52 protein-coding genes and 1 pseudogene (1 of these 53 only partly in view) are annotated in these 56553 nt (G+C 71.9%); 21 read left to right on the forward strand and 32 right to left on the reverse strand.

Annotated features, from left to right (window positions below; all coding sequences use genetic code 11):
• A partial coding sequence (locus VIW71_RS21785; RefSeq protein ID WP_331624155.1) for an ATP-binding protein occupies window positions 1-1136 on the reverse strand: 1136 nt, incomplete at its 3' end.
• A 284-nt stretch (window positions 1137-1420) separates the two neighbouring features.
• Between VIW71_RS21785 and VIW71_RS21790 the strand changes: the two genes are divergently transcribed.
• Both VIW71_RS21790 and VIW71_RS21795 read left to right on the forward strand, forming a co-directional pair.
• Window positions 1421-2431: a helix-turn-helix domain-containing protein gene (locus VIW71_RS21790; protein ID WP_331624157.1), complete on the forward strand. Its 1011-nt coding sequence runs from the start codon at window positions 1421-1423 to the stop codon at window positions 2429-2431.
• A 108-nt stretch (window positions 2432-2539) separates the two neighbouring features.
• Window positions 2540-3499, forward strand: coding sequence for a helix-turn-helix domain-containing protein (locus VIW71_RS21795; RefSeq protein WP_331624158.1), 960 nt, complete (start codon window positions 2540-2542; stop codon window positions 3497-3499).
• Window positions 3500-3513: 14 nt separating this feature from the next.
• Here VIW71_RS21795 and VIW71_RS21800 read toward each other — a convergent pair whose 3' ends face one another.
• Window positions 3514-4464, reverse strand: coding sequence for an AraC family transcriptional regulator (locus VIW71_RS21800; RefSeq protein ID WP_331624159.1), 951 nt, complete (start codon window positions 4462-4464; stop codon window positions 3514-3516).
• Between the two features lie 542 nt (window positions 4465-5006).
• Here VIW71_RS21800 and VIW71_RS21805 point away from each other — a divergent pair.
• Entirely contained in the window at window positions 5007-5393 is a 387-nt protein-coding gene (locus VIW71_RS21805) for a hypothetical protein (RefSeq protein ID WP_331624160.1), read from the forward strand.
• Window positions 5394-5434: 41 nt separating this feature from the next.
• Window positions 5435-6277 (forward strand): alpha/beta hydrolase, encoded by an 843-nt coding sequence (locus tag VIW71_RS21810; RefSeq protein WP_331624161.1) that lies wholly within the window; start codon window positions 5435-5437, stop codon window positions 6275-6277.
• A 329-nt stretch (window positions 6278-6606) separates the two neighbouring features.
• Here VIW71_RS21810 and VIW71_RS21815 read toward each other — a convergent pair.
• Window positions 6607-6819: pseudogene (locus VIW71_RS21815) on the reverse strand (alpha/beta hydrolase); the annotation flags it as partial.
• Window positions 6820-7009: 190 nt separating this feature from the next.
• Here VIW71_RS21815 and VIW71_RS21820 point away from each other — a divergent pair.
• Window positions 7010-7246, forward strand: coding sequence for a heavy-metal-associated domain-containing protein (locus VIW71_RS21820; protein ID WP_331624162.1), 237 nt, complete (start codon window positions 7010-7012; stop codon window positions 7244-7246).
• Window positions 7247-7371: 125 nt separating this feature from the next.
• Here VIW71_RS21820 and VIW71_RS21825 read toward each other — a convergent pair whose 3' ends face one another.
• On the reverse strand, window positions 7372-8679 hold the full coding sequence (locus tag VIW71_RS21825; protein WP_331624163.1) for a hypothetical protein: 1308 nt from the start codon (window positions 8677-8679) through the stop codon (window positions 7372-7374).
• 1387 nt (window positions 8680-10066) lie between these two features.
• Here VIW71_RS21825 and VIW71_RS21830 point away from each other — a divergent pair.
• The 3 genes from VIW71_RS21830 to VIW71_RS21840 all read left to right on the forward strand — a co-directional run bounded on the left by VIW71_RS21830 (window position 10067) and on the right by VIW71_RS21840 (window position 12451).
• Complete coding sequence (locus VIW71_RS21830; RefSeq protein WP_331624164.1) at window positions 10067-10768, forward strand: GOLPH3/VPS74 family protein; 702 nt, start codon at window positions 10067-10069, stop codon at window positions 10766-10768.
• Between the two features lie 388 nt (window positions 10769-11156).
• The gene (locus VIW71_RS21835) at window positions 11157-12011 is read left to right on the forward strand and encodes a helix-turn-helix domain-containing protein (RefSeq protein ID WP_331624165.1); all 855 of its coding nucleotides are present in this window, start codon (window positions 11157-11159) and stop codon (window positions 12009-12011) included.
• Between the two features lie 230 nt (window positions 12012-12241).
• Window positions 12242-12451 carry a DUF397 domain-containing protein gene (locus VIW71_RS21840; protein WP_331624167.1) on the forward strand — a complete coding sequence of 70 codons (210 nt, stop codon included), beginning with the start codon at window positions 12242-12244 and terminating at the stop codon, window positions 12449-12451.
• Window positions 12452-12585: 134 nt separating this feature from the next.
• Here the strand turns inward: VIW71_RS21840 and VIW71_RS21845 are convergent, their stop codons facing one another.
• The 4 genes from VIW71_RS21845 to VIW71_RS21860 form a co-directional block, all read right to left on the reverse strand.
• Window positions 12586-13776 (reverse strand): PLP-dependent aminotransferase family protein, encoded by a 1191-nt coding sequence (locus VIW71_RS21845; RefSeq protein ID WP_331624168.1) that lies wholly within the window; start codon window positions 13774-13776, stop codon window positions 12586-12588.
• Between the two features lie 118 nt (window positions 13777-13894).
• Window positions 13895-14998, reverse strand: coding sequence for an ADP-ribosylglycohydrolase family protein (locus VIW71_RS21850; RefSeq protein WP_331624169.1), 1104 nt, complete (start codon window positions 14996-14998; stop codon window positions 13895-13897).
• A gap of 223 nt (window positions 14999-15221) precedes the next feature.
• A complete protein-coding gene (locus tag VIW71_RS21855; RefSeq protein ID WP_331624170.1) occupies window positions 15222-17801 on the reverse strand; it encodes a bifunctional FO biosynthesis protein CofGH in 2580 nt (859 codons plus the stop codon).
• A 232-nt stretch (window positions 17802-18033) separates the two neighbouring features.
• A complete protein-coding gene (locus tag VIW71_RS21860) occupies window positions 18034-18831 on the reverse strand; it encodes an AMP-binding protein (RefSeq protein WP_331624171.1) in 798 nt (265 codons plus the stop codon).
• A gap of 552 nt (window positions 18832-19383) precedes the next feature.
• Here VIW71_RS21860 and VIW71_RS21865 point away from each other — a divergent pair.
• The gene (locus tag VIW71_RS21865) at window positions 19384-22314 is read left to right on the forward strand and encodes an AfsR/SARP family transcriptional regulator (protein WP_331624172.1); all 2931 of its coding nucleotides are present in this window, start codon (window positions 19384-19386) and stop codon (window positions 22312-22314) included.
• A 161-nt stretch (window positions 22315-22475) separates the two neighbouring features.
• Window positions 22476-22691 carry a hypothetical protein gene (locus VIW71_RS21870; RefSeq protein ID WP_331624173.1) on the forward strand — a complete coding sequence of 72 codons (216 nt, stop codon included), beginning with the start codon at window positions 22476-22478 and terminating at the stop codon, window positions 22689-22691.
• Between the two features lie 321 nt (window positions 22692-23012).
• Here VIW71_RS21870 and VIW71_RS21875 read toward each other — a convergent pair whose 3' ends face one another.
• Together VIW71_RS21875 and VIW71_RS21880 are read right to left on the reverse strand one after the other, a co-directional pair.
• Window positions 23013-25460: a PQQ-binding-like beta-propeller repeat protein gene (locus tag VIW71_RS21875; protein WP_331624174.1), complete on the reverse strand. Its 2448-nt coding sequence runs from the start codon at window positions 25458-25460 to the stop codon at window positions 23013-23015.
• 270 nt (window positions 25461-25730) lie between these two features.
• Window positions 25731-26525: a VOC family protein gene (locus tag VIW71_RS21880; RefSeq protein ID WP_331624175.1), complete on the reverse strand. Its 795-nt coding sequence runs from the start codon at window positions 26523-26525 to the stop codon at window positions 25731-25733.
• A gap of 298 nt (window positions 26526-26823) precedes the next feature.
• On the opposite strand from VIW71_RS21880, the gene VIW71_RS21885 reads away from it, so the two are divergent.
• From VIW71_RS21885 to VIW71_RS21895, 3 genes are all read left to right on the forward strand, one after another.
• A complete protein-coding gene (locus VIW71_RS21885; protein ID WP_331624176.1) occupies window positions 26824-27471 on the forward strand; it encodes a TetR/AcrR family transcriptional regulator in 648 nt (215 codons plus the stop codon).
• A gap of 470 nt (window positions 27472-27941) precedes the next feature.
• Window positions 27942-28196 carry a hypothetical protein gene (locus VIW71_RS21890; RefSeq protein ID WP_331624177.1) on the forward strand — a complete coding sequence of 85 codons (255 nt, stop codon included), beginning with the start codon at window positions 27942-27944 and terminating at the stop codon, window positions 28194-28196.
• 209 nt (window positions 28197-28405) lie between these two features.
• On the forward strand, window positions 28406-29575 hold the full coding sequence (locus tag VIW71_RS21895; protein ID WP_331624178.1) for a flavin-containing monooxygenase: 1170 nt from the start codon (window positions 28406-28408) through the stop codon (window positions 29573-29575).
• Window positions 29576-29654: 79 nt separating this feature from the next.
• Here VIW71_RS21895 and VIW71_RS21900 read toward each other — a convergent pair whose 3' ends face one another.
• Window positions 29655-30983, reverse strand: a complete 1329-nt coding sequence (locus VIW71_RS21900) for an MFS transporter (protein ID WP_331624179.1) — start codon at window positions 30981-30983, stop codon at window positions 29655-29657.
• A gap of 70 nt (window positions 30984-31053) precedes the next feature.
• On the opposite strand from VIW71_RS21900, the gene VIW71_RS21905 reads away from it, so the two are divergent.
• On the forward strand, window positions 31054-32082 hold the full coding sequence (locus VIW71_RS21905; protein WP_331624181.1) for a GlxA family transcriptional regulator: 1029 nt from the start codon (window positions 31054-31056) through the stop codon (window positions 32080-32082).
• A 46-nt stretch (window positions 32083-32128) separates the two neighbouring features.
• Here VIW71_RS21905 and VIW71_RS21910 read toward each other — a convergent pair whose 3' ends face one another.
• From VIW71_RS21910 to VIW71_RS21920, 3 genes are all read right to left on the reverse strand, one after another.
• Window positions 32129-32542, reverse strand: coding sequence for an ATP-binding protein (locus VIW71_RS21910; RefSeq protein ID WP_331624182.1), 414 nt, complete (start codon window positions 32540-32542; stop codon window positions 32129-32131).
• Between the two features lie 363 nt (window positions 32543-32905).
• Window positions 32906-33409 carry an O-acetyl-ADP-ribose deacetylase gene (locus tag VIW71_RS21915; protein ID WP_331624183.1) on the reverse strand — a complete coding sequence of 168 codons (504 nt, stop codon included), beginning with the start codon at window positions 33407-33409 and terminating at the stop codon, window positions 32906-32908.
• Between the two features lie 29 nt (window positions 33410-33438).
• The gene (locus tag VIW71_RS21920) at window positions 33439-33903 is read right to left on the reverse strand and encodes an STAS domain-containing protein (protein ID WP_331624209.1); all 465 of its coding nucleotides are present in this window, start codon (window positions 33901-33903) and stop codon (window positions 33439-33441) included.
• 267 nt (window positions 33904-34170) lie between these two features.
• On the opposite strand from VIW71_RS21920, the gene VIW71_RS21925 reads away from it, so the two are divergent.
• Together VIW71_RS21925 and VIW71_RS21930 are read left to right on the forward strand one after the other, a co-directional pair.
• Window positions 34171-34746 carry a sigma-70 family RNA polymerase sigma factor gene (locus VIW71_RS21925; RefSeq protein WP_331624184.1) on the forward strand — a complete coding sequence of 192 codons (576 nt, stop codon included), beginning with the start codon at window positions 34171-34173 and terminating at the stop codon, window positions 34744-34746.
• Entirely contained in the window at window positions 34743-36131 is a 1389-nt protein-coding gene (locus tag VIW71_RS21930) for a maleylpyruvate isomerase N-terminal domain-containing protein (RefSeq protein WP_331624185.1), read from the forward strand. Before VIW71_RS21925 ends, VIW71_RS21930 begins: the two co-directional genes overlap by 4 nt.
• Before the next feature lie 196 nt (window positions 36132-36327).
• Here VIW71_RS21930 and purU read toward each other — a convergent pair whose 3' ends face one another.
• Window positions 36328-37239, reverse strand: coding sequence for a formyltetrahydrofolate deformylase (purU, locus tag VIW71_RS21935; RefSeq protein ID WP_331624186.1), 912 nt, complete (start codon window positions 37237-37239; stop codon window positions 36328-36330).
• 9 nt (window positions 37240-37248) lie between these two features.
• On the reverse strand, window positions 37249-37695 hold the full coding sequence (locus VIW71_RS21940; RefSeq protein WP_414720806.1) for an SCO4402 family protein: 447 nt from the start codon (window positions 37693-37695) through the stop codon (window positions 37249-37251).
• 415 nt (window positions 37696-38110) lie between these two features.
• Here VIW71_RS21940 and VIW71_RS21945 point away from each other — a divergent pair, with 415 nt between their 5' ends.
• Window positions 38111-39187: an ABC transporter substrate-binding protein gene (locus VIW71_RS21945; protein ID WP_414720804.1), complete on the forward strand. Its 1077-nt coding sequence runs from the start codon at window positions 38111-38113 to the stop codon at window positions 39185-39187.
• A 72-nt stretch (window positions 39188-39259) separates the two neighbouring features.
• Here VIW71_RS21945 and VIW71_RS21950 read toward each other — a convergent pair whose 3' ends face one another.
• Both VIW71_RS21950 and VIW71_RS21955 read right to left on the reverse strand, forming a co-directional pair.
• Window positions 39260-40738, reverse strand: coding sequence for a hypothetical protein (locus VIW71_RS21950; protein WP_331624187.1), 1479 nt, complete (start codon window positions 40736-40738; stop codon window positions 39260-39262).
• Between the two features lie 242 nt (window positions 40739-40980).
• Window positions 40981-42360: a transcriptional regulator gene (locus tag VIW71_RS21955; RefSeq protein ID WP_331624188.1), complete on the reverse strand. Its 1380-nt coding sequence runs from the start codon at window positions 42358-42360 to the stop codon at window positions 40981-40983.
• Between the two features lie 220 nt (window positions 42361-42580).
• Between VIW71_RS21955 and VIW71_RS21960 the strand changes: the two genes are divergently transcribed.
• The 3 genes from VIW71_RS21960 to VIW71_RS21970 all read left to right on the forward strand — a co-directional run bounded on the left by VIW71_RS21960 (window position 42581) and on the right by VIW71_RS21970 (window position 44119).
• Entirely contained in the window at window positions 42581-43240 is a 660-nt protein-coding gene (locus tag VIW71_RS21960; RefSeq protein ID WP_331624189.1) for a bifunctional DNA primase/polymerase, read from the forward strand.
• A 177-nt stretch (window positions 43241-43417) separates the two neighbouring features.
• Window positions 43418-43558 (forward strand): hypothetical protein, encoded by a 141-nt coding sequence (locus VIW71_RS21965; RefSeq protein WP_331624190.1) that lies wholly within the window; start codon window positions 43418-43420, stop codon window positions 43556-43558.
• Window positions 43559-43567: 9 nt separating this feature from the next.
• Window positions 43568-44119 (forward strand): hypothetical protein, encoded by a 552-nt coding sequence (locus VIW71_RS21970; RefSeq protein WP_331624191.1) that lies wholly within the window; start codon window positions 43568-43570, stop codon window positions 44117-44119.
• A 66-nt stretch (window positions 44120-44185) separates the two neighbouring features.
• On the opposite strand, the gene VIW71_RS21975 is transcribed toward VIW71_RS21970, so the two are convergent.
• The gene (locus VIW71_RS21975) at window positions 44186-45463 is read right to left on the reverse strand and encodes an MFS transporter (RefSeq protein ID WP_331624192.1); all 1278 of its coding nucleotides are present in this window, start codon (window positions 45461-45463) and stop codon (window positions 44186-44188) included.
• Window positions 45464-45718: 255 nt separating this feature from the next.
• On the opposite strand from VIW71_RS21975, the gene VIW71_RS26660 reads away from it, so the two are divergent.
• Entirely contained in the window at window positions 45719-45898 is a 180-nt protein-coding gene (locus VIW71_RS26660) for an ABATE domain-containing protein (RefSeq protein WP_414720807.1), read from the forward strand.
• A 33-nt stretch (window positions 45899-45931) separates the two neighbouring features.
• Here VIW71_RS26660 and VIW71_RS21980 read toward each other — a convergent pair whose 3' ends face one another.
• The 13 genes from VIW71_RS21980 to VIW71_RS22040 all read right to left on the reverse strand — a co-directional run.
• Window positions 45932-46522 (reverse strand): hypothetical protein, encoded by a 591-nt coding sequence (locus VIW71_RS21980; protein WP_331624193.1) that lies wholly within the window; start codon window positions 46520-46522, stop codon window positions 45932-45934.
• Window positions 46523-46551: 29 nt separating this feature from the next.
• Entirely contained in the window at window positions 46552-46950 is a 399-nt protein-coding gene (locus VIW71_RS21985; protein WP_331624194.1) for a hypothetical protein, read from the reverse strand.
• Window positions 46951-46984: 34 nt separating this feature from the next.
• Entirely contained in the window at window positions 46985-48325 is a 1341-nt protein-coding gene (locus tag VIW71_RS21990) for a hypothetical protein (protein ID WP_331624195.1), read from the reverse strand.
• A gap of 5 nt (window positions 48326-48330) precedes the next feature.
• Entirely contained in the window at window positions 48331-48606 is a 276-nt protein-coding gene (locus VIW71_RS21995; RefSeq protein WP_331624196.1) for a hypothetical protein, read from the reverse strand.
• A gap of 34 nt (window positions 48607-48640) precedes the next feature.
• Window positions 48641-49693, reverse strand: a complete 1053-nt coding sequence (locus VIW71_RS22000) for a hypothetical protein (RefSeq protein ID WP_331624197.1) — start codon at window positions 49691-49693, stop codon at window positions 48641-48643.
• Complete coding sequence (locus VIW71_RS22005) at window positions 49678-50343, reverse strand: hypothetical protein (RefSeq protein WP_331624198.1); 666 nt, start codon at window positions 50341-50343, stop codon at window positions 49678-49680. The genes VIW71_RS22000 and VIW71_RS22005 overlap by 16 nt, the downstream gene beginning before the upstream one ends.
• Before the next feature lie 26 nt (window positions 50344-50369).
• The gene (locus tag VIW71_RS22010) at window positions 50370-53324 is read right to left on the reverse strand and encodes a BTAD domain-containing putative transcriptional regulator (protein WP_331624199.1); all 2955 of its coding nucleotides are present in this window, start codon (window positions 53322-53324) and stop codon (window positions 50370-50372) included.
• 117 nt (window positions 53325-53441) lie between these two features.
• Window positions 53442-53945, reverse strand: a complete 504-nt coding sequence (locus VIW71_RS22015) for a TadE/TadG family type IV pilus assembly protein (protein WP_331624200.1) — start codon at window positions 53943-53945, stop codon at window positions 53442-53444.
• A 17-nt stretch (window positions 53946-53962) separates the two neighbouring features.
• Window positions 53963-54412 (reverse strand): TadE/TadG family type IV pilus assembly protein, encoded by a 450-nt coding sequence (locus tag VIW71_RS22020; RefSeq protein WP_331624201.1) that lies wholly within the window; start codon window positions 54410-54412, stop codon window positions 53963-53965.
• Window positions 54413-54443: 31 nt separating this feature from the next.
• Window positions 54444-54962 (reverse strand): TadE family protein, encoded by a 519-nt coding sequence (locus VIW71_RS22025; protein ID WP_414720805.1) that lies wholly within the window; start codon window positions 54960-54962, stop codon window positions 54444-54446.
• Between the two features lie 14 nt (window positions 54963-54976).
• Window positions 54977-55225: a hypothetical protein gene (locus VIW71_RS22030; protein ID WP_331624202.1), complete on the reverse strand. Its 249-nt coding sequence runs from the start codon at window positions 55223-55225 to the stop codon at window positions 54977-54979.
• 50 nt (window positions 55226-55275) lie between these two features.
• Window positions 55276-56184 (reverse strand): type II secretion system F family protein, encoded by a 909-nt coding sequence (locus VIW71_RS22035; protein WP_331624203.1) that lies wholly within the window; start codon window positions 56182-56184, stop codon window positions 55276-55278.
• On the reverse strand, window positions 56181-56553 hold the end of the coding sequence (locus VIW71_RS22040; RefSeq protein ID WP_331624204.1) for a type II secretion system F family protein. It continues 632 nt past the right edge of the window; 373 of the gene's 1005 nt are visible here — the last part of the coding sequence; its start codon lies off the right edge, out of view — the gene reads right to left on this strand; it ends in the stop codon at window positions 56181-56183. Before VIW71_RS22040 ends, VIW71_RS22035 begins: the two co-directional genes overlap by 4 nt.

Raw genomic sequence — 56553 nt, forward strand, 5'->3', positions numbered from 1 at the left:
CTCTCGTCGGGGCCGGTGGCGGCGTCCGCCAGATGCCACGCCTGCCGTTCGGGCTCGTCGCCCAGGGCGTCCGCGAGTGCCCGGTGCGCGCCCCGGAGCAGGACCAGGGGCGCCATGTTCACCAGGGCGGACCGCACCAGCGGATGGCGGAAGACGATCTCCTCGCGGTGCAGGTCCAGGCGAACCAGTCCGCTGCCGTCGGCGAAGTCGAGCGCGTCCTCGGTCCACCCGGGCCAGCTCTTCATGGCCGCGGCCCGTATCGTGCGCAGGCCGCCCGGGCCCCGCCCGCCCAGAGCGGCGAGCAGCAGCGAGTAGCGGGTGACCTCCGGCAGCGAGCGCAGCCGGCCGGCGAACGCGTGCTCCAACTGCTCGCCCATGGCCAGCGACGGCGGCAGGGGTTCCCGGCCGGACCGCTGGCGCCGGTTGAGGTGCCGGGGCAGTTCGACCAGGGCGAGCGGGTTGCCGTCCGCCTCGGCCAGGATGCGGCGCGCCGCCTCGGCCGCGAGCCCGGGGTGGGCCGCGGTCAGCAGCTGTTCGGCCTCGCCGCCCTCCAGCGCGGGGATCTCCAGTGCCCGCACCGCCGAGAGGTCGAGGGGGCTCAGCCACCCGCCGCGGGTCGCCGCCAGGAAGGCGATGGGCAGTTCGCCCATCCGCCGCAGGACGAAACTGAGCACCAGGGCGCTGGACTTGTCGATCCACTGCACGTCGTCGGTGACGATCAGCAGCCGCTGTTCCCGCGAGACCGCCTGGAGCAGGGCCAGTGCGGCGGTGGAGATGGCGAAGCGCTCGGGGACCCGGCCTTCGAGCACCCCGAAGGCCTGGTTCAGCGCGTCCCGTTGCGCGGGCGCGAGGCTGTCGGCCCGGTCCAGCAGCGGGTACAGCAGCTGGTGGAGCGTGGCGAAGGCGAGGTCCGACTCCGACTCCACACCCACCGCGCGCAGCACCCGCACGCCCGCGCCCGCCGCGCGCTCGGCCGCCCAGTCCAGCAGCACCGACTTGCCCATCCCGGCCTCTCCGCGCAGTACGAGGATCCGGTCGGCCGGGTTCGCCGCCGTGATCAGCGCGTCGAGTGCTGCCCGCTCGCGCGTCCGGCCCACCAGGGCCGTCCATTGCGTGACACCCGGCTGGCGCTCCATCGGGTGCCCCCCTTCCGTCCTCCGCTTCCGATCTGCGAGGAGGCCGGTCCCGGGCGTCACGACCCGGTCCGCGGCCTCTCCCGTGGGCGTCGGCGACCACTGGTCCGGAGCGTAGTGGGGATGGCGCGTAAGTTCTGATCTGAGTGTGCGGGGAACGTTTCCCGGCGTGCGCGGAGCGCTGCTTTTTGAGCGGCTCGGCTAATCTCGGCGGTCTGGAGCCAAGGGCCGGGAGTGTCGAGTCGGGCCCGCGGAAGGTGACGGAGCGGGCCGGGCAGGGGGCCACCATGGGTATCACGATCGACACGTCCCAGCTATCGCCGTCCGACCGGGCGGAGGCCATTCGCGACGTCATCTGGGACCGGGTCGTCCGGGTGGAGATCGAGCACCACCCCGATCAGGAACGGATCTCGGCGGTCGGCACCATCAGCGACCTGGGGTCCCTGAACCTCTGCTCGGTGCGATCCAACGCACGGACCGTGCGGCGCACGGCGGCGCTGATCCGCGACGACCTCGAACCCAGTGTCTTCCTGGGCCTTCAGGTGTCCGGGTCGAGCATGGTGATCCAGGGTGACCGGGAGGCGGTGCTGCGCCCGGGCGACCTGGCCGTCTACGACACCACCGAACCGTACACGCTGGTCAACGAGAACGGCATCCACCAGCACTACTTCCGCATTCCCCGCCGCGAACTGGCGCTGCCCGCGTCCGCGATCTCGAAGGTCACCGCGGTGCGCATGGGCCGGGACCACCCCGTCGCCGACCTCGCGTCGACCTACTTCGCACGGCTGGCCGACACCCAGCTCAGAATGGACCGCCAACAGGTCGGTGCGGTGGGGCAGCCCAGCGTCGAGCTGCTGCGCGCGGTGATCGCCACGTACCTCGGCGACGCCCGGCTCGCCCAGGAGCCGCTGGAGGCCACCCTCCAGTACCGCATCATGGAGTACATGCGCGCCCATCTCGCCGAGCACGACCTCAGCGCGGCGCGGATCGCCCGAACCCACCACATCTCGGTGCGCCACCTCTACACGATCCTGGCCAGGTCGGGCATCACGCTCGGCGACTGGCTGCGGGCCAACCGCCTGGAACAGTGCCGCAAGGAGTTGGCCGGTCCGGCCTCCCGGTCGCTGACGATCGGGGCCGTCGCCCACCGCTGGGGCTTCACCAGCGCGACCCACTTCAGCCGGGTCTTCAAGGAGGCGTACGGCCTCTCGCCGCGCGAGTGGCGGCGGCTGACCGAACAGCCCACGGTGGACCTCGGCCGGGCCGCCGAACCGCCCGCGGCGAACCTCGGCGGCTGACGTACGACGCCACGGCACGGACGGCAGTCGGTTGACCTACGTACCCGGCCGCCCTGGTGCCCAAGCTGGCGTCATGTCCCAGCCGCTTTCCACCGCACAGGAGACCCTGTGACTCTTGTGCTCAGTACCGAGTCCGTACCGGACCAGGACAAGGTCAGGTACTGGCACGACGTGGTCAACCGCACCCTGATGCCGCTCACCGTCACGCCCTGGAACAGCACGCCGTTCGACGGCCGGGTCCGGGTCGAAAGCCTCGGATATCTGCGGGTGCTGACCGTGGACGCCGACGCCGAACGGCTGCGCCGCACCTCCCGGCACATCGAGCGGTCCCGGCAGGAGTACGTCGCGGTCGGCCTCCAGGCGTCGGGCTCCGCGTGGGTGACGCAGGACGGGCGCAGCGACCGGATCGGCTCGGGCGACCTGGTGATCTACGACAGCACGCGCCCGTACTCGTTCGACTATCCGGAGCGCTTCCGGCTCCATGTCTTCCAGCTCCCGCGCCGCGTGCTGAGTGTTCCGGACGGGGAGCTGCGCCGGGTCACCGGGACGGCGATCCGGCCCGACCAGGGTGTGGCCGCGATGCTGTCGCCGTTCCTCTCCGCGCTGGCGGCGGCGCCCGCACACTCCGCCTCGGTCGGCGACCGCCTGGCCGGCAACGTCACCGATCTGCTCGCCACGCTGGTCACCGAACGCGCCGGACTCGCCTCGGGCGAGACCGACACCGCCCGCGGGCATCTGGTGCGGCGGATACGGCAGTACATCAATCACCACCTGGCGGACTCCGGGCTGTCCCCGGAAGCCATCGCCGAGGCGCACTGCGTCTCCGTGCGCTACCTGCACCGGCTCTTCGAAGGGGAGGGCATCACGGTCAGCCGGCTCATCCAGCAGCGGCGGCTGGAGGAGTGCAGCCGCGAGCTGGCCCGCCGCAGCCGGGTCATGCCGACCGTCTCGGCCGTCGCCCAGCGGTGGGGCTTCGTCAACGCCGCCCACTTCAGCCGGACGTTCAAGGCCGCGTACGGGGTCTCGCCGCGCGAATGGCGCCGGGAGCGTCATGCGACAGCCGCGTAGGGGTTCCCGGGTGGTCAGTGGCCGAGGTCGCGCCATTCGCGCGGGGTGATGCCGTAGGCGGCCCGGAATCTGCGGGTGAAGTGGCCCGGGCTGGCGAAGCCCCACCGGCGGGCGACGGCGGCCACCGTCAGGTGGCCGAACTGGGGGGAGCTCAGCGTGGTCCTGGCCCCTTCGAGGCGTTCGGTGATGATCCACTGCTCCAGGCTGAGTCCGGCGCGCTGGAAAACCTCGTAGAGGTGGCGCACCGAGATGGCGTGTTCCCGGGCGATCCGCTCGGCGTCCAGGCCGCGGTCGGCCAGGTGGCGGCGGGCGTACGCGAGCATCCGGGTCAGCAGCGTGTCGTCCATCACCGACCGGGTGAGCGCCCCCTCGTCCTGCGCGGCCGACACCACCAGCGCCCGCACCAGTTCGATGGTGGCGTTGGCCAGGGCCGGTGCGCCGGGGTCGGCGGCCAGTACGTCCGGGTTCCGCCACAGGGCGCGCACGTGCTCCCGGACCAGGTCGTGCAGGGGGCTGGCGCGCAGCCGGAAGGTGGCTGCGCGCACCACGTCGATCGGCAGTGCGAACCGGTCGAGGTCGATCAGGATGGCCTGGGCGGCTCCTTCGCCCGTCCAGCCGTACTCCCGGGGCGTCATCTCGTTGAAGACGTAGACGTCGTCCTGGCCGACGTACGCCTGCTCGCCGCCGATGTCGGCCAGGCCGGTGCCCCGGTTCTGCAGCGCCACCGCGACGATCGGCCGGCTCTCCTGCCGTACGTGCCGTGCCGTGCGGGTCAGCCGGAACCCCGTGTTGCTGGAGGTGAACAGGTCCATCGAACCGACCCGCCACAGGTCCATCCGCGCCCGGATCCCGGTCTCGGGCTCCTCGTGGTCGATGCGGTTGGGGACCGAGGCGCTGGTCAGGGCGTGATGGAACGCTTCCACGCGATCGGCGCGAGGCACGGTGTCCGTGTCCAGCAAGAGCATGCCGTCCCCCAATCGTACGACTAGCTCATTATCAGCCAATCGGCGGCCGCCACCATCTTGTGCACCGACGGGACAGACCCGTGCACGAGCAGTCACCACCCGCGGCCGGGCCGACCCTAGCGTGAGGGCCCGTCGACCTCATCGGCGGCAACATCGGAGAAAACCAGAGGGAACGGCGCTGTGACGGATGGCCAGAAACCGACGTTGGTGCTTGGTCCACGGCGCCTTCGCAAACGGTTCCAGTCGGAATCCGGTGATCGAGCGGCTGCAGGGGCTGGGTTTCCCGGAGGTCTCGGTGGCCGATCCGCTGCGCGGGCCGGCCCATGACTCCGCGCACTCGTGGCGGTGCCGGCAAGCCTGCCCGGGCCCGTGATGCTGGTCGGCCGCTCCTGCGGCGGCGCGGTGATCACCGAGGCGGGCGCGGCGAGTCCGGGGGTCAGTGCGCTGGTCTACGTCGCCGCGTTCATGCCGGACGCCGGTGAGGTGCTGGGCGAGCTCTCGGCGAAGTTTTCCGGCTCGGAGCTGGAACCGGCGCTGACCGCATGCCCACGCCCGCCCTGGACGGCTCCGACGGCCTCGACCTCCAGCTCGGGGCCGAGAGCTTCCGGCACGTCTTCGCCGGCGACGTGCCCGAGGCCACCACCCGGCTGCTGGCCGCCACCCGACGGCCGGTGAGCGCGTCGACGTTCGGCGACCAGGCCACCGCGGCGGCCTGGCGCACCGTCCCGTCCTGGCACACCGTCCCGTCCTGGTCGCTGGTCGCTGGTCGCAGCGAACGACCGGGGTATCCCGCCCGTACTCCATCGGTTCCAGGTGGAGCGGTCGGGGCGCGGTCGGTGGAAGTGGACAGTTCGCACCTGCCGCTGCTCAGCCGGCCCGACGCGGTCACCGGTCTCATCACGGCCGCCGCGGGCTCCGTACGGGACTGACCCGGTCTCCTACCGCACACAACGACGAAAGGCACGTACGCATGTCGGCAACATCCGACCTCGAACGCATAGAGCAGGTCAACGCCTCCGGCCGGATCCCGGTGGTCTTCGTGCACGGCCTCTGGCTGCTGCCCAGCAGCTGGGAGCGGTGGGCCGCGGTCTTCGAGGAGGCGGGCTTCGCTCCCCTGACGCCCGGCTGGCCCGACGACCCCGACACCGTGGCCGAGGCCAACGCCCACCCCGAGGTCTTCGCGGGCAAGAGCGTCGGCCAGGTCGTCGACCACTTCGCCGGGCTGATCGGCAAGCTGAAGCGCAAGCCCGCGGTCATCGGGCACTCCTTCGGCGGGCTGGTCACCCAGATGATCGCGGGCCGCGGCCTGTCGGCGGTGTCGGTGGCGATCGACCCGGCGCCTTTCCGCGGTGTCCTGCCGCTGCCGGTCTCCTCGCTGCGCGCCGCGCGGCCGGTGCTCGGCAATCCGGCCAACCTGCACCGCGCGGTGCCGCTCACCTACGACCAGTTCCGGTACGCCTTCGCCAACGCGGTCAGTGAGGAGGAGGCGAAGGAGCTGTACGAGACCTACGCCGTACCGGCCCCCGGCGGGCCCCTCTTCCAGGCGGCGACCGCGAACATCAACCCCTGGACCGAGGTGAAGGTCGACACGGAGAACCCGGACCGCGGGCCGCTGCTGATCATCTCCGGTGAGAAGGACCACACCGTGCCGTGGGCCATAGCCAACGCCTCGTACAAGAAGCAGCAGCGCAACGAGGCGTCGGTCACCGAGATCACCGAGCTGGCCGGCCGCGGGCACGCGCTGACCATCGACAGCGGGTGGCGCGAGGTCGCCGACACCGCGCTGGCGTTCGTGCGGCGCTTCACCGTCTGACCGTCACCGCCCGGATCAGGCGCCGGCGCGCGCCGACGCTTGTGGGCCCCAGCGGATCGCCGGGGCCCACAGACGTCGGCAGCGCACCGCGGGCGCGACCTCGCCGCGCTTCGTCGGTGCGGCCCCACCATTGGTGGCGGGGCCGACGTACCGCGCGACCGTGCGGTCGTCCCGAGCGCCACGACAGCCCGCCGCGGATCGCGACCGCCTCGGCCGCGGAGCGGCCGGGGTCGCCGGTGAACACCTTCGCGTCCACACCAGCAGGTCCGCGGGGGCGTCGGCACCGGCTGCCGGTACGACGCCGGCGACGGGCCAGGTGGCCGTCGGGATCACCTCCCCTGGGCGCGCAGGGCTTTGCGGAGGGTGTGGACGGCGACGGAGATCGCCGCCTCCGCTCCGTCGGTCCCGCGCAGGGTGTTGAGCATCACGAAGTCGTGGATGACGCCCTGCACGCGCAGCGCGGTGACCGGGACGCCCGCGGTCCGCAGCTTGGCGGCGTACGCCTCACCCTCGTCGCGCAGGACGTCGGCCTCGGCGCTCATCTCGTTCTCTCTCGTGGGCGGGCGTGGTCACACCGTCAACGTAGGAGCGGGTGCGGAATCGGTGTGTGCTCAGCACGCACACCACTTGCTTCGCGCGGCACGGGAGCGATCATGAGAAGAAATACCCCTAGGGGGTATAAAGTGGTGTGCGGAGAGGACGGGAACGCGCCGTCCCTCCGGGTACCCACACGTGCGCATCGACAAGGAGCACACCATGAGCGAGGCCGTCTACTCCGTGTCCGGCATGACCTGCGGTCACTGCGAGTCCGCCGTCACCAAGGAGGTCACCGCGATCCCCGGTGTCACCTCCGTGACAGCCGTCGCTCAGACCGGTCTGGTGACCGTTGCCTCGGCGGCACCGTTGGACGACGAAGCGGTACGGGCCGCCGTCGACGAGGCGGGCTACGACCTCGTCGGCCGCGCCTGAGAAAGCGCCCCCCTTTTTCACCCGGCACCGCCGGGTTCCCCGGAGACCGGCCGGCGGACCCGCCGCCCGGACCCGCCGACCCGGACCCGCCGACCCGGGCGGGCCAGCCGGCGGGTCCGCCGCTGTCAGCCCACCCGCGTGAGCTTCTTGCCGAACGAGGGCTCCGCCAGGTCGCTTTGCAGGACGACCGGCACGGACGTGCGTGCCGTGCCCGTACCGAAGCTGATCGTGCCGACCCGGGTACCCGCCTTCGCGGTGTGCGGCAGCCCCTCGGGGAGCGCGCTCACCGTGACGTCGGTACGCATGCCGGGCCAGCCGGTCGCGGTGAGGTCCTTTTCGGCCACGACCGGGGTGGTGCCGCCGAGCCCGTCGTCCACCTCCCCGACGACCTCGCCCTTCTTCACTATCGGGGTCGCGGTCAGCCCGCCCTGGATCGCCTCGATCAGCTTCTGGCTGTTGCTGAGGGCCGCCTGGAGGCTGTCGTAGACGGTCACGCCGCCGCGCTGCTGGAGCACCACACCGAGGATCAGCAGCTGCCTGCCGCCGGCCTTCTTGTGCGCCGCCCACATCAGGGCGCCGCCGGCCGGGGTGCTGGAACCGGTCTTGATGCCGACGACGCCGACGTTCACCAGGTCGTTGTTGTTGTTGTAGATCGTGCCGACGCCCGGGATGTCGACGTTCGCCAGCGCGACGATCGAGCGGAAGACGTCGTTCTTCATCACCTCGCGAGCCAGTTTGAGCTGGTCCACGGCCGTACTGACGGTCGTCTCCTCGTAGCCGCTCGCGCCGGTGTACGTGGTCTGGCTCATCCCCAGATCGGCCGCCGCCTTCTGCATCTTGGCGACGAACGCCTCCTGCGTGACGGAGTCCCAGCGCGCGAGCAGCCGCGCGATGTTGTTGCCCGAGGGGATCAGCAGAAGTTGCAGCATCTGCCGTTCGGTGAACTTCTGACCCTCCGTGACGTGCGCGGTCGACTCGTCGGAGGACGCCGCCTCGCCGGCCGCCTGCGCGTCGACCGTGATCACCGGCCCGGTCTGGTTCCCGGTCAGCGGGTGGTCGCGCAGGATCAGGTACGCGGTCATCACCTTGGTGACGCTGGCGATCGGCACGGGTGTCTGGTCGCCGCGCACACCGAGCGAGCCGATCCCTTCGACCTCGGCGACCGACTGGCCCTGCTCCGGCCACGGAAGCGTCTGCGGCAGCGGGGTGCCCTCGAAGGTGTACGAGGAGGCCGCCGTCAGCTTCAGGCCGGGCGAGGGGAGCGGACGCAGCGCCTGTCCGACGACGAAGACGATGGCGAGCAGCACGACGAGCGGGGTCCAGATCTTGAAACGCCGCACGATGGTGCGCAGGGCCGTCTCCGGCGGGGGCGGGGTGTTGGTCAGCTCGGCGAGCAGCCTGAGCGGCGCATCGGGGGTGGGCGGCACGGGCATCGCGCGCGTGCCCTCGGGTCCCACGGGCTCGCCCGCCGGGGCGGGCGGATGCGGGAGTACGGCGCCGGCACCCCCAGGCTGCGCGGCCGGCCCGGTCGGCGACGGGTCTGCGGCGGGAGGCAGGGGCGCGGCGGGAGGACGTACGGGCGGGGTCGCGTGCACGGGCGGCGCCCCCGTCGACCTCGGAGGCGTCTCCGGGGCCGTACGCGCCCGCACGGGGCGCCCGGGTGCCCCGAAGGTCACCTGGCTCCCGGGCGCCGCCCCGCGGCCGTCAGAGGGCGCTCCGGGCCGCTCGCCCGGAAGGTCGGACACAAGCGGCCGGAGCACGGAGCGCGCCGGGAGCGGCCGGCCGTCGGGCCGCGACTCCATGGGGGCGTCCGGCCCGTCCTCGGGGACTTCCCGGCGGGTCTCCGCGGCACCCCGCGGGGCGTCGCGGGGCCCGTCCCCGGCTGCACTCCGCAGGGCCTCGCGCCCCGCGTCCGCCGCGCCCTCCCCCGCCTCGGATCCGGCCGCCCGCTGCGGCCCGGCCGGCGCGATCTCACCCGCCTGGCCGCCACCCGACCGTGCGTCCCTCTGGGCCACCGGAGTGCGCTCCGGCGCCGAGCCACCGCTCCGCCCGGCACCGGTTCCCTCCGCTCCGGTCATCTCAAGCTCGGCTTCGACGCCCCCGGCGCCCTCCGCCGTCGAGTCCTCCGGGACCCCGTCCGCCGCACCGCCCCCAGCGGTCTCCCCGGACCCACGTCGCTGATCACGATTTGATTCCGTTTCCCGGGCCGCCGGCCCCGAGGCGCGCGGCGCGGGCGGAGCCGGAGACGGGCCCGGGGACGTAGCCGAGCCGGAGGCGGCGTCTACGGGCGATACGCCGTTCGTCGTATTCGCCGCGCGGGGAGCGCCGGACGCGACCCCCGTACGCGGGCGGGCGGCGGGCCGGACCGGGTCAGCCGGGCCGGTGGCGGGCGGCGTGACGGATTCGCCCGATCCGCCTGCCTGCTCCCGGCGCTCGTCCCCCGCCACTCCCGCCCCACGGGACTCGGCAGGCGCCCGGAACACCGCCAGCCTCGGATCCACGGCCGGCCTTCCGGCCGCCTCCCCCGACGCCTCGTGCTGCTGCTCCCTGCCGGGGGACTCGCCCGCCACGCAGACCTCCTCCACACATCGTCACGTTGTTCGCACACACCGTGAGGGGCGCCGCCGAATGGCGCCCCTGCGCGGCCTGACCCACACTTGCAAGTGTCCCGCGACAGGCCCGCAGCCCGTCTGCGACACCCCATCCACCCCGTAGACGAGAACGACATACCACCCGGTTCCCGCCGATATGGCGAAGGCGCTCTCGACAGGCCGGTGTGAGAGGCGTCACCCTGTCATTCATCCACGCGGGGAGGCATGGATGGGCAAGAGCCGCAGAACAATTCCGGAAGAGCTGTTGCTGCTCGCCCTGGACCCGACGACCGGGACCACGGCGCAGCCGCAATCGCTCGACCTCGGCCTTGCCGGGGCACAGCTCGTCGAGCTGGCCCTGGCCGGGCGGATAGCCCCTGACGGGGATCGTATCGCCGTGGTGCACCCACGGCCGACTGGAGATCCGACCCTGGACTCCGCGCTCGAGCTGCTGCGACGCCGCGGCAGCCCGGTCCGCGCCGTCCACTGGATCGGCGGGCCCCGGCTGGGGCTGCGCCAGACGTATCTCGCGCACCTGGAGCGGTGCGGCATGGTGCATGCCGTCCCGGGTCAGATGTGCGGGATACTGCCGACCACTCGGTATCAGGCGACCGACAGCGCGGTCAGCCGGGAGATCAGGGCCCGGCTGGACAGCGCGATCCGCACCGGCGTGCCGCCGGACCCGCGGACCGCCGCGCTCGCCGCGCTCGCCCATTCCGTGGGACTCGGCAAGCACCTGTACCCGGGGAACGAGGGGCGGTCCTCGCGATCGCGCCTGCGCGACCTGATCAGGTACGACCCGATGGGCGGCCTGGTGGCCCACGCGGTGATGGACGTGCAGAACGGCGTGGCGGCGCAGCCGAAGCGGCCACCCGCCCAGACGCAGCGTTCGGCAGGGCACGGCACGATGGCCCGGGCCGGCGTCCGTTGAGCAGCGCGGCATAGCAACGCGGCAGGACCGCAGGACCCGCAAGACCCGTACGACCCGGGTGCCCCGTACCACCGCGGCACCTCGCAGCACCCCCGTTACACCGGACGGCAGCGGTGTCCGTCGGCAGGGACCGGACACCGTCACCACAGCCCGTCCCCAGCGACCCGTTCCGGGAGCCGCTGCGACGCGCGGGGCGGCGGTCCCCGGACGCATCTCCGGGAACCGGCGCCCCGCGCGTCGCGCTTTTTTCCGCGGGAACCGACGCGGACGACTCAGACAGTCACGGACGAGCACGGACAAGCTTGTTCCGCCTATTCGCCAGCGCAGTGATGACCGGTAGTGGCAGGCTGCTGACCATTAGTAGGTTCAGCGTGGAGGTGCAGTACCTGTGGTCGCCAACGTCAACCCCACCGTCCGGCGGCGCCGGCTCGGTTCGGAGCTGCGCAAGCTCCGCGAGCAGAAAGGGATGACGGCCGAGGAGGTCGCGGCCCGCCTGCTGGTGTCCCAGTCGAAGATCAGCCGGCTGGAGAACGGCCGCCGCAGCATCAGCCAGCGCGACGTGCGCGACCTGTGCAGCGTGTACGGGGTCGAGGACGTCCGCATCGTCGACTCGCTGATGCAGATGGCCAAGGAGTCCCGCCAGCAGGGCTGGTGGCATGCGTTCGGCGACATCCCGTACAGCGTCTACATCGGTCTGGAGACCGAGGCGGCGAGCCTGCGGGTGTTCGAACCGCAGGTGGTGCCGGGCCTGTTGCAGACCCCGGCGTACGCGGCGGCGACCATCTCCGGCAATCTGCCGGAGGCCACCGCGGACCAGGTCGAGAAGCGGGTCAGCGTCCGCATGCGCCGCCAGGAGCGGATCACCGATCCGGACGGGCCGCTGCGGATGTGGGCGGTGATCGACGAGGCGGCGCTGCGCCGCACGGTCGGCGACCGGCTGGTGATGCACGAACAGCTCATGCACCTGGTCGAGTTGAGCCGGCTGCCGCATGTCACCGTGCAGGTGCTGCCGTTCGAGGCGGGCGCGCACCCGGGACTGAGCGGCCAGTTCGCGGTGCTGGAGTTCACCGACACCACGGACGCGACGGTGGTCTACCTGGAGGGCGTCAACAGCGACCTCTACCTGGAGAAGGACACGGACGTGCAGGCGTACAGCGTGATGTACGAGCACCTGCGGGCCCAGGCGCTGGGCCCGGAGCAGACCCGGCAGTTCATCGGCGAAGCGGCGCTGCGATACGCGTGACGTACGGCCGTGCGCCGGTCGGACCGCGCGCCCGTGGAGGGCCCGCGGCGTGGAAGGCGGCACGATACACCGCCGAATGCCCAACTGGGAAGATTTGCAAAGAATATGCCTCCAGTCGGGTGAAGTGGCCCACCGGTCGGTCAGGGTGGCGAGTAGCGTCAAGCACGTTCAGTCAATTGGCGCAAAGGCGTACCACCGCGCCCTCGTCACGAGCACAGACCGGAGCAGAGATGGCAATCAAGCTGGGCAGCACCCCCGCGTGGCTGAAGTCCTCGCGGTCCACCGGAAACGGTGCCTGTGTGGAAGTGAAGTCCCCGGCCGTCGAGTCGGTCGTCGTCCGCGACTCCAAGGACCCATACGGTCCGGTCCTCACCTTTTCCCCCGACGCGTGGTCGGCCTTCGTCGCCGACGTCGACCGAGGCACCTACAACCTCGACTAGTACCACCTCGGCCGGCGGTCGCCCGCCGGCCCGGTCCCGGCACCCGGAACACCGCCGGCCGCAACAGAGCCCCCTCGGCCGACCGCCGTCCCGGCCGAGGGGGCCCCCGCTGCCCGCCCGGGCAGGGGAAACGGTCAGAAGACCCGCGCGAGACGCGACAGGCCCTCGGTGATCTCCTCCGGGGTGTGGGTGGTGAAGGACAGCCGCAGCGCGGCCGGGTCGGGTGCGGCGGCGAAGAAGGGGGTGCCGGGGACGTACGCGACGTCGTGCGCGATCGCCGCGGGCAGCAGGGCGGTCGCGTCGTGGCCGTCGGGGAGGCGGACCCAGACGAACATGCCGCCCTCCGGCCGGTTCCAGGTGGTACCCGCGGGGAGCGCCGAGTCCAGCCCGGCCAGCAGCGCGTCCCGGCGCGTGCGGTAGGCGGTACGGACCCGGGCCAGATGCTCGTCCAGGTCGCGGTCGGCGAGGTAGCGGGCCGCCGCCGCCTGGTCGACGGTGGACGTGTGCAGATCGGCTGCCTGCTTGGCGACGACGCACGCCCGCAGCAGGCCGGCCGGGGCGCGCAGCCAGCCGAGCCGCAGGCCGGGCGCCATGATCTTGGAGAAGCTGCCGAGCAGGACGGTACGGTCGGCGGCCTCGTCCTGTCCGGCGATCCACGGCTGGCACACGCCCTCGAACCGCAGCTCGCCGTACGGGTCGTCCTCGGCGATCCACAGCCCGTGCCGCCCGGCCACCTCCGCGACCGCGCGGCGGCGGGCGAGCGGCAGCGTACGGCCGGTCGGGTTCTGGAAGGTGGGGATCAGGTAGAGCAGCTTCGGCCGCTCGCGCAGCACCAGCTCCTCCAGCGCCTCCGGGATCACCCCGTCCGCGTCGGTCGGCACCGGGACCACCCGGGCGCCGGCGAAGCCAAAGCACTGGAGGGCCGCGAGGTAGGTCGGGTTCTCCACCAGGACCACATCGCCGGGTTCCAGCAGCGCGGTCGCGATCAGTGCGAGGCCCTGCTGCGAACCGCCGGTGACCAGGAGGTCGTCGGCCCCGGTGGCCAGCCCTCGCGCGGTGAGCCGGGCCGCGACCGCCCCGCGCAGCGCCGGGTCGCCCTCGGTCGTCGAGTACTGGAGCACCCGCTGCGGCCGCTCACCGAGCACCCGCGCGTACGCCTCCCGTATCCCCTCGGCGTCGAACAGCTCCGGCGCCGGCAGCCCCCCGGCGAACGAGATCACCTCCGGCCGCGCGGTCAGCGCCAGGATCTCCCGTACGGGCGAGGCACCCACCCTTCGGGCACGCGCGGCGAGCGGGGGCAGGGGGGCGGCTGCGGTGAGTGTCATGCCGCGCAGCCTACGAAAAATCGTTGCTGTGTCCAGGTACTTTTCACCATCCGGTCAGCGGCGCGCCGGGCCGGGCCGGGAAACCGGGCGGCTCACCGGCCCGACCGGGCGTGCGTCCCTATGCCGCCGGGTAGCGGTCCAGCCACGCCGGGCTCGCGCCGGAGAGACCGTGCAGGGCGGGGGCCTGGGTCATCTCCATGGCGAAGTCGTCGGCGAGTTGCAGGATGGTGCTGCGGCCTTCGAGCTCGGCGATCCAGGCGGGCGGCAGCGCGGTCTCGCCGTGCTGGACGCCGAGCAAATTGCCGCAGACGGAGCCGGTGGAGTCGCTGTCACCCGAGTGGTTGACGGCGAGCAGCAGGCCGTGCCGCACGTCCTCGGCGACCAGGGCGCAGTAGACGCCGATCGCGAGCGCCTCCTCCGCGGTCCAGCCCTCGCCCAGCGCCTGCACCCGCTGCGGGGACGGCATCCCCTGCCGTACCGCGCCGAGCGCGCTCTGCAGGGCGTCGGTGGTCTCCTGGTGGCCCGGACGCGAGCCCAGCAGGGCCAGCGCGTGCTGCACGGACCCGTCCAGCGCCTCGCCGCGGGCCAGCCCGTGCACGATGACGGCGAAGGCGCCCGCCGCGAGCTGCCCGGTGGGGTGGCCGTGGGTCTGTGCGGCGCACTCGACGGCGAGCTGGAAGACCAGGTGCGGCTCCCACCCGACCAGCAGCCCGAAGGGCGCCGACCGCATCACCGTGCCGCACCCCTTGGAACCGGGGTTCTTCGGCTCCTCCAGGGTGCCCATCCGGTCGTCCGCCAGGCCGCTCAGACAGGCGTTGCCGGGGGCTCGCCGCGCGTAGAGCCACTCCTCGCGGGCCAGCCAGCCGGTGTCCTTGCGGCGTTCGTCGGGCCCCCACTCGGTCTGGGTGGCCGACCACCGCCGGTACGCCCGGTGGATGTCGGTCGGCGGATGCCAGGCTCCGGTGTCCCGGCGGACCTGGGCCCGTATCAGGCCCTCCACCGTGAACAGGGTCATCTGGGTGTCGTCGGTGACCGCGCCGCGCCTGCCGTACGCCGGCACGTAGTCGGTGACGCCGTCCGCGCCATGGTCCTGCTGGATCGCCTCCAGTGACTCGAACTCCACGCCCGCGCCGAGGGCATCCCCGATCGCGCCGCCGAGCAGACAGCCCCGGACGCGGCTGCGGAAGTCCTGCTGCTGCGCCCGTCCCCAGACAGCGGTCAATGCGGTCCCCTTCGAACATCCCCCGATCTGAACGAGTGCTGCGCCAGCACGATATCCAACCTCGCCGGGAGCGGAAGGGGGCCTCGAAAGGGACGCGAGGTAGGCGAAGCTTGTCCCCGAATCCCCGCCATCGGGGGGATGGCGGGGATTCTTCCAGGCGCGGCGGGGCGTGCTCGCGGCGCGTACGGGGACGCGTTCGCACAGGCGTACCGGGCGAGCCCTCTCAGTCCCCCAGCACCGGCAGCAGTTCCGGCAGGTGCCCGTCCGAGGCGTGTCCGGCGGCTATGCGTTCGGCGGGGACCTCGCCGTACAGGGTGGAGCGCTGGCGGCTGGGGCGGCCGGCCGCGTCGGCGATGGCGACGAGGTCGCGGATGGAGCGGTAGGAACCGTAACTGGAGCCCGCCATCCGGGAGATGGTCTCCTCCATGAGGGTGCCGCCGAGGTCGTTGGCGCCGGAGCGGAGCATTTCGGCGGCGCCGTCGGTGCCGAGCTTCACCCAACTGGTCTGGATGTTGGGGATGTGCGGGTGGAGCAGGAGGCGGGCCATCGCGGTGACGGCGCGGTTGTCCCGGGCGGTCGGACCGGGGCGGGCGATACCCGCGAGGTAGACCGGCGCGTTGGTGTGGATGAACGGCAGCGTCACGAACTCGGTGAACCCGCCGGTCTCCTGCTGGATGCGGGACAGCAGCCGGAGGTGGCCGAGCCAGTGATGGGGCTGGTCCACATGCCCGTACATCATCGTGGAGGACGAACGGATGCCCAGTTCGTGGGCGGTGGTGACGACCTCGACCCAGGTGGCGGTGGGGAGCTTGCCCTTGGTGAGCACCCAGCGCACCTCGTCGTCCAGGATCTCCGCGGCGGTGCCGGGGATGGAGTCCAGGCCCGCCTCCTTCGCGGCGGTCAGCCAGTCGCGGATGGACAGGCCGGTGCGGGTGGCGCCGTTGACCACCTCCATCGGCGAGAAGGCGTGCACGTGCATGCCGGGGACGCGGGCCTTCACCGCGCGGGCGATGTCGAAGTAGGCGGTGCCCGGCAGGTCGGGGTGGATACCGCCCTGCATGCACACCTCGGTGGCACCGACCTGCCAGGCCTGCTCGGCGCGGTCGGCGACCTGCTCCAGGGAGAGGGTGTACGCGTCGGCGTCGGTGCGGCGCTGGGCGAAGGCGCAGAAACGGCAGCCGGTGTAGCAGACGTTGGTGAAGTTGATGTTGCGGGTGACGATGTACGTCACCTCGTCGCCGACGGTTGCCTTGCGCAGGTCGTCGGCTATCCGGCAGAGCGCGTCCAGTGCGGGACCGTCGGCGTGCAGCAGGGCGAGGGCTTCGGCGTCGGTCAGCTTGGTGGGGTCGTCGGCGGCGACCGACAGCGCCTGCTTGACGTCGGCGTCCACCCGGTCGGGCACCAGGCCGGGCGCGGCCAGTTCCCGCAGCGCCTCCCAGTCGCCGTAGACCTCGTCGAAGTCGTCGCGGCGGTCGCCGGTCCGGCCCTCGGTGTCGATGGTGCGGTGCAGGTCGGTGCGGCCCAGTCCGGTGGCGGGGAACGCCTCCTCCGGCTCCTGCCAGGGGCGGCCCTGCGGCGTGGCGTCCTCGCGGGCCAGACCGGTGAGCGGGTCGGCCAGCGCCCGGACGTGCGGCAGCAGACGCGGGTCGAGCCAGGGCTCGCCGCGCAGGATGAACTCCGGGTAGATGGTGAGGCGTTCCTTGAGGGTGAAGCCCGCCTCGGCGGTGCGCGCGGCCAGTTCGTCGATCTGTGGCCAGGGCCGTTCGGGGTTCACGTGATCCGGGGTGAGCGGGGAGACGCCTCCCCAGTCGTCGATGCCGGCCTCGATGAAGCGGGCGTACTCCCCGTCCACCAGGTTCGGCGGGGCCTGGATGCGGGCGGCGGGGCCGAGCACGATGCGGGCGACCGCTATGGCCGCGGCGAGCTCCTCCAGTTCGGCGTCGGGCATACCGCGCATCGCGGTGTCCGGCTTGGCGCGGAAGTTCTGGACGATGACTTCCTGGATGCCGTGGTAGCGGCGGCCGGTGCGGCGGATCGCGAAGAGCGACTCGGCGCGCTCCTCGTACGTCTCGCCGATGCCGATCAGGATGCCGGTGGTGAAGGGCACGTTGGAGCGGCCGGCGTCCTCCAGGACGCGCAGCCGGACGGCGGGTTCCTTGTCGGGCGAGCCGTAGTGCGGGGCGCCGGGCTCGGACCACAGGCGGGTGGCGGTGGTCTCCAGCATCATGCCCATGGAGGGGGCGACCGGCTTGAGCCGCTGGAGGTCGGTCCAGCCGAGCACACCGGGGTTGAGGTGCGGCAGCAGGCCGGTCTCCTCCAGCACCCGGATGGACATGGCGCGCACGTAGGCGAGCGTGTCGTCGTACCCGTGCGCGTCCAGCCACTCGCGGGCCTCGGGCCAGCGGTCCTCGGGCCGGTCGCCGAGCGTGAACAGGGCTTCCTTGCAGCCCATTTCGGCACCGCGGCGGGCGATGTCCAGCACCTCGTCCGGCGACAGGTACATACCGTGGCCGTCGCGGCGCAGCTTGCCCGGCACCGTGACGAAGGTGCAGTAGTGGCACTTGTCGCGGCACAGCCGGGTGAGCGGGATGAAGACCTTGCGGGAGTAGGTGATGACGCCGGGGCGGTGGGCCGCGGCGAGGCCGGCGTCCCGGACCCGGGCGGCGGTGGCGGAGAGTCTGGTCAGATCCTCGCCGCGGGCCTGGAGCAGCACCGCGGCCTCGGCGGTGTCGAGGGCGACCCCTCCTTCAGCGCGGTGCAGGGCGCGGCGCATGGCGGTGGCGGTGGGCGGCGACAAGGTCATTCCCCGAGGATATGTTGCCCCGCCGACAATGCGCGGGCCCGCCGTGAACCCGTCAGTCCGATTCCCTGTCGCCAATATCACCCGCCGGTCTTCGACCGCGGAGGAATACCTTGGCGTGAACACGGCGCGTAGTCGCCCTGCCGTCGCGAGCCGCCCGCGCCCCGCAGCGGCCCGGGCTCAGGCCACCGCACCGGTCGCGCCCAGACCGGTCAGCCCCGCCGGGAACGGCTTCTCACGCCGTCACCCTGATCGGCAGCAGGATGCGCCACACCGCGTCCTCCACCCCGTGCACCGCCGCGATCCAGCCGACGTTCTCCTCGTCGGTGCCGAGGCGGACCGCCTGCGCGAGTTCGGTGGTGACGTCGGCCAGGTCGGAGTGGGACATGGCGGGTTCGACGCGACCGCCGGCCGCGCCGTCGTCGTGGTACCGCTGGTACGCGGGGGCGCCGGGCAGGACGCCCACCGGCCGCCAGCTCTGGGCCAGGCGCCAGACGGGTTCGCCGCTGACGCGTGCGCCGTCCGCTTCGAGGACCTGCGTACGGGTGCGGTCCACGGCCAGCGGGGTCCACCCGTCGGAGCCGGTCAGCACGATGTCGGGGGCGCAGCGGCGCACCGCGCGGGCCACCGCCTCGGTGGCACCCGGCGCGGGCAGCACCAGCGGCACCGCGGCCATCCCCGCGTACAGGCAGCCGAAGAGCGCGCCGGCCAGGTCGGGCCCCTGCGGGTAGACCAGCATGACGCGGCTGCCGGGCTGGAGCTGGGCGCCGAGGCGGGCGGCTATCGAGCGGGCCCGCCGGTCGAGTTCGGCGTAGCTGCATCCGGCGGTGCCGGTGACCGCCGCGCTCGGGTAGGGCAGCTCGGGCACCGTCTGGGGACCGCGCTCCGCGCGCTGCCGCAGCAGCGGTCCCGGCAGGCGGCCGTCCGCGGACCTGGCGCGTGTACCACCGTTGCCGCCGCCGCGGCCGGTCCGGCCGGGCCTGCCGTCCCGGCGCTCCGGGCGCTCGGGCCGGTCCGGTCCGTCGCCGGTCACTGTGGCCGCCCCGCTCGTCCCGGTCGGCGCGGGCCATGCGGGTGCCGGGGCGGCGCCGACCGGAACCGGACGCGCCGCCGGACCCGTATCGGGACGCGTATCCGGTCCCGTGCGCCCGCGGCGCGCGTCCCGTGCCCCGGCCCAGCGGGGTCCGCCACCGCCCGAAGCGTCCGCCGCCACGTCCGCCACCGCGTCCCCGGAGCCGAAGCGCGAACCGTCCGCGGGTACTTCACACCAAGCGCACATGACGGCCCCGTCACCCGACCTGTCGCCGAACACACACCGGCAGGAACCAACCCCACACAGCACAACCTCCGCACACGCACAGACGGAACCTCTGATTCAGCACAACTTTCGCCGCGAGGCCGGATCGGGGCCCGGCACGGGGTGACCTGGGCGTCCCGACACGGCAAACTGGCACGGACGGGGCCGAACCCTCGGCGCCACGTGCCATGCGGACAACTGTTCCGTCCAGCGATGAACGATAGATATACGCGCGGAGAGTCGGGTCCCGGGGAAGGCCCCGGCTCGCGGGCGGTTCAGGGGGCAGAGATGCACACCAGGACGGAGCCGGGCGGCGGCCTGCGGTTCGCGGTCCTCGGCCCGGTACGTGCCTGGCGTGGCGGCGAGGCGATCGCCACCGGCGCGCCGCAGCAGCGCGCCCTGCTCGCCGCGCTCCTGCTGCGCGGCGGGCGTACGGCGACCGCGTCCGAACTCGTCGACGCCGTCTGGGGTGAGAGCCCGCCCAATACCGCACTCGCCGCCTTGCGTTCGTACGCCTTCCGGCTGCGCAAGGCGCTCGGTCCGCAGGCCCTGATCACCGACTCCGGCGGCTACGCCCTGCACGTGGAGCCCGACGCGCTCGACCACACCGTGGTGGAGCGGCTGGCCGCCGAGGCGGAGAAGGCCCGCGCCACCGATCCCGCGCACGCCCGCGAACTGCTCGGCAACGCCCTGGCCCTGTGGCACGGCGAGCCGCTGGCCGGCTGCCCGGGACCGTACGCGGAGGCACAGCGCAGCCGGCTCACCGAGTGGCACCTCGGCCTGATCGAGATCCGCCTCGAACTCGACCTGGAACTCGGCGCGCACGCCGAGGCCGTCTCCGAACTGACCGCCCTGTCCGCCGAACACCCACTGCGGGAACGGATGCGCGCCCTGCTGATGCTCGCCCTGTACCGCAGCGGCCGGCAGGCCGAGGCACTGGGCGTCTACGCCGACACCCGCCGCCTGCTCGCCGACGAACTCGGCATCGACCCCTCCCACGACCTCAGCGACCTCCACCAGCGCGTCCTGGAGGCGGACCCCTCGCTCGCCGCGCCCCCCGGCGCGGCCGGCCTGTTGGAGACCGTACGGCCGGCCCAGCTCCCCGCCACTGTCGCCGACTTCACCGGGCGGGCCGCCTTCGTCCGGGAACTGGGCGAGCAACTGGCCGAGGCGTCCCGGGGCAGCGGGGTGATGGCGGTCTCCGCGGTCGCGGGCATCGGCGGCGTCGGCAAGACCACGCTCGCCGTCCATGTCGCGCACGCGGCGCGCGAGTCCTTCCCGGACGGGCAGTTGTACGTCGATCTGCAGGGCACCGAGCCGCGGCCGGCCGAACCCGAGGCGGTGCTCGGCGCGTTCCTGCGGGCGCTGGGCGTGCCGAATCCGGCCATTCCCGACTCGCTCGCCGAACGCGCCGCGCTCTACCGCTCCACGCTGGACGGGCGGCGCGTGCTGGCGCTGCTGGACAACGCCTACGACGCCGCGCAGATCCGGCAGTTGCTGCCCGGCACCCCGGGGTGCGCGGCGCTGGTCACCAGCCGGGTGCGGATGGTGGACCTGGCGGGCGCGCACCTGGTGGACCTCGATGTGATGTCGCCCGAGGAGGCGCTGCAGCTCTTCGTCCGGATCGCGGGCGAGGAGCGGGTCAGGAGCGAACGGCAGGCGGCGCTCGACGTGGTGGGCGCCTGCGGTTTCCTGCCGCTGGCCATCCGGATCGCCGCCTCCCGACTCGCCGCCCGCCGCACCTGGACCGTCTCCGTACTCGCCCGCAAACTCGCCGACCACCGCCGCCGTCTCGACGAACTGCGGGCCGGCGACCTCGCGGTCAAGGCCACCTTCGCCCTCGGCTACGGGCAGCTCTCCCCCACCCAGGCCCGCGCCTTCCGCCTGCTGTCGCTCCCCGAGGGCCCGGACATCTCCCTGGACGCGGCGGCAGCGGTCCTGGACCTGGACCGGTACGAGGCCGAGGATCTGCTCGAAGCCCTGGTCGACATCAGCCTCATCGAGTCCGCAGCGCCCGCCCGCTACCGCTTCCACGACCTGCTGCGGCTCTACGCCCGCGAGTGCGCCGAACGCGACGAGACGGCCGAGGCGCGCTGCGGGGCGCTGTCGCGGCTGCTGGACTTCTATCTCTCCTCGGCCGCCTGCGTGTACGAGCTGGAGAACCCCGGCGACCGGGTCCTGGACCACCTGGCGCCCGGCGCACGCTCCGGCCTGGTCTTCCCGAACCGCGAAGAGGCCCTGGAATGGCTCTTCTCCGAGGCGCAGAGCCTGCTCGCGGCCGTCCAGCAGGCCGCGGGGGACGGCTGCGAGGGTCCGCTGCGGCGTGCGGTGGACCTGCTGCTCGCCGCGCAGGACCTGATGGAGTCCGGTATCTACGCGCGCCAGTACGAGCAGGCGGCCCGCGCCCTGGTGACGACGGCGCAGGCGTGCGGGGACGCGCTGGTGGAGGGGCGGGCGCGGGTCTGGCTGGGACAGTCGCTCTGCCTGTCCGGGCGCTTCCCGGAGGCCGAGGCCGAGGCGGTCCGGGCGCTGCTGCTGGGCCGGTCCGCCGACGACCCGGTGGCGTGCAGCTACGCACCGAATCTGATGGGCATCATCGCGCTGCACGGGCGGCGGTTCGGGGAGTGCGCCGAGCACACCATGGTCGCCCTGGACGCGTTCCGTTCCGACGGCAACAAACACGGCGAGGCAGCGGCGCTGAGCAATCTGTCCCGGGCCCAACTGGAGTTGGGCGACACCGGCGCCGCGGTGGACGCCACCCGCCAGGTGGTGGCCATCTACCGCGAGCTGGGCGCCGGATTCCGGCTCGGCAACGGCCTGTACGCGATGGGCATCGCCCTGACCGCGACCGACCGGCCGGACGAGGCGATCGACCGGCTCACCGAGGCTCTGCGCATCTTCCGGGAGGCGCGCCAGCAGTTCTGGGAGGGCATGACGCTCTTCCGGCTGGCGAAGGCCCACCTGACGGTCGGCCAGTGGCGGCAGTCCGCGTCGCACGCCGAGCAGGCCCTGGTCATCCTCCGTGACGTCGGTGGCGAATGGCGGGTCGCCAACGCCCTCACCCTCCTGGGCCGCGCGTTGGCGGCCATGGGCCAGTCCGTACGCGCGCACGCCTGCTGGCACGACTCGCTGGGCACCCATATGGCGCTGGGCTCGCCGGAAGCGCACGAGGTACGCGGGTTGCTCGGGGGCGACTCCGCCTCGTCCGTCGCCGTGTAGACGCAGGTCACCTCACTCATCAGGGCCGTTTATCGGTTGATTATCGGCGGCTGCCACGATTCCATCACTGCACATTGATGAGCAGCCCGCCCGGCGGTGTACGGGGGTCACCGCCGGGTGGGCGTCACCACAGCACGTCCCCAACAGCACAGGAGAGCACCATGAGCACGGCAGTTCCCAAGCCGCCGAACGGTGACGGTTCGGTCGACCCTGACAACTTCCACGCTGACGGCACCACCGAGGCTCCCGAGCCGCTGACCGCCGAGGGCACGGGCACGGTGAAGCCCGACAACTTCCACGCGGACGGCACCAAGCTCAGCGCCGGTGTCACCGTGAGCCCCGACAACTTCCACGCGGACGGCTCGGCCGAGATCTGATCCGACGCGGGCACGATGGGGGGGAACACCGCAGGCGCCGTCCGGGAGTCCAGGGGGAAGACCGGGCGGTACGGGGGAAATGGGGGGGACACGGGGAGAACAGGGGGAACAAGGGGGAGATGGGGGAAACCGGGGGAAACGGGGGGAACAGGGGGGACGCCCCGGGGAATCGGGAAGGCGGGGGGAACCACACGCGATTCCCGGGGGCATTGAGACTGACCGCGGCGCGGAGGGGGCGCCGCGGTCAGTCCGCTGTTGTGCCCGAAGGCCACGAGCGTCCCGTCCGGGCTCCGGATGGGCACCGGCCTGGCGGTGTTCCGCTCAGGCCCGGCGCGAGGTCGCCCCCGTCCCCTTCGCCGCGTCCAACGCGTATACGCACCGGTCCTTGGAACACGCGTACACCACCCCCTCGGCCGCCACCGGGGACCCGGTGATCTCGCCGCCGGTCTCCAACCGCCAGCGCAGCTGCCCGCCTTGGGCGTCCACCGTGTAGAGGCAGTGGTCTTTCGATCCGAAGTGCACCCGGCCGTCGGCGGCCGCGGGGGACCCGGCGATCTCGCCCTGCGCCGCGAACCGCCACCGGGGCGTCCCGGTCACCGCGTCCAGTGTGTACAGCGCGCTGCCGGCGCCGAGGTGGACGGCGCCCGCGGCGACCAGCACGGGGGCGACCGACTGGCGCGGCTCGGTGGCGATCCGCCACCGGTCCCGGCCGGTCGCCGGATCGAGCGCGTAGACCGTACCGAGGTGGTCGACCACGTAGATCCCGCCGCCGGATACGCCGGGGCCGGTGACGTACGCGGGGGGCGCGAACATCACCGCCGGCGCGTCGAAGCGCCACCGCTCCGCGCCGGTGCGCTCGTCCAGCGCGAACACCCGGGTGCCGGCGGTGAGATAGACGGCGCCGTCCGCGACGACCGGCCGGGTGGGCACGGAACCGGCCGCGCCGGGCTCGCCCACGGGGTACGACCACAGCTCCGCGCCGCTGTGCGCGTCCACGACGTGCAACCGGCCGCCGCCCTGGTAGTACACCGCGCGGCCGGCGACGGTCGGGCCGGAGTCCGGTGATTCGTACTCGGTCTGCGCCCCGTTCCGCTTCCACCGCAGGGTGCCGCGGCCCGCGTCCCATGTCTGGACGCCGCCGCCGCGGGTGGCGGTGACGACGGTGCCGCCGTCGGCCCGTACCGCGTACACCCAGCCGTCCGCCGCGTTCCGCCACCGCTCGCCGCCGTCGGCCGCGTCGAGCGCGAACAGGCTGGGCCCGTCCGAGGCGTGGATCCGGCCGTCGGCCACGGCCATGGTCCAGGCCACGTCCCGGGTCTTGAACTGGCGGCGCCCGCTGGCCACATCGAGCGCGTGCACCTCGAAGGAGGTGACGTAGAGCAGCCCGCCGGAGACCACGGGGGTGCCCCACACGTCGTTGGACATGCGGAAACGCCACGGCCGCCACTCGCCGGGGCGCGGCGTGGGCGGGGTCGTGGTGGGCGCCACGTGCGGGGCGGTGGGCGGCGGCTGCGCGGACACGGGACCGGACGCGGGGGGCACGGACGCGGTGGCCGCGGGATCGCCCGCGCGGTGCGCGCCGACCCGGTGGCGTACCCACTCGGTGCCGGGCACCGGACCGGCCGCCGCCTTGTGCTCCACGGCCTCGGCGACCCGCAGCCCCGGGCCGATCGGCGCGGAACCGGCAAGGTGCACGGGCGCGGCGCTCACCGGCTCGCGGCGGTGGGTCTCCCTGCCGTGCGCGGGGACGGGGCGGGGCGGCGACTGCGGCGGGGGCGGCGCGTTCACCGGGAGCTGCGGGCCCGAGGCGCGGGATCCGGCGGGGTGGGGGCCGGCCGCGTGCGCGCCCCGGCCGCTGCCCGCAGCCACCGCCGGGCGCCCGCTGCGGCGCTGCTCTATCAGGGCCACCGCACCGGGCGGCAACCAGGCCGAGGCGGTGCCGGTGTCGTCGCCCGCCGAGAACAGGTGCGGGGCGAGCTGCGCCTGGAGGTCGGCCGGAGTGGGCCGCCGCTCGGCCTCCATCCGCATGCAGGACTCGATGAGCGGGCGCAGCTCGTCGGGCAGCCCGTTCAGATCGGGTCCCTCCCGCAGCAGCATGAAGACCGTCTCGACCGGGTTGGCGCCGCGGAAGGGCGCGTGGCCGGTGGCCGCGAAGACCAGCGTGGAGCCGAGCGAGAAGATGTCGCTCGCGCCGCGCACGCTGCGGGAGTCGCGGGCCTGCTCGGGCGACATGTACGCCGGGGTGCCGACCGCCACGTTGGTCATCGTCAGCCGGGTGTTGGAGACGCCCGAGGCGATGCCGAAGTCGATGACACGCGGCCCGTCCTCGACCACCAGCACGTTGGACGGCTTCATGTCGCGGTGCACCAGGCCTGCGGCGTGGATCGACTGGAGCGCCTCGGCGATCCCGGCGGCGAGCCACCGTACGGCCTGGGCGGGCATCGGCCCGGACTCGTTGACGATCTCTTCCAGTGACGGCGCGGGGACGTACGCGGTGGCCAGCCACGGCACGGCCGCCCGCGGGTCGGCGTCCACCACGGCGGCGGTGTAGAAGCCGGAGACGGCCCGGGCCGCCTCGACCTCACGCGTGAAGCGGATCCGGAAGAGCTGGTCCTCGGCGAGCTCGGCCCGCACGGTCTTGATCGCCACGCGGCGGCCGGATGCCGAGCGGGCGAGATAGACCAGCCCCATGCCGCCGGCGCCGAGCCGTCCCAGCACCTCGAAAGGGCCGATCCGTCTCGGGTCGTGCTGCGTAAGCTGCTCCACCACTGCCCTGCCACCTCCCCGTGCCCCGCATGGTCGCGACCGTATCCCCGTGCTCTCCGGCCTCGTGTGGCCCTTCGCCGGCTCCCGCGCCAGGGTACGGGCCTGATTGTTCCTGGGATGCTCGCCGGTTGCGAACCCAGGGCGGTCGCGACACGCCCGGAGAGCGAACTCGTTATCATCCTCCGCACGACGGCCCGGCCGGTACGGGGTCCGATACGGGGGCCGCTACGGGACGAGGCAGGGGCAGGCGTGGGGCAGGTGGCCGCCCCCCGCCTACCGGCCGGGTATCTCGCCGACGATGCGCCGGGTGTCTATCACGGCGAAGTGCGCACCCTGGTCGTCGGCGACGATGGCCATGCGGCCGAAGGGCGAGTCCTCGGGCTCCATGATCAACCGGCCGCCGAGCCGCTGGACGGTGGCCGCGGCCTCGTCGCAGTCGGCGACGGTGAAGTAGATCTGGAAGGCGGAGGGGAGGTCCGCAGGAAGGTCCTCGCCGCGCCGCATCCGACCGGCTACCCGGGTCTCGGGGTCGCCGGGCAGCGACCACACCTTGTAGTCGAAGTTGGTGCCGTCGCCGATCTGCTGGGCGCCGTAACCGAAGACCGCCTCGTAGAAGGCGTCGACCGGGGCGGCGTCCCGGGTGTGGTTCTCGGTCCAGCAGAAGGCGCCGGGCTCGTCGACGATGTCGAAGCCGGGGTGCCCGCCGGCCTGCCAGACACCGAAGAAGGAGCCGCCGGGGTCGACGGCGCCCAGCAGCACACCGGTGTCGGCGACGGCGTCCGGGCCGAAGGTGATCTGCCCGCCGGCCTCGGTGATCTTGGCAGCGGTCTTGGCGGCGTCCGTGGCCGCGAAGTAGACGCTCCAGGCGGTCGGCATGGACGGGTCCATCTTGCCCATCAACGCAGCGGCGTTCTTCCCGTCGCGCTGTGCCAGCGTGTAGTGGCCGAACTCCTCGCCCAGGTCCTGGAAGGTCCAGCCGAACAGCTCACCGTAGAAACGCTGTCCGGCCGCCAGGTCGGGAAGCGACGCGTCGGCCCAGCAGGGCGCGCCTTCACTGAATGCGGACATGACCCGGTCCTCTCCCCTGCATCCGACTGCCGTGCGTGTGCGGCGGTGCTGTGTTTCTGTCACGTTAGTCAGTGATCTTCCCTGCCGCACGAGACTAAAATCGAACATATGGTCAATTTTTTCGGCGCTGCGCGATCGATGGACAAACAGATCATTCACGTTAAATCAACCATCGAGAGAGAGCCGCTCGAAGGCCCGGGAAAACACCCCTGAGCTGCGGGTTCACTCAGCCGGGAGCGCTCTCCCCGTTTGTACGCCGCCAAATCGCGCGCTGATCACCCGCCGGTAAACTGACGGCATGACAGGACAAGTTCGCACCGTCGACGGCCGTGTGGCAGGCCGCCGCGGGCAGGCGACGCGGCAGAAGCTGCTCGACTGCCTCGGCGAGATGCTCAGCACGTCGCCGTACCGTGACGTCAAGGTGATCGACGTCGCGCGGATGGCGGGCACCTCCCCCGCAACCTTCTACCAGTACTTCCCCGACGTCGAAGGCGCCGTCCTGGAACTCGCCGACGAGATGGCCAAGGAGGGTGCGGCCCTGACCGAACTGGTCGCGGGCCGCTCGTGGGCCGGAAAGTCCGGTGCCCAGACGGCAGAGGACCTCGTCGAAGGCTTCCTCTCCTTCTGGCGCAAGAACGACGCCATCCTGCGCGTCGTCGATCTCGGCGCGGCGGAGGGGGACAAGCGGTTCCACAAGATCCGCATGAAGGTCCTCAACGCCGTCACGGGTTCCTTGACCGAGTCCATCAAAGAACTCCAGAACAAGGGCAGGGTCGACAAGGAGGTCAGCGCGCCGGCCGTCGCCGGTTCACTGGTCGCCATGCTGGCCGCGGTCGCCGCGCACCAGAAAGGTTTCATCGGCCCGGGCGTCAAGCAGGCCGACCTCAAACCGAACCTGACGCTGCTGGTCCACCTCGGCGTGACCGGAAGGAAGCCCGCGAGGTAACCACACCCCTCGCTCTCACCCGCGCCCATACGCACACCGTCCTGCCACAACAGCACCCCCGACGCGGACACCGCACGGACACCGCACGGTCCTCGGGAGAGGTCATGACCGGGCCCGCCGGCGTTCTGCCCGGCCCGCCTCCGGCTGACCATCGGGCCGGCATCCGACCGCATCGCCGCACCGCACCCCGCCAGTGCACCGCACCCGCGGCACCACTGAGCCGCACACCCGGGTCGGCACACCGCCCCCACCTCCGGGGTCCACCGCACCGCACCCCAGAGCCGCCACACCGCACCTCGCGCCGGTACGCCGCACCCCCGGGGTCGCAGGGCAGCCCGCACCACCACTCCGCCACGCTCGCCGAGCCCGCCATGCCGCGCCACGCGGTCCGCAAGGCGACACCCGCCACGCACCCGCAGCCCGCGCCCCGCAGGCGACGCAGCTGACCGGAAAACGGCATCATGTCCCTCATGACCAGCAGCAGCCCGACTCCGGACAAGCCGCCGCGCAGCGCCTTGTCCCGTTTCCTCTCGCCGGGCCCCGACTCCTCCACGGCGCAGCTCCGTGCCTACGCCACCGTCTGGGCGCTGCTCCTTCCGCTGTGGATCAGCGCACAGTTCTGGTCGCATCCGGACGGCCTGCGCCGCGCGCTCTACGTGCTGCTGTCCGTCATCTCGATCACGCAGTCGCTGAATGCGATGGCCCTGCTGCGCAAGCGCCGCTGACCGACTGCCGCCGACCGCCGACCGCAGGCCGGTCGCCGGTCCGGCGCTGCCACGCACCGCGTCGGGCGCACCGGTGCCGACACCGCCACAGGGTCCTGCCGTCATTGAGCGCGCCGCACCCGCTGTTCGCGGACCCGAAGGCTGATTAACTTCCGATACGACCACCTCTTCCTCATACGACTGACTTTTACTGGCTCCGGGAGTTCCACATGGCCGACCGCACCACCGCCGCCTCGGGCGTCCCCGCCAACATCGCGGCGCCCGACGCCATCGTCATCGGTGCCGGTCCCGGCGGCCTGGCCGCGGCGGCGGCGCTTCAGCAGCGGGGACTGCGGCCACTCGTCGTGGAACGCACGGAACGGCTCGGAACGTCCTGGCGCGGCCACTACGACCGGCTCCACCTGCACACCACCCGGCGGCTGTCCGCACTGCCGGGGCTGCCCATCCCGCGCGCCTACGGCCGCTGGGTCGGCCGCGACGATGTGGTGCGCTACCTGGAGCAGTACGCGGAGCACCACGACCTCGACATAGCAACCGGCATCGAGGTGGACCGGCTGGAGAGGACGAGCACCGGCTGGGAACTGCCCGCGACCGGTGGCCGGGTGCTGACCTCCCCCGTGGTCGTGGTGGCGACCGGCCACAACCACACGCCGTACATCCCCGACTGGCCGGGACGAAACACCTTCTCCGGCGATCTTCTTCACGCGTCCGTCTACCGCAACCCCGCGCCCTACGCCGGCCGCGACGTACTCGTCGTCGGCGTCGGCAACACCGGCGCCGAGATCGCCGTCGATCTGGCGGACGGTGGCGCGGCCCGGGTACGGCTCGCGGTGCGCACACCGCCGCACATCACGCGCCGCTCCACGGCGGGCTGGCCCGCGCAGGCCGGCGGCATCCTGGTCCGCCGCCTGCCGCCGCGCCTGGTCGACCGCGTGGCCCCGTACGTCGAACGCGTCGGTGTACCCGACCTGGCCGAGTTCGGCCTGCCCCGGCCGGAGACCGGCCTGTACGCGCGGGTGCTGGAGGGCGCCATCCCCGTACAGGACGTCGGCCTGGTCGACGCCGTACGGTCCCGGCGGGTCGAACCCGTCACCGCCGTCGAGGGGTTCGACGGGGACAAGGTGCGGCTCGCCGGCGACACGGACGTCAGCCCGGAGGTGGTCATCGCCGCGACCGGCTACCGGCGCGGCCTGGAACCGCTCGTCGGCCACCTCGGCGTCCTCGACGGCCGTGGCCGCCCGGTGGTCCACGGCGCCCGTACGCCCCCGGGTGCGCCGGGCCTGTACTTCACCGGCTTCACCAATCCCATCAGCGGCATGTTCCGCGAGATGGCCATCGACGCGCGGCGGATCGCCCGGGCGGTGTCGCGCACCGGCTGAGCGCGGCGGTGACGCGGGTCGTTTCACTCACGCGAGTGAATGGTGACGATTCGGGAACGTCCCCCGCTTTCCGGGGCGTTCACCCGGTAACCGCCACCGCGGGAACGGCGACCGGGCGGCGGCGGATGACCAGGGACATCAGCGCGGCGATCGCGCACAACGCGCCGGAGGAGTACCAGACGACGTCATACGAACCGAACACATCACGCGCGACCCCACCGGAATAGGCGACCAGTCCGGCGCCGATCTGGTGGGACGCGAGAACCCAGCCGAAGACGATCGCGCTGTTCTCGCCGTAGTGCTCACGACAGAGGGCGAGAGTCGGCGGCACGGTGGCCACCCAGTCCAGGCCGTAGAAGACGATGAAGAGCACCATCGGCGGATGCACGCTGTCCGCGAGGAGCATGGGGAGGAACATCAACGACAGACCACGCAACCCGTAATAGATCGCGAGCAGCCGCCGCGGTGACAGGCGGTCCGTGAACCAGCCCGAGGCGACCGTGCCCGCGATGTCGAAGATACCGATGACGGCGAGCAGCGAGGCCGCAGCCGTGACCGGCATCCCGTGGTCGTGCGCGGCAGGCACGAAGTGGACCTTCACCAGTCCGTTGGTGGACGCGCCGCAGATCGCGAACGTGCCGGCCAGAAGCCAGAAAGTGCTGGTGTGTGCCGCTTCCCGCAGCGCCCGGACCGCACGCCCGGCGGCTCCGGGGACCGGAAGCGGCTTGGGCGTGAACTCCGGGGCGCCGTAGGCCGCCAAGCCCACGTCGGCCGGGTGGTCGCGCAGCAGGAACCACACGAACGGAACGACCGCGAGCGCGGCGAACGCCACCGTCGTCGCCGCCGGCCGCCAACCGTGGTGCTCGGTGATCCACGACAGCAGCGGCAGGAACACCAACTGCCCGGCCGCGCCACCGGCGGTGAGCATGCCGGTGACCAGGCCGCGGCGCGCCACGAACCAGCGGTTGGTGACGGTCGCGGCGAGTGCGAGCGCCATCGAGCCGCTGCCGAGCCCCACCAGCACGCCCCAGCACAGTACGAGTTGCCAGCTCTGCGTCATGAAGACGGTCAGCCCGGCGCCGAGCGCGATGGTGACGAGGGCGCAGGCGACGATGCGCCGGATGCCGAAACGGTCCATCAGCGCGGCGGCGAACGGCGCCGTGAGCCCGTACAGCGCCAGGTTGATCGATACGGCGAACCCGATCATGCCGCGGGACCAGCCGAACTCGGTGTGCAGCGGGTCGATCAGCAGTCCGGGCAGCGAGGCGAAGGCGGCGGCGCCGACGAGCGTCACAAAGGTGACGGCGGCGACCGCCCAGGCCCGGTGCACCCGCGGTCGGGAGCGGGGGCGCGGAGTGGTGGGGACACCGCCGACGGCGGGTGCGGGAACGGGAGATGTCTGCGTCACGTGATCAGTCTCCGGCGAGCCGCTTCCGGCGACGACTGGCTCGAAGGCCAGCATGTGAAAGAATCGGGCCATGGCCGTTCCCCAACGCCCCGCCCCCTCCCCGAGCGCGGTCTTCCGGCACCCCGATCGGCACCACATCGCCGTGCTCGTCCTGGACGGTGTCATCCCGTTCGAACTCGGCATCCCCTTGCGGATCTTCGGCGGAGCGGAGAGCCCCGAGGACGGCTCGAAGTTGTACGAGGTCGTGACGTGCAGCCTCCAGCCCGGACTCATCCGGACCGACGCCGACTTCCCGATCGTGGTCGACCACGGCCTGGCCGCGCTGGCGGAGGCCGACACCGTGGTCGTTCCCGCCTCCCGCGAGCTCGGCCCGGTCTACACCGAAGGCGTGTTGTCCGCCCCGCTGAGCACTGCCTTCACCGCGATCCGGCCGGGCGCCCGTATCGTCTCGATCTGCACCGGCTCCTTCCTGCTGGCCGCCGCCGGGCTGCTCGACGGACGGCCGGCCACCACCCACTGGTCCAGCGCCGACCGCTTCCAACGGCTCTTCCCGCGCGTCAAGGTCGACCCCGATGTCCTCTACGTCGACGACGGCGACGTGCTCACCTCCGCCGGGGTCGCCGCCGGTATCGACCTGTGCCTGCACATCGTGCGCCGCGACTTCGGTACGGCCGTGGCCAACTCGGTCGCCCGGCGCACCGTCGTCCCCCCGCACCGCGAGGGCGGCCAGGCGCAGTACGTGCGGCGTCCGCTGCCGGAGCCCCAACTGGCCAGCACCGAACAGGCCCGAGCCTGGGCCCTCGACCGCCTCGACCGGCCGCTCTCGCTCCGGCAGCTCGCCGAACGCGAGTCGATGAGCGTGCGCACCTTCACCCGGCGTTTCCGCGAGGAGGTCGGCATGAGCCCAGGTCAGTGGCTGACCCAGCAACGGGTCGAGCACGCCCGCCAGTTGCTGGAGTCCACCGATCTCAGCGTCGACCAGATCGCCCGGCAGGCGGGTTTCGGTACCGGTACGTCCCTGCGGCAGCATCTCCAGGCGGCGCTGGGCGTGTCACCGAGCGCGTACCGGCGTACGTTCCAGACCACCGGCCGGACGTGAAGACGTACCGACCGGGCCGCGAGAATCCAGACCGTAAGTCCGCGCGTCAGGTCAGTGCCGTCGCGGCCGCCCGGTCGACCTCGCACCAGATCTGCTTGCCCGCGCCCTCCGGGTGCCAGCCCCAGCGGTCGGCGAGGCCGTCCACCAGTTCCAGGCCCCGACCGCCGGTGTCGTCGCGCCGGGCGTGCCGCGGTGCGGGCGGAGCCTCGCTCACGTCGGCGACCTCGACCCTGACCGGAGCGGCCGGGGCGGTGGGGAAGAGCATCCGCAGGACGGCAGGGCAACCGGTGTGCACCACCGCGTTCGTCACCAGCTCCGAGATGAGCAGGATCAGCGTCTCGGCCACCGGTTCGTCGGCTCTTATACCGGACCCCACCAGCCTCGACCGTGCCCACCGGCGCGCCCGCCCCACTTCCGCGGGATCGACGCCGACCTCCAGTTGCACCTGAAGCACCTGCACTGCTCACACCATCCGAACCGGCGGACACGACGCCTCATGCCTGCCCAGGATCACCGAGCGTGACCCTGACCTCACACAGCATGCTTGACTCACGGTCACCTCCAGGGGCGCTTCGGGCATATTCCAGCGCAACCGAGCGGGCGTCCCGCATACTGTGCGGCACATCCGGCGAGGGATCGCACGCCCAGGTACGAGGTCCGCCCGACCCTGCCGGACGGCATCTCGAGGAAGCCAGGAACGCACGCGCACCCGATGGAGCGTACCCGAGGAACCTCCCGACTCCCCCGCGTCACAAGTCACGCCTCGGACACAACGCCGCGCGGACGCTCCGTCATCGGACGGCCGAGGCCGCCGCGCCACCTCCTACTGGGCGACAAAAGCCTCATAGGCCGCATCGTCGAAGAGCACGAAGCGCACTTCGCTCACGGCGGTGTCCGCTTCCCGCACCGCGCGGACGGCGATACGCGCGGCATCGTCCATGGGCCACCGGTAGACGCCGGTGGAGACGGCGGGGAAGGCGACGGTGTGGGCGCCGAGTTCGTCGGCGACGCGCAGCGATTCGCGGTAGCAGGAGGCGAGGAGGTCGGACCGGTCCTCGTGGGACTGCCACACCGGGCCGACGGTGTGGATCACCCAGCGGGCGGGAAGCCGCCCGGCCGTGGTCGCGACCGCCCGGCCGGTGGGCAACCCGGAACCGTACCGGGAAGCGCGCAGGTCCCGGCAGGCGGCGAGGATTTCGGGACCACCCTGGCGGTGGATGGCGCCGTCGACTCCCCCGCCGCCCAGGAGTGAGGAGTTGGCGGCGTTGACGACTGCGTCAACTTGCTGCTCCGTGATGTCACCCTGGACGAAGGAGATGCGAACCATGCCCTCATCCTGCATCACGGACCGCCCGATCAGGCGGACAACGGGCGCGCGGTGTCGTCGGTGGCCGCGGCCAGATCGGGGTAGACGTCGAACAGCCTGCGTACGCCGAGCGCGGCCAGGACACGGTTGACGTGCTCCGCGCCCCCGTGCGCCCCGCCTCCCTGCCGGTCGCCCCCGCGCGCCCCGCCACCATGCGCCGCACTCCCGCGCGCATTCCCGGCCTCCGCGCCCCCCGAGCCGCCGCGTGGCGGCCCGTCCTCGGGAAGTACGACCCGCAGCCGCCCGGCACAGGAGCGCATCAGGCGGCGCGCGCCGATCAGCACGCCCACCCCGCTGGAGTCACAGAACCGTACGCCGGCCAGGTCGAGTACGACACTTCGCCGTCCCTCGGCGACCGCTTCGTGCACTTTCTGCCGGACCACCGGTGACGAGATCAGGTCCATCTCGCCCGCGACCGTCACCACCACCCAGCCGTCCCACTCGGCCCGGGTCACCAGCACCGGTTCCCACCTCGCCTTGCCGTTGACTTCAAGGACGCCATCGCAACGACCCTATGCCCGTTCTCAGTCGTAACTCTGCAATGTTCCGATCACACCCGTATAACAGAGCGCCAGAAGCGGTCACAGGCGGTGGCAGGTTGGTGCAAAGCACCGTGCGTTGTCGGGGGTGCCCGGTACCGTCGTGGGGAACGCGATCGGGTGGACCGGACGCACTCGGCCGCGGTCGGTGCCGACTGGCGGAACGAGGCAAAGGGGCCGGCGATGGGGACACCCGCATCACCGCGCTGGGACCGCAGGATGCAGCAGCGGTTGGCGCGCGGTGAGGAAGCCGCACTCGGCGAACTCTACGACCGCTACGCCTCGCTCGTGCACGGCCTGGCCCACCGCGTGATGGAGGACGACGAGGCGGCCGACCTGGTCACGCGCGAGGTGTTCGGCTACATCTGGGAGAACCCGGACGCCTACGACCCGAAGCACGGTTCGCTGCGGTCGTGGATGGCGGCGCTCACCCGGCACCAGGCGGTGCACCGGCTGCGCCAGCACCAGAACCGGGGGCGTTCCGACACTGCCGAGGTGGAGACCCGGGTGCGCGAGGCGAACACGGCGGCGCGCGCCGACTTCATCGTCACCTCCATGCCCGCCCCGCTGCGCGCCGCGCTCGAACTCGCCTACCGGGAACGGATGGACTATCGCACCGCGGCGGTGGGTCTGGGAGTGAGCGAGGACGAGGCTCGCCGCCGGCTGCGGCTCGGCCTGCAGCTGCTGTCCACGGCCATGGAACCCGCCGACGAGGCGGAGAGCCCGCTCGGGCCGCGCCGTCAGCGGGGCCGGCGATGAGCGGCTCGGCCTTCGGTAACGGTGGCGGACACCGCGACGGCGGCGACGGCGAAGGGGTGTCGCGCGTCCCGAAGCAGCGTGGTCAGAGCGGCGCGCCGGACGACACGGTGTACCGGCCGCGGCCGCCGGAACCGGTGCCGGGCCAACGCCCGCAGCCCCGGCAACCCCCGCCCCCGCCTCCGCCTCCGCCTCCGCCTCCGCCTCCGCCGCAGTACGACCACGGCACGCTGAAGTCACTGCTCGGCGCGTGGGCGCTGACGGCCTGTTCGCGGGACGAGGCGCTGGCCGTCGAGGTGCACCTCACGGACTGCGCCACGTGCGCGGAGGAGGCGCTGCGGCTGCGGGACGCGGTGGGGCTGCTGCATCAGGAGGAGTCGCTGGACCTCGATCCGCTGCTGCGTGCCCGCGTGCTGGAGGGGTGCCTGGGGCGCCGCCCGGCGCGGATTCCGCTGCCCGAGTGGGCCGGTCCCTACGACGCGGAGGCCGCCCGGCTGGACGCGCTCTTGCGCGACCTCGGAGACAGGTACTGGAAGGCGCGGGTCGAACTGCAGTGGTTCGAGGGCGCCCAGGTTGCCCGGCACTTCACGGTGGGCCAGGTCATCGCGCATCTCACCGCGGTGGACAGCCTGGTGGGGCGGTCGCTGGGACTGCCCGCGCCGAGCGTGGACCCGGTGACGCAGGCCCCGCGTTCCGGACTCGGCATGGGACTGGCGGGCCGGGCACGCTTCCGCCGGGCCCGCGGAGAGCCCGAGTTGCCCCTCGATCCGTGGGAGCGGACCGCGGCGCACTGGGCGGCGGTCAAACATCTGCCGGGTGCCACGCTGCGCTCGCTGTGGCGCGAGCAGACCCACAGCCTGGTGCGTACCGTCTCCTTCGCGGGCGGCGGGGCGGCCGGACTCGGCGTGGAGTACGGCGGGGTCTCGCTGCCGCTGCGGGACGCCTTCATCGACCGGGCCTTCGAGTGCTGGATCCACGCATGGGACATCGCGGAGGCGGTGGACTATCCGTACGATCCTCCGGCGCCGCGCGATCTCAACCGCATGGTGGACCTGGCCGCCCGGATGCTGCCGCAGGCGCTCGCCGAACGACGCCGGGCCGGCCTTTCCACCTCGCCCGCGCGGTTGGTGACGGCCGGATCACCGGGGCGTTCCCTGTTGCTGGAGATCGAGGGCGAGGGCGGCGGCCGCTGGTACCTGCCGCTCGACTCGCCCGGCGCGGTGGCCTCGGCCGACGGGATGGTGGCCCACGTGGCGATGGACAGCATGGAGTTCTGCCAGCTCGCGGCGGGCCACATCGAGCCCGAGCGGACCGCTGCCGGCCAACGGGGCGACCGTGCCGTCATCCGGGATGTGCTGTTCGCGACGGCGTCGCTGTCCCGGCTCTGAGCGGCTTGCCGTACGGGAGCGGAGTGACCTGGGGGCCGAAGGGCGCGCCGGTGTCGAAAGGGAGAACCGCGCACAGTGAGCGAGGAACGAGCGAGCGAGCACGGCCGACCGTCGACACCGGGGGTCCAAGCGCCCGGAGGCGAAGGCGCGGAACGCCGGCCGCCTTCCGTACGGCCGTCTCCCCCTCCGCGGCGCCTTATGGGAAGACCACGGTCCGCCGCCCGTTGAGCAGCACCCGGTGCTCGCTGTGCCACTTCACGGCCCGCGCCAGCGCCTGGCACTCCACGTCCCGCCCCACCGCGACGAGCTGTTCCGGCGTGACCTCGTGCCCGACCCGCTCGACCTCCTGCTCGATGATCGGCCCCTCGTCGAGGTCGGCGGTCACGTAGTGCGCGGTGGCGCCGATGAGTTTCACGCCCCGGGCGTGCGCCTGGTGGTACGGCTTCGCGCCCTTGAAGCTCGGCAGGAAGGAGTGGTGGATGTTGATGATCCGTCCGGACAGCTTCGTACACAGGTCGTCGGAGAGCACCTGCATGTAGCGGGCGAGGACGACCAGTTCGACGCGCTCCTTCTCCACGACCTCCAGCAACCGCGCCTCGGCCTCGGCCTTGCTGTCCCTGGTGACCGGGATGTGGTGGAACGGCACTCCGTACGAGCCGACCAGTTCCCGGAAGTCCGTGTGGTTGGAGACGACCGCCGCGATCTCCACCGGCAGGGCGCCGATGCTGGTACGGAAGAGCAGGTCGTTGAGGCAGTGGCCGAACTTGCTGACCATGAGGACGACGCGCATCCGCTCCTCGGGCGGATGGATGGCCCACTCCATGTGATACGCCCCGGCCACCGCCGCGAAGCTCGCCCGCAGCTTGTCGGCGGTCACCGCCGGCTCGGCGGAGAAGTGGACGCGCATGAAGAACAGGCCAGTGTCCTGGTCACCGAACTGCTGGCTGTCCACGATGTTGCAGCCGGTCATGAAGAGATAGCTGGAGACCGCGTGCACGATGCCCTGCTTGTCCGGACACGACAACGTGAGGACGTACTGCGGGTCGGCGGGCTGCGGCTGCTGTTCGTTCACGGCGCCAGCCTCGCACACCCGCCCGCGCTCAGGCATGGATGTCCGTCACGCGGAACGGGTGTAGATCGCCAGCACCTCCAGCGACCGCGGCGGCGCGTCCGGATCGTCACCGTCGGCCGAGGCCATCCGCACGTGCGCCTCGTGCGCCGCCCGTACCGCCTCCGGCCAGCCGTGGTGCTCCAGGTAGGCGGTGGTGGGCGCGTCGGCGCCGACCTGGTGCAGGATCTTCAGCACGCGCAGCACGGCCACGTCGACGAGCGCGGCCTCCTGCGAGTCGCGGAAGATCGTCCCGACGTACTTCTCGGCCGACCAGTTGTCGAGCCAGGTGTCCTCGACCAAGCGGTAGACCGCGTCGGTGACGTCCCCGTATCCCTCGCGGCCGGTCTGCCAGACCTCCCGCTGGAACACCGGGTCACCGATCATGTGCAGAGCGGAGCGCACATTACTGCGCCAGCGCCACCAGGGCATGTCGTTGAGCGGCATGCCTCCCATCGTGGAGGAGCGGCGGGCACGACGGGAAGCTTTCTCCGAACCTTGCACGGTGCACGATCGTACGCACTCGAACATCGGCACCCGCAATTCACCTGAACGTGACCGGGCGTTCCGCTGCGTGAACCCCCACGTTGGGGCCGTAACGGAATCTTCCGGGTACATGGCTGAGAGGCGCACACGGAGGGCAGATCAGGCGCGCGGGGCACGCCGGGCGGGCCCAAGGCACCAGGAAAGCAGGGTGCGCCGACCACGGCGCGTACGCCGGGCCGGTACCTCGGTGCTGCTGGCCGCGTCCGCGCTGCTCAGTGGGTGCGGGCTGCTTCCGGGGAGCGCGGCGGGGACCCCGGGCCCCGTGGTCGTCATGACCTGGGCGCCGATCAATACGAAATCAACCAATATGCCGGGAATGCTGGCCATGGCGCAGGTTTTCGAGCACTACGTCAATGATCAGGGCGGCGTCGCCGGGCGCCCGTTGAAGGTGCTCACCTGCAACGAGCGCAACGACTCGGTCGCGGTCACGCAGTGCGCCCAGCAGGCCGCCGACGCCGGCGCGGTCGCGGTCGTCGGCTCGTACAGCCAGAAGGGCAGCAGCTTCACTACCGCACTGGAGTCCGCCGGCATCCCGTACATCGGCGGCTACGGCATCGCGCAGGACGAGTTCCAGAGTGTGGTGTCATATCCCGTCAACGGCGGAATGCCCACACTGCTGGCCGGAAGTGGTCGACAATTGTCGAGCCTGTGCAAAAATGTGACGCTGGTCCGGCCAGACACGATCACTGGCGATCAGTTCCCAATCTTCCTCGATCGGGGATTGGCGGACGGCGGGCGGCAGCCCGCCAGGGATCTGCCTACCGCGGACGACGCCTCGGAGTACACCACCGTGGCCGGGCGGGCGATCGGCGACAACAAGCGCTCCACCTGCGTGTCGGCGGTGCTCGGCGACCGCACCAGTACCTTCTTCGACTCGCTGCGCCGGCTCGGCAACGAGGCGCCGAAGGTACGGCTGTCCTCCGTGCTCGGCAGCGTGCAGCAGTCGCTGGTCGACTCCACCGGCGGCGCCCACAGCCCGCTGGAGAACGCGTATGTCACCGGCTGGTACCCGCCCGCGTCCGACCCCAAGTGGAACGCGATGAAGTCGGTCATCAACAAGTACGCCTTCGGTGACGACAGGATCGACGTCGCCGATCCCGGAGTGCAGACCACCTGGATCGCGTACACCGTCTTTGCCAAGGTGCTACGCGCGATGGGCGACGACACGGTCGCGGTCAATGCGGACACCGTGCGCAAGGCGATGAACCGCACAGCTCACCTGTCCACCGGTGGCCTCACCCCCGCCCTCGGCTGGACCGACACCAACGCGCTGCGCATCCCGGGCCACACCCGGTTGGTGAACGCGAAGGTGGTCTATCAGGTGGTACGGCAGGGCCGCCTCGTCCAGGCCCGGCCCGGCTTCGTCGACCTGACCGCGACGCTCAGGCGACGCGAGAACTGAACGGGGCCGGGCAGGGCCGACCCTGCCGCCGAGCGGACCCGGCTGCTGCGGGCTCCCCGCCCGCGCCCGTCGTCAGAGCTGGCTGTACTGCCGCTTCGTCATCCCGTACTGCTCGGCGATGGAGTTCCACAACCGCACCGCGCGCTTCTTCTGCTGGGTGGCGGTGCCGCTCTCCCGGTTGCCGGCCTGCGTCTCGTCGGTGCCGCGGGCGTGACCGCCCTTGCAGCCCTTGGGGTTGCGCTGGGCCTGGTCGGCCCAGTTCGCGTAGTGACCGTCGGCGGCGGCCGAGGCCTGCCATGCCTTGGTGAGGGCGTCGGTCAGGTCGGCGTGGCCGGGGAGCTTGTCCACCGACAGCGTGCCGAGTTGGGTGACCAGGCCACTCCGCTGGCCGGCGGCGGCGCGCAGCGCGGAGGCGGCGCCTGGCAGGTCCGTGCAGTTCTTGATCGACTCGACCGCGTTCACCACCGAACTGCGGCTGTTTCCACTGGTGTTGAGCAGCGCGTCGAGCGCCTGCGCCTGCTGCTTGGCCTCGCTGTCGACGCCGGAGGTGGCGGTGCCGCTCGCGGACGCGCTGGCCGTGGCGGCGGGCGAGGTGTTCTGGGTGCCCGCGTTGTCCGCGCTGGCGCTGCCACCGCTGTTGAGCAACCCGCCGACCACCAGGCCGGCCACCACACACCCGGCCACGACTATGCCGATCAGCACCTTGGGCGACAGCTTCCGGCCACCGCCGGCGTCCTCGCCGTACGCGTACCCCGGGTCGTACCCCTGCTGCCCGTACGGCGGCCGGCCCGCGCCCTGGCCGTGCGGCGGCTGCCCGTGCTGGGCCTGGGCCGCCTGCTGCTGCGACGGCGGCTGGATGATGCGCTGCCGCAGCGGGGGCGGGCTCGGCACGTCGTTGCGGAACAGGTGGTCGTAGTCGCTGTCGTGCTGCGGCCCCTGCTGCTGCGGTTGGGGCTCCTGGGACTGCTGCTGGTAGCCGCCGTATTCCTGGCCGTACGGCGGCTGCGGGTATGCCTGCTCGTACGAGGGCTGCTGCTCGTACGACTGCGGGTCGTACGGCGACTCGTAGGACTGCTGCTGCTCCTGGAAGATCGACAGCGGCAGTGCCTGCGTGGCCTCGGCGGGCGCGGCCTGGGGCGGCGCCTGCGGCGGTACGGGCGGCAGCGAGGGCACGGGGCCCGGGGCCGCGGCCTGCTGCGGCGCGGGGGGCGCGAGGGGGTTGGACCCGGGGTAGGGCGGCAGCATCTGCGTCGCGTCCGCGACCGGCGCGGGATCGACGGGTACGGGACCGATGGCGGGTACGGGACCGGGCAAAGCTCCGCCGGGCGCGGGCATCCCGGCCGGGTACGGCGGCAGCATCTGCGTCGCGTCGGCCGGTTCAGGCTGCGGAGGGGCGGAGGACGCCGGTGTCGGCTCCGGGGCGCCCCACGGGGTGCCGTTGGCGGGCTGCACCTGGTCGCCGTACTGCGGCGCGGGCTGCGCCTGCGCCGAGGGGAGTACGACGCCCCGGTACGCTTCGGGCGATTCCTCGCCGCGTCCGCTGCTGTGCATCGCCGCCCACTCCCGCCTCTACCCTGCTGTCGGAACCGTCCGCCCACGCTACCCGGTTCATCGGAACCCCGACCACGCACCCGAACGAGTGAACCGTACGGCACGCCGCCCGGGAGCGGCCCGTACCGGCGCGCCACCCCCTTCTCCCTGGTCTCTCCAGCACTTTGACGGACGCGTGGGCGCGTGGTGTCGGTCCGGTAACGATTCGGTGCGCGACCGGCGCCGTGGCCTTCCATTCCCCTCTAGGCCGCCTCCTGTTCCTCGAGTCTGGCGCCGAACTCCCGGACCGCGGGCTCCGCGGCGTACGGCTCCAGTCGGCGGCAGAAGTCCTCCAGGTATTCGGTGCCGCGCTGGGAACGCAGGCCGGTGAGGAGGGTGACGGCCTGCAGGCCGGTGTGGCAGGCCTGTTCGAGATCGCGCTGCTGGACCTGGGCGTCGGCGAGCAGCAGCAGATCTATCGCGCGGCGGCGGGTGCGCGGTGCGGGGTGGGCTGCGAGCGCCTCCTCGGCGCGGCAGGCGGCGGGCGCGGCCTGGCCCAGGTCACGGTGGCAGTGCGCGAGCTCGTCGGCGAGGTAGGCCTGGTCGAAGTGGGCGATCCAGGACGGATCCTGGACCGGGTCCGACCGTCCCATCGCGTCGACCGCGAGGGCGGCCACGGCTGCGAACGTACGCGCGTCGCCGAGCAGCGCGTGGCCGCGTGCCTCCGCCGCGTAGAACATCGCCTCGACGGTGGGGGTGACCTGCCCGCGGGCCCCTTCCTGGGCAGCGCGCGCGAGTTGGGTGATCTCCCGCGGGCTGCCCAACGAGGCGGCGAGGTGGCTCATCCCGGCGGCGAGGACGTACCCCCCGTAGGCGCGGTCGCCTGCCGCCTGGGCCAGCCGCAGTGCCTGGATGTAGTAGCGCTGGGCCAGGCCCGGTTGGCCGGTGTCGACCGCCATGTACCCGGCGAGTTCGGTCAACCGCGCGACTGCGGCGAACAGTTCGCGGCCCACTTGCTCGCGGTAACTGCCGACGAGCATTCCGGAGACCACGCTGTTGAGGTAGTGCACGACGACCGGTCTGACGTGGCCGCTTCCGAAGCGGTGGTCGAGCTCGGTGAGCGCCCGGGTGGTCGCCTTGACCGCCTCGACGTCGGATATCCCCACCCTTGCACCGCCGTTGCGCGCCACCGCGTGGTCGGGCCGGGTGATCAGCCAGTCCCGGCTGGGCTCGACGAGACCGGAGGCGGCCACGGTGGACCCGGTGACGAAGTCGCGGCGGCTGACGTCACTGCGCCACAACTCGCAGAGCTGCTCGATCGCGCCGAGGACGGTCGGCGCGAAGTGCAGTCCGATGCCCGTCGCGAGGTTTTTGCCGTTCGCCATGCCGATCTCGTCGATGGACACCGAGCGGCCGAGTTTGCGGCCGATTGCCTCCGCGATGACGGCCGGTGCCCGGCCGCGCGGTTGCTGGCCACGCAGCCAGCGGGCCACGGACGTCTTGTCGTACCGCAGGTCAAGTCCGTGCTCCGCCCCGCAGATGTTGACCCGGCGGGCGAGCCCCGCGTTGGAGCAGCCGGCCTCCTGGATGAGTGACTGCAGCCTCTCGTTCGGCTGCCGCGCCACAAGTGGTCGTGCGGCCATCGTGTCCCCCCCTCGTCGTCCTCGAGGTCGTCCTTCCCACTCGGCACACAAGAAACGCCAGCTAAACGGCAATTCACCCGTAAAGGTGGTGCCCGACTCTCCAAGGGCTGCCCGGGTACGGAGCCAGTGCCCATAAGCGCCCCCGCCCGTGCATCCTGCGCCGACAATGACCCGCGGCCTCGCCCCGTAACCCCGGGTGACAGCGGGAGTTGTGCAGCCCGTGGAAGACAGCATCGCAGCCCTGTCCCGGCTCGCCGGCGAGCAACTACTCGACACAGCGGTCCGATACGTGGAGGAACGGCACTGGGATGTGCTCGCCGGCTGCTGGCTGGAGGTGGACGAAGGGGGCGCGCCGCGCTGCTCGTGCGCCTCCGGCGCCTGCTCTGCCCCCGGCGCACACCCCACCAGGCCCGACTGGGCCGCTCAGGTCAGCGGCAGCGCGGCGGCGGTACGCCGGATGTGGCAGCGTCAGCCGCGGGCCTCGGTGCTGCTGCCCACGGGACGCACGTTCGACGTGATCGACGTGCCCGAGAGCGCCGGCTTCCACGCGCTGGCCCGTATGGAGCGGATGGACCTGCCGCTCGGCCCGGTCATCTCCACTCCTGCCCGCCGACTGGCCTTCCTCGTGCTGCCCGGCGCCGCCGCCAAGGTGGCCGATCTGCCGAGCGTGCTCGGCCGGCCGTCCGGCGCACTCGATCTGGTGGCCCGCGGCGAAGGCGACTGGGTGGCCGCGCCGCCGACCCGGATGGGTGGCGGAGGCGTCGCCCAGTGGGCCCGGCGGCCGACCGCGCTCAACCGCTGGCTGCCCGACATCGAGGAGGTGCTCAGACCACTGGCGTACGCGTGCGGGCGGCAGGCAGCGGGGGCGCGGGGGCGCTGACACCCGGCCGGCGCGCTGCGAGGCGCCGATCCCGGGCTTCCCGACCCTGGTTCAGGGGGTTCGCCGACCCCGTTTCGAGGCCTTGCCCCTGCCCTCGATCCTCAGGGCCCGCTCAGATCCCCGGTCACTGTCAGTGGTCACCCGCGCCGGCTCGTCGCGGGACGTACCGGCACGGTGATGGAGCTCCAGTTCCGTTACCTGTGGCGCGACCCGCGTTCGAGGGCGTCATGGACGGCGGGTCTGGTGGTCGGGCTACTGCTGCCGCTCGCCACGGTGGTGGAAGGCGGCACCGTCTACGAGTGCCTGTGGGCGGCGTGACTGCTCGGCATGCAGATGTACAACCAGTTCGGCATCGACGGTTCCGCCTTCTGGACCGTCTCCGCGACGATCGGCACCCGCCGGGACGCGGCGCTCGAACTGCGCGGCCGGGCCCTGACGCTGGCGTTGATCGCCGTGCCGTACGTCACCGCGGTCACCATCGGCGCGGCCGTGCTGCTGGACCGGATGTCCGCCCTGCCGGAGACGCTGGGCCTCACGTTCGCCTTCCTCGGGGCGCTGATAGCCACCGGCAGTTTCGCCGGCGTCCGCTTCCCTTACGCCGTTGCGCAGGACAACCCCTTCGGCAACGCGGCGCCCGGGCAGAGCGCCCTCGTCGCCGCGAACGTCTTCGGTGGCACGCTGAGCGGCGCCGCGCTCTGTCTGCCGGTGCTGACACTCTCCGTCTCGCTCCACCCCAGCGACCACCACGGACTGCTGTGGACGGTGCTGCCGACCGGTGTGGTGTACGGGGTCGCGGTGGCTGCCGGGGCGTTGCGGTTCACCGCGCCCCGACTGCTGGACCGGCTGCCGGAGATCCTGGCGGTCGTCGCGAAGGTGTGAAGGCCGCCGGGTGGGTCTCCGGGACGGCCGTCACCGGGCCGCCCGTGACAGTGCCCTTCTCCGGGTTCATGGGGTCGGCCGGTTCTTGCGCGGGCGCAGTTCGGTGAGCCAGCCGACCAGGGCCAGGGCGGGGAGGGCGGCACCGAAGAGGCTGGCCGCGGTCCAGCCGCCGGCGTGGTAGGCGTACGACCCCACTTGGGAGCCCGCCGCGCCACCGACGAAGAAGGTGGCCATGAAGGCACTGTTGAGCCGGGCCCTGGCCTGCCCGTCGAGCTGGTAGATCACCTGCTGGCCGAGGACGAGGGTGGCCTGGGTGGCCATGTCGAGCACCACGGCGGCGGCGCCGAGGGCGATGATGCTCTGGCGGCCCACTCCCGCGATGGCGAAGGCGAGCGCGGCGGCGGCCAAGGCGACGGCGGTCATGGGCCGCACCAGTCCCCGGTCCGCCCATCGCCCCGCGACGGGCGCCACCAGGACACCCCCGGCTGCGGCGAGAGCGAAGAGGCCGACCTGCCACTGGCTGTAGTGGAAGGGCGGCTCGGTCAGCACGAAGGAGATGGTCGTCCAGAAGACGGAGAACGCACCGAACATCGCCGCCTGGTACAACGTCCTGCGGCGTAGCGCCGGGTGCTTCCTCATCAGGCGGGCGGTCGAGCGCAGCAGCCCGCCGTACGACAGCGCGGTGGCGTCTCCGGCGGGCGCGCGGCGCGGCAGGGCGGAGCGCAGTACCAGAGTCAGGACGGCCATCAGCCCGGCCGAGGTCAGGTAGACGACCCGCCAGTTCGTCGCGCCGGCCAGCACGCTGCCGAACGTCCGGGAGAGCAGGATGCCCGTCAGCAGGCCGCTCATCACCTGGCCGACCACCTGGCCGCGGCTCTCGTCGGGCGCGAGATCGGCGGCGAACGGCAGAAGTATCTGCGAGACGACCAGCGTCGTGCCGGCGAGGAGGGAAGCGATCAGCAGCACGGGAAAGCCCGGCGCGAGGCCGGACAGAACCAGGGAGCCGATGGTCAGGGAGAGCATGACGGTGACAAGCCGGCGTTTCTCGATGACGTCGCCGAGCGGGACGAGGAGCAGCAGCCCGAGCGCGTAACCGAGTTGGGTGGCGGTGACCAGGCTGCCGGCGGTGGCCGAGGAGATGCCGAAGGCGTGGCGTAGCTCGCTGAGCAGCGGCTGGGCGTAGTAGAGGTTGGCGACGGTCAGGCCGCAGGAGACGGCGAGGAGCACGATGAGGCGGCGCGGCGGACCGGTGACGGCGGGTTCGGCGACCGTGCCGGTCTCGGCGGTCGGAACGGCCTCGCCGGGGGTGTCCCGGGAGTTCGCGAGGTCGGCGTGCTGGGGCATCGGTGCCTCACAGGGAGTCGCGGTGGCGGGGCGCGGCGAGGTGTGCGCTGACACGAGTGCGCTGAGCGGTTGAGTGGGACGACCAGCGGCCCACGTAGCTGCAGGCGGGCGGTGTGCGCGCTGCCGGACAGCCCGGCACCAAGTAAAGCGGTGCCCTGGCAGGTACCGGTTAAACCGGTTACCCCCGGAAGCTGGCCCGTATGAAAGGCAGCACAGCCACCGTCCGTTTCCGCCCAGGCTCAGGTCGCCTCTGACCTGGACTTCCTCCGCACCCTCCGGCACCGCGGCACGCCCGATGTCACCGAGGAGTTGGCCGGCCCGGAGGCGCTTGCCGCTTGGGTGGCACAATGCGGTCCCTGCGGTGGCACGCGGGCGGTGCCGCCCCACTCGGGGGTGGAGCTCCTGGCGGCCGTCGCCCTGCGGGAGGCGCTGTGACGGGCGTGGGCCGACGGGCGTGACCACACGGGCTCATTCCGCGACGTGCCATCGGAACGTCGTCATGAGGGCGTCGAAGAGTTCCGCGAGTGCGCGGGTGAACTCGCTGCCGGGAGCGCCGTCGCCCCCCGTCGAGAAGTTCACGGCCAGCCAGCGGCCGTCGTCCCCCGGCACGGGCAGCACGTAATCGACATGCCGTGCGTACATATCGACGTCCTCGCCCCCCGGCGGCTCCACGTACTCCCACCGCACCGCAACAGTCCCCCCGACCCCGCGCAATGCGCCGCCCTCCCCGCCCCTGCGGTCCCCCGCGAGCCGCCCGAGCACCACCTCCGGGGAAGCGGCCTCCCCCTCCGGGCGTGCGAGCTCGGAGACGAGAAAGGACGCGGCCATCAGCACTCCGGGGCGCGCCCGCGCCGGCACGTACAAATCCAGCCCCCCAGCCTTCCGTGCCTCCCCCACCATCCGCCCGATCCTCCGCCGCACCGCCAGCCGAAAGGCCATCCCCTTCTCCCTCGGCACCCCCTCCGGAATCTCCTCGATACCCCTGAACACCTTCTCGTCCAGCGCTTCCCACGTCCCACCCCGCAACGGAATCCGCACCCAGCCGGGCGGCAGCACCACGCTGTAACCGGTGGGCGGTGCGACTACGCTCACCGGGGTGCCCCGACGCGGCGGCTCTCCCGGTGCAGGCGCCACCTCGCGAAGGTGGCGACGAGGGGGGCGAGGAGGGGGATTGGTGCCAGCGAAAGGACCGCCGTGGACGCAATCGCCATCGCGTCCAGGAACCCGCCGACCCAGATGTAGAAGAGCACGCCCGAATCCCACCCGCGGCTGCGCCGCACACCGTGCATGCCCCACCAGGTAAGCACCTGGCCGACTGCCGAAAGGAAGAGCATCACACTGACGAACGTCCCGCGGCCAGGGTCGAGCAGCCTCGCCGTGACCGCGATCACGCACAGGCCCAGCATCGGGACGGCAGCTCCCCATCGAATACATTTGTCACTGCGCGCGAGCAACGGGTCGTCGGTCAGATCGCTGGGAAAGATCACATCAGCTCCAGACGGAGCACCACACGAACAGCCGTCACCACGTCGAACCCACTTCCTTCGTGTAGCGATCCTTGAGACGCGCGTAAGGTCCGTACTTCCATTTGCCTGCGAAGATGTCGCTGCTGCCGGCGCCCTTGTCCCAGACGTCCACCACTGTGGATACGGTCCACGCGCTCTGGAAAATCCGCTTGTATTCCTCCGCACCCTCACTCGCCCGCCTCACCCCCGCGCTCTCCGGATACGCCGCCCGCAACCGCCGCACGTCCTTGAAGAGATTCGCCGTCTCCTTGTCGCCGCCCACCGTCGCCGCCTCCCACCGCGACGCCTCCGCCATCGGGGTCGCGGACTCCTCGGCTGCCGCTTCGCGCCCCGCCCGCCGAGTCGCCGCGCGAGCGATGTTGCGGTCGTGGCGCGCCCGGGCCCGTGCCGCGCGCGTGGCGCCGCGCCGGTTGACGACAGCGGACGTGCGGTCCCGTACGGCCTGACTCGCCCGCGCCGCGTTGGCGGCGGCGCGCTCCTCCGCGGCCAGTTCGGCGGCGAGTTTCGTGGCGGTGCGGATGCCCCGCAGCGCGCCGAGGGCGAGGGTGCCCACGCCCATGGTCGTCAGGCCGAAAATGTCCATGGCGACGTCGGCCCAGGAGGCGGCCGCCGCGGCGGCCAGGAGCGTGTGTCCGGCGAGGACGCCCACCGCGAGCCAGATGGCGAGACCCGTGACCCACCCGGCCGGGGTGAGGGTGATCGCGGCGATGGCGATTCCGGTGGCGACCCAACTCATCACATCGAGGACGAAGGAGATGGCGCTCTTGGCGTCGTCGAGGTCGTTCTTACGGCGCTCCCACCAACTGTCCTTGATCGTGTCGTCGATCTCGCGCCGGATGCGGGAGGCGTAGTCAGCGGCTCGTTCGTCACGGGCGGCCTCGACCCTGGCCAGGGCCTTACGGTACTCACCGGTCGAACCGTCGCCGCCGGGATCGCCCCCACCGTGAACCTCCGCGCCGGACGCCCCGGACTGGACCCCGGACTCCGTTTCAGCCCGCGCCGTCCGCAGAATGCGGTCAGCCTCCGACTGGAACCCCTCCAGCTCATGCGCCCAGCCGGCCAGATGACCGTGCACCCGCTCGTAACGCCCGGCGGTCTCCCGTAGACGCGCCCCCAGCTCACGCGCACTGTCGCGGAGCGCGTCCGCGTAACGCCCTTTGAGCCCCTCCCCCTCTCCGATGACCTTGAGATCCGCCGCCTCCGCCCGCAGCATCGCGGCGACCCGCTTCATGTGGGAAACCTCGTCCAGGATCGCGCCAGGATCGCCGGGTACAGGGTCGGTGTCGGCGAGCGGGTGCCAGTCGCGGGGGCGCTGCCGCGGGGATGCGGCCCGCACCCCGCTCACCCGCTCTTCGCCAGATGCCGGTCCGTCTCGCGGAAGGTCTCCCGCGCCGAACCCACCAGTGCGCCCACCGACTCGATGCGGCCCACCAGCTTCTTGCGGTACCAGGCCCAGTTGTCCACGAATGCGTCCATCGCGCCCGCCACCACGCCTGAGCCCCACACGGGCCGCAGGTCCTCCCGGTGTGCCGAGATCCCCCGGAACTCGGTGTGCAACCCCGCCAGCTGCCGTTCGGCGTCCGCCAGCACCTGATCCGTCACCTTGAGATCGGTCATCCCCGATCCCCCCACTTCCCGTTGTCGCTACGCACTACCTGACAACGGTCTGGATCTCCCTGCTGGTTACGGGTACGTCGGCGTATGACAGCCCATCGGGTAGTCCCGGCGCAGCCACCGGTCCGTCCGGATTCGCCGACGGCGTCCATGTGACCTGCCACGTCAACTCCGCATGCAGCGTGTACGAACCCGCCTTCCGGTACGTCACATTGCAGTCGTCCTTCGACGAGTCGACCTGATAGCTTCCGCCCGGCCCCGCAGACAAGTCATACGTACAAACCTGCGGCTCGGCATACGAGGTGCCCGCCTCGATCCGAAGCGCCGCCGGCACGGCCACGACAGTCGCCGCCACATTGATCCCGTACGCGGGCGCGTTGATCTCCGCGGTCGTGTACACCCGACCGAAGTTCCCCACGAACTTGACATAGGTCGCCAGGTTCACCGTCTGGTTCGCGGCCACCGGACTCAGCTCCACCGGCGGATTCGGCAACGTGGTCCGCGAGTACGCGATGTCCTTCAGATCAATGGCCCTCGGCACCCCGGCCGGGGGAGCGGGGTCACCGGTCGGGACCCACACAACGGGGTCGCCATAGGGCGGGCAATGCGCAAGCGCGTACCCAGCGGGGACATTCGGGTTGTACGTGACCTGCCACCACAACCCGTCCTGGCCCTGGTTGTACTTCTCCGCCTCCAGCTTCTCCCGCAGCGGCTCGACGTATTGCTTGCCGGTCGACCAGCCCTTCATCCCTTCCCGGAAGTAGGTCTGGTACTGCTCCGGGGTGAAACGCGGCTCGAACCAGCAGCCAGGCGGTGCCCAGTTCGCGTCAACGGATCTGAGCGGCGTGGTCCCCCCACTGGGCGTACCGCCCGCGTAATGCGTATGGGTCTGCACATGGACGTCGATCTGCCCGTTGGCGCTGCTGGCAGGAGGATTGCCATCTGGTGAGGGCGCGTTGGGGTCAGTGGTCTGGCCATTGTCGTTCGTGCCGTTACCTGCCCAGGCCGCGGTCGGTCCGGCCAACAGTGCGATGCCGAACGAAGCAACGGTGCACAGCGTGAAACTGGCCTTCCTCAACCGGTGATGCACGACTTGTCTCCCTGCGTCCAGTTCTGCCGGTCGATTTTCCAGACGCGTGTCTTAGGATCGAACCCGAGCGAGACAGTGAACCGATAGAAGTCCTTGTCGCTCGGCGTGGTGACGTTGATCTTCCCCGTCTTCAGGTCCTTGCTGTACGACTTGCGCTGATCCTCACAATAGTGAGCGAGTGCGCTCTTTCCGTCGATGATCCGCATGTCGATGTTGTAATAACGGTCAGTGCCTGTGATGGCTTTTCCGGCGTCCTTGTACTGCTGGATTTGCTTTGACCAGTAAAGGCCAGACTGCATGCCGTACGCATGCAGCATCGATGGCACCGTGCCGCTTCCCTGAGCGAATCCGTCCTGCAACGCCCTGATCGCGTACTCCAGGTCCCTAATCGCCTCACCCGTCGCCTCATCCGCCCCCGCCCCCGGCTCCTCGATCTCCACCCGTACATCCGCCGGCAGCCTGATCTCCGGCGCGCCCGTCGGCAAGGCACCCGCAGTCGGGGAACTCGACGGCGAAGCCGTCGCCGAAGTCGCCGTGGGCGCGCCCGTGATCTTGTCGCTCGCCGAGTCCCCGGACCCGCCGCACGCGGTGAGTACGAGCCCTCCGGTCAAGGAGAGAGCGACGGCTGCGACGGCGAGTGGTTTGTTCATCAAGGCTCAAGGCTCCTGGAGTGTGGTCAGTTGGCGACGCTTCCCCGCCACGCAGGGAGCAGTTCGTCCATGAGGGCTTCCACCTGCGGCGGCAGCCCGCGGCTGGGCCCGTTGAGGGTGTGACTGCGGGCGACGAGGGAGTGCGCCGCCGCTTCGAGGCGCGCGGGATCGCCGGTGGCATGGGTGGCGCGGAGGAGTTCGAGCCAGAGCCGTTCGTCCTTGGGCGATACGGACATGCCCGTCTCCACCGCGGCCACCGCCGCCTTCGGCTTGCCCGCGCCAAGGTGCAGCGCGGACAGCGCGAGGGCGATCTCCGCGACCAGCACCGGGTGCTGCGCGTCGACTATCTCGTGACCGAGCCAGCCGTAGCGGCCGGGCGCCCGGTTCTCCAGCAGCGGCCCGCGGGCCAGCGACAGCGCGTCGGTCAGCAGGCGGCGCCGCGCGGCCGGGTCGGACGCGGCCCCGCCCTCGGTGGCCTCGTGGTGAAGGGTCTGCAGGACGTCCCAGTCGGAGACGACGGAGGTGGCGAGCACGATCCGCCCGGTGTCGTCGAAGGACAGCCGCGGCGCACCACCAGGGTCGGTGCCGAGCCAGTCGCGGAGCCGTTTGACGAGCGCGTCGCGTACATCCTCGGTGACGCCGCGCGGCCACAGCGCGGAGGCGAGGACCCGCGGGTGGACGCCTTCGCGGTGCAGCAGGAGGAGAGCAAGCGCTTCGTGCAGCAGCGGGCCGCGGTCCGCGGGCGGGGCGTCGATGCCGATGACCTCCAACGAGCCGAGCAGCCGCGCGTACACGCCGGGGCGGCCCTGGTCGGTGAGGTCGACCAGGAACGGCGGCGCGTCCGGGCCGGGCCCGTCGTCCCCGTCGGCCTCGGCGAACAGCCGCAGTACGGCCTGGTACTGGGCCGCGGGCAGCAACTGCGCCTCCAGGTCGAGTCCGAGCAGCGGCGCGAGCAGCCGTCCGGCAGAGGTGATCTCCAGCTCCCAGGCGGAGCCGGGCAGGTCGGTGCGGCCGGACGCCACCAGGTAGCCGATGCCGAGCCGGCCGGCGTCGGCGGCGAGTTCGGCGAGGCGTTCGGCCTCCTCCTCGGTCGGCTCGGCGGCGAGCAGGACGAGGTGCGGGGCCCACTGGGTGTGCTGGGCGCGTCCGGTACGTCCGGTGAGCACGCTGTCCTGGCCCGCGTTGCGCAGCGCGCCGGCGCGCTGCGCGGTCTCCGCGGACATGATCTCGATGACTTCGGGCACATCAGCGAGGTGCCGTACCCGGGTCGGCGCGAGTGAGGTGAGGTCTTCGGCGAAGCCGACCAGAGTGACGGTCATACGGTCCGACCATCCGTTGGTGGCCAGTTCCGCGGCGACGGAGGCGAGTACGGCCTCGCGGTCGGCCGGCGCTCCGGCCAGCGACACGATGCCGGGCACCGCCTCGAGGTTGAGCAGCAGTCGCGCGCCGTCGAGCGTACCGAGCGCGACCAGGCCGGGGTACGGGGCCGCGGCCGACACGTCGGCGTCCCCGTCGAGGTTTGCGCGGTCCAGCCGCCAGAACGTCTGGTCCTGGCCGAGCTGCCACGGTGCCGGCGGCTGGCCCTCGGGCCAGGCGAGCTGGAGGTGCAGGGCCTCGTCGGTGAGCCAGGCGGCGTAGACGGTGGGGAGTTTGCGGCCCTCGCCGTCGAGTTTGGCGGACAGCCAGCGCAGTGCGCGATCGAGGAAGGCGACGGCGTCCGGGTCGGCGCCCACCCGCAGCGCGTCGGCGGCGTCGGCCTGCGGCCCGCTGGGGGTGCGCGGGGTGCGCAGCACGCCTGCGGTGACCGACTGCCACAAGGCCGTACGGCGGCGGCGACCGAGAGCGGCGAGCAGACCCGCGGCGAGCAGGGGGGCGGCGATCAGCGCTTCGGACAGGTCGAACCCGTGCGAGGAGGAGGACGTCACACCGGAGAACGCCGCGGCGGGGGACTCGGCGTGCTTCCCGGCGGGGGCGCTCGCGCTGTGGGTGGGGGTGGTGTCGGCCGCGTGCCCGCCACCGGCCGCACTCTGCTGGGTGGCAGCGGGCTGCGCCGCGTGGGCGCCTTCCTTGACGGTGTCCTTGGCACCGCCGTGCTCGGCGTAGTGCTGCACGTCGGGCGGGGTGTGCGGAGCCGCCACCGGCATCTCCACGAGTTCGCCGCCGTGCGCGTCCGCGGGCATCTCCATCACCCAGCCCGGCCGGATCAGGCTGGCCTGCGACAACCGGGAACCGTCCGGCTGCACACGGTCCTTGTTGAGCTGGTAGATCTCCTTGTAGCGGCGGCCGTCACCGAGGTGGCGCTCGGCGATCTCCCACAGGGAGTCGTGGTGCCGGCCCTCGGGCGGATGGATCCGGTAGAACTTGGTGTCCTGCTGCGCGGACTGCCCGGCCGCCTGACCGACGGCCGCCGCGTGCTGGGCCCCCTGCTGATGCGGTACGGCGGCGCTCGCGGGGCGCGACTGCTGCTGGCCGGGCGTCTGCTGGGCGGTCGCGGCGACTCCCGGGCGGGCCTGGTTCTCCACCTGGTGGTGCTGGCCGAGCTGGGACAGACCCGGAACGAGTCCGGCGGTGCTCACCCCGACGAGCAGCAGCGCGGCGACCAACTGCCGGGCCAGCAACTGACTCGGGCCCGAGGCAGGCACCCGGTGCGGCATGCCCACGCCCGAGACGGCTGCCTTCGCCTCCACCAGCACGCACGCCGTGAACTGCGCCCACGCCAGCCACACCACCACGGCGAGCGTGTTGATGAACGTCTCGCTGGTGATCGGCTGCTGCACCAGGTCCGAGTCGAAGTGGTGCGGCAACGGCGAGCCGATGAAGTACAGCAGCGCGCCGGGCACGCCCACCACCAGCACGGCCAGTGCCAAAAACGCGCCGAGGGCCCGCACCAGATCGCCCAACGACCAGCGCCTGCGCGGCGGACTCGCCGCCGGTCCACCCTGCTGCGCGCGGTTACGTCCCGTGGCGGTCGTGCGTGCCATGGCTGCTTCCTCTGCCTTCGGTGGTGGTACGGGTCTGCTGGTACGGATCTGTCGGTCGTACGGGACTGCGCTTGCGTCTGTTCGGTCGTACGGGTTCTGCGTGCCGGAACGGTGGGGCTAGTTCGCGGGGCCGGTCACCGACTCGGCGGCTGCCGTGCCGTGTACGACCACATCACGGTCGTAGAAGAAACCGGTCAGCATGGGCTGGTACGTGAGCTGCACTGTCACCTCGACCCGGTTCGCGCTGGTGAACGTACAGCCGGACGCGGCGACGTCGGCCGGGTCGAGGCCGGACTGCTGGGCGAAACTACGGACCCGGGCGTCGCACTCGGCCGTGATGATCACCGGCTGGCTGCCGGTGGGGGCGGTGCGCAGCGCTGCCTCGTCGATGTTCTGCGCGGCGTAGCGGGCCGCCTGCTCGGCTATGTCGGCGGCGCGCTCGCGTTTGGAGATCGACAGGCCGCCGTCCACGACGAAGGCGGCCAGCGCCATGAAGACGAGAGCGAAGATCAGCACGGCGGCGGCGCCGGAGCCGCGGTCGTCGGGTCCTGTCGCCCTCAGCCGGGTGGCGACACGGGTGACGACGGAGGGCGTGGCAGGCGCGGCGGGCGGAAGCGTCATGGTCGTCAGCTGAGTGGTCAATTGGGCGCCGCCCGTCGGTACGGGTCGAGGGGTGAGGACGCCGTCGACGTGAGGCTCTTCCTGATGTTCAAACCCAGCGAGTCGAGGCCGCGTATGGTGCAACTCACCTCGACCGTGAAGAAGGTTCCGTACGTGAAACCGGGACTCGTCTGCCGTACCCGCAGGGTGCCGCCGACGCACGTGTCGCCGAGATCCGCCTTGGCGGCGGCGATCGCTTCGGTCATGGCGACGCTCCGGGTGCGCTGGATGGATCCCGCGCGGGCGGCGTCCCGCGCGGCTCCGTCCACCGCGCCGCGGCCGTCGACCAGCTGGCCGAAGGCAACCAGGATCAGGACGAAGAGGATCATGACCGGGGCGAGGACGACCACCTCGACGGTGGAGACGCCCCGGTCGGCACGCAGCCGTTCCCGCCGTCGGTCGAGCATGCGGCGCCAGATACCCGGCATTGATCCGTCCCCCGTACTGGGTCGCATCCGCTCAGCCCCCGTTGTCCGGTACGAAGCGTTCCACCGGGCCCTGCGAGGACTCGCGCACCGAGAAGTGCAGGCCGGGGAAAACGGTGGGCACGCGGGCGGTGACCTGGACGCCCACGGTGACGGCGTCCGGTTGCAGCGGCTTGATCTTGCGGCCGTCCAGCAGGTTCGGGCCGAGCTGGTCGATGTAGTCCGCGGCCGTGGACGTGGCCTTGTCCGACCAGCCGTTGGGGTCGGCGTCGGCCTCGGCGCGGGCCTTTCGGGCCCCGGCCTGGGCAGCTGCCTGGGCGACGTGATCGGCGAAGAAGTACAGCCCGAACTGCACCGTCGCGAAAATCATGAAGAACAGCACGGGGGTGAGGAAGACGAATTCGATCGCGGTCATGCCGCGGTCGCCGCGGGAGCGCGCACTGGCGCGTCCCGCCACCCCCGTACCCGTACGACTGCCCACGCCACCGTCGCCGCGGGCGGTGTCCAGCCTGCGGCGTGCGGCGTGGCGCATCGCGTCGGTTCGTCGTCCCATCACGGCTACCGGCCTCAGCAGGTCTTGCTGTCCGTGGTGCTCTGAATGCAGTTGCCGACATCGGTGGCCTTGCCCTTGAGGGCGCCGTTGATGATCACGGCGACCACGCCGACGACGGTGACCACGACCGCGGAGATGATGACCCATTCCACGGCGGAGGCGCCGCGCGACAGGTCCTCGGAGCGGGCGCGCCGCACCCGGGCCTGCAGGAAGGTGAGCAGGAAGTCGACAGCCGGATGGCTGACGGTGGGCAGTCGGTTCATGGTTCAAGTCCTCTCGACTCGACTCTCGGCATTCGATGACACTGCGGTGATCAGACCTGGAACACGCGCATCGCCGCAGGGAAGATCAGGAAGACCAGGAAACCCGCGGCCAGCAGGAGTTGCGCCACGAGCATGGACTGGGAGTTCTCGCCGGCCGACCCCTCGATTTCGGCGAGTTCGCGGTGCCGCATCGTCTCGGCGCGCGAGGCCAGCGACTCCCGGACCTTGGCACCGTCGTCGGCCACCAGGCCGAGTGTGACGGAGAGGTCCTTGAGCTCCTCGATTCCCAGCTCGTCGCCGAGCCTGCCGAGAGCGACCCACTGGCTGGTGCCGGTGATCCGGGCGTCGGCCAGGCAGTTGCGTATCCGCATCAGCGCCCAGCCGTCGCTGACTTCGGCGGCGGCCATCAGCGCTTCGGGCAGACCCCGGCCACCGGCCAGGTTCATGGACACCAGGTCCAGGTAGGCACCGATGACGCGGCGCAGGTCCTTGCGCTTGTCGGCAGCGTCCCGGCGTACCTCGACGTCGGGCAGGACGAAGAAGACGCCGCCGCACAGCAGTGCCATCCAGACCGGGATGACCGGATTGGAGCCCATCCCGAGCTGCCAGATGACCGCGAAGAGGAACGGGCCGAAGATCAGCCCGGATGCGCCCAGGACGACCTTGGTGGCCAGGAACCCTTGCCAACTGCGGTCGAGTACCGCCAGGTCGGCGCGGAGCGATCGTTGCTCCCAGCCCTGTTGGAGGTAGAACTCCACGACCCGCTCCCCGATCCGGCCCCGCAGGTCGGTCGGGGCGGATCCGACCGGACCCGCTGTGGGACCCGCGGCACGCAGGGCGTCGACCCGGGCGATGGTGGAGACGGGGCTGCGCTTGCTGGGCATCAGCGCCCGGATGAGGCCGAACACGCCGAGGCCGACGGCCGCGCCGACCAGGCAGGTGAAAAGGATGTTGTTCATCGGGCGCCCGCTCCCTGTCCCGGTACGGCGGCATGGCCCGGCGTGCCCGGATACCCCTGCGGCCCGGCGTGGCCGACCGCGCCGGGATGCATCGGCGTGAACTGGCCCGGAACTCCGGTTCGCTCGGCCCGCTCGGGCGCGTGCACCAGGAACCGGTCCGGTGTGTCGATCTTCGACAGCCTCCTCAGCCACCAGAAGCCGGCCGCGAACAGCGCGCACACCAGGGCGAGCACTGCCTGGCCGACGGCCGTGCTGTACGGCTCGACGAAGCTCCGGTTGAAGATGGCCAGGCCCAGCACGAAGACAACTGAGACCACGACGACGATCTGCACGCTGCGCCGGGTGCTGGCCCGCTGCGCCATGACGCGC

Source organism: Streptomyces sp., from assembly GCF_036524955.1.
Taxonomy (GTDB): domain Bacteria; phylum Actinomycetota; class Actinomycetes; order Streptomycetales; family Streptomycetaceae; genus Actinacidiphila.

Coding starts and splice junctions, on each gene's coding strand:
- VIW71_RS21930 (WP_331624185.1), top strand. CDS start 34,743: ATGAGCGGCTCGGCCTTCGGTAACGGTGGCGGACACCGCGACGGCGGC.
- VIW71_RS22005 (WP_331624198.1), bottom strand. CDS start 50,343: ATGAACAAACCACTCGCCGTCGCAGCCGTCGCTCTCTCCTTGACCGGA.
- VIW71_RS22030 (WP_331624202.1), bottom strand. CDS start 55,225: ATGAACCGACTGCCCACCGTCAGCCATCCGGCTGTCGACTTCCTGCTC.
- VIW71_RS21975 (WP_331624192.1), bottom strand. CDS start 45,463: ATGCCCCAGCACGCCGACCTCGCGAACTCCCGGGACACCCCCGGCGAG.
- VIW71_RS21840 (WP_331624167.1), top strand. CDS start 12,242: ATGGCAATCAAGCTGGGCAGCACCCCCGCGTGGCTGAAGTCCTCGCGG.
- VIW71_RS21845 (WP_331624168.1), bottom strand. CDS start 13,776: ATGACACTCACCGCAGCCGCCCCCCTGCCCCCGCTCGCCGCGCGTGCC.
- VIW71_RS22020 (WP_331624201.1), bottom strand. CDS start 54,412: ATGCCGGGTATCTGGCGCCGCATGCTCGACCGACGGCGGGAACGGCTG.
- VIW71_RS21870 (WP_331624173.1), top strand. CDS start 22,476: ATGAGCACGGCAGTTCCCAAGCCGCCGAACGGTGACGGTTCGGTCGAC.
- VIW71_RS21895 (WP_331624178.1), top strand. CDS start 28,406: ATGGCCGACCGCACCACCGCCGCCTCGGGCGTCCCCGCCAACATCGCG.
- VIW71_RS21855 (WP_331624170.1), bottom strand. CDS start 17,801: ATGACCTTGTCGCCGCCCACCGCCACCGCCATGCGCCGCGCCCTGCAC.
- VIW71_RS22025 (WP_414720805.1), bottom strand. CDS start 54,962: ATGGGACGACGAACCGACGCGATGCGCCACGCCGCACGCCGCAGGCTG.
- VIW71_RS21885 (WP_331624176.1), top strand. CDS start 26,824: ATGACAGGACAAGTTCGCACCGTCGACGGCCGTGTGGCAGGCCGCCGC.
- VIW71_RS21995 (WP_331624196.1), bottom strand. CDS start 48,606: ATGACCGATCTCAAGGTGACGGATCAGGTGCTGGCGGACGCCGAACGG.
- VIW71_RS21830 (WP_331624164.1), top strand. CDS start 10,067: ATGGGCAAGAGCCGCAGAACAATTCCGGAAGAGCTGTTGCTGCTCGCC.
- VIW71_RS21905 (WP_331624181.1), top strand. CDS start 31,054: ATGGCCGTTCCCCAACGCCCCGCCCCCTCCCCGAGCGCGGTCTTCCGG.
- VIW71_RS22010 (WP_331624199.1), bottom strand. CDS start 53,324: ATGGCACGCACGACCGCCACGGGACGTAACCGCGCGCAGCAGGGTGGA.
- VIW71_RS22015 (WP_331624200.1), bottom strand. CDS start 53,945: ATGACGCTTCCGCCCGCCGCGCCTGCCACGCCCTCCGTCGTCACCCGT.
- VIW71_RS21790 (WP_331624157.1), top strand. CDS start 1,421: ATGGGTATCACGATCGACACGTCCCAGCTATCGCCGTCCGACCGGGCG.
- VIW71_RS21805 (WP_331624160.1), top strand. CDS start 5,007: ATGCCCACGCCCGCCCTGGACGGCTCCGACGGCCTCGACCTCCAGCTC.
- VIW71_RS21800 (WP_331624159.1), bottom strand. CDS start 4,464: ATGCTCTTGCTGGACACGGACACCGTGCCTCGCGCCGATCGCGTGGAA.
- VIW71_RS21825 (WP_331624163.1), bottom strand. CDS start 8,679: ATGCCCGTGCCGCCCACCCCCGATGCGCCGCTCAGGCTGCTCGCCGAG.
- VIW71_RS21965 (WP_331624190.1), top strand. CDS start 43,418: ATGGAGCTCCAGTTCCGTTACCTGTGGCGCGACCCGCGTTCGAGGGCG.
- VIW71_RS21880 (WP_331624175.1), bottom strand. CDS start 26,525: ATGTCCGCATTCAGTGAAGGCGCGCCCTGCTGGGCCGACGCGTCGCTT.
- VIW71_RS21810 (WP_331624161.1), top strand. CDS start 5,435: ATGTCGGCAACATCCGACCTCGAACGCATAGAGCAGGTCAACGCCTCC.
- VIW71_RS21925 (WP_331624184.1), top strand. CDS start 34,171: ATGGGGACACCCGCATCACCGCGCTGGGACCGCAGGATGCAGCAGCGG.
- VIW71_RS21865 (WP_331624172.1), top strand. CDS start 19,384: ATGCACACCAGGACGGAGCCGGGCGGCGGCCTGCGGTTCGCGGTCCTC.
- VIW71_RS21970 (WP_331624191.1), top strand. CDS start 43,568: ATGCAGATGTACAACCAGTTCGGCATCGACGGTTCCGCCTTCTGGACC.
- VIW71_RS21890 (WP_331624177.1), top strand. CDS start 27,942: ATGACCAGCAGCAGCCCGACTCCGGACAAGCCGCCGCGCAGCGCCTTG.
- VIW71_RS21955 (WP_331624188.1), bottom strand. CDS start 42,360: ATGGCCGCACGACCACTTGTGGCGCGGCAGCCGAACGAGAGGCTGCAG.
- VIW71_RS21945 (WP_414720804.1), top strand. CDS start 38,111: ATGGCGCAGGTTTTCGAGCACTACGTCAATGATCAGGGCGGCGTCGCC.
- VIW71_RS21950 (WP_331624187.1), bottom strand. CDS start 40,738: ATGCACAGCAGCGGACGCGGCGAGGAATCGCCCGAAGCGTACCGGGGC.
- VIW71_RS21915 (WP_331624183.1), bottom strand. CDS start 33,409: ATGGTTCGCATCTCCTTCGTCCAGGGTGACATCACGGAGCAGCAAGTT.
- purU (WP_331624186.1), bottom strand. CDS start 37,239: ATGCCTGAGCGCGGGCGGGTGTGCGAGGCTGGCGCCGTGAACGAACAG.
- VIW71_RS22035 (WP_331624203.1), bottom strand. CDS start 56,184: ATGAACAACATCCTTTTCACCTGCCTGGTCGGCGCGGCCGTCGGCCTC.
- VIW71_RS21940 (WP_414720806.1), bottom strand. CDS start 37,695: ATGGGAGGCATGCCGCTCAACGACATGCCCTGGTGGCGCTGGCGCAGT.